Consider the following 57671-nt stretch of genomic DNA (forward strand, 5'->3'; position numbering starts at 1 on the left):
AACGCGCTTTAAAGAAGCAACGCCTTGCTTTTAATAGCGCCTTATTTGTGCAATAGCATCCAATTTCGCACCAATTTAGTGCAAAAAAGATAACTGGGGGATCTTGTGGAAAATATTAACAGTGCAGTCGAAACACTGATGCAGGGAGCTAATACGCTCTTTATTCTTATTGGTGCCATTTTGGTGCTGGCCATGCATGCAGGCTTTGCCTTTCTGGAAGTAGGTACGGTACGTAAGAAAAACCAGGTTAACGCTCTGGTAAAAATCATGACTGATTTTGGCTTCTCAACTCTGGCCTACTTCTTTATCGGTTACTGGATCGCTTATGACATCACCTTCTTCAGCAGCGCATCAACGCTGGCAGAAGCTAACGGTTATGCCTTAGTGAAGTTTTTCTTCTTACTGACTTTTGCTGCAGCGATTCCTGCTATTGTATCTGGCGGTGTCGCTGAGCGTGCTCGTTTCTACCCGATGCTGGTGGCTTCTGCGCTGATTGTTGGCCTAGTATACCCTGTTTTTGAAGGCATGAGCTGGAATGGCAACTATGGCTTCCAGGATTGGATTGAGGGTACCTTTGGCGCACCTTTCCATGACTTTGCGGGCTCTGTTGTAGTACATGGTGTAGGTGGCTGGATCGCACTGGCTGCGGTATTGATTCTCGGCGCCCGTATGGGCCGCTACCGCAGCGGCAAAGTTGTCGCTTTTGCACCATCGAATATCCCCTTCCTGGCTCTGGGCTCCTGGATCCTGACCGTTGGTTGGTTCGGTTTTAATGTTATGTCCGCACAAACCATTGATGGCATCAGTGGTCTAGTAGCCGTTAACTCTCTGATGGCTATGGTTGGCGGTATTATCACCTCTATGCTGATGGGCAAAAACGACCCTGGCTTTATCCATAATGGTCCGCTGGCTGGGCTGGTTGCGGTTTGCGCAGGCTCTGACATCATGCACCCAATCGGCGCACTGATTACCGGTGGTATTGCCGGTGCACTGTTTGTATACATGTTTACTCTGGCGCAAAACAAGTGGCCTCGTCTGGATGATGTACTGGGTGTATGGCCTCTGCACGGTCTGTGTGGTGCCTGGGGTGGTATTGCTGCCGGTATCTTCGGCCTGGAGGCTCTGGGAGGTCTGGGTGGCGTAACTTTAGCTGCACAGGTAGCTGGTACTGTTGTCGGTATCGTGATCGCGACGGCAGGTGGTTTTATCGTTTATGGCTTAGTAAACAAAGTCGCTGGCATCCGACTTGAAGAGGAAGAGGAATTTAACGGTGCCGATCTGAGTATCCACAAGATTGGTGCAACCAGCGACGATTAATCAATACAAAGAATCTCTATGATCCAACGGCCTTTTTATCGCTAATCATAGAGATCTACGAGCATAAAGATACCGCTTAACCCGGCGGTATCCCTTTCGCTCTCAATGGGTTACTTTTTAGCCCACCCTGACTGGTGGGCTTTTTTCTCTCTTCCTCTTAGCAATCGACGGGAGTCCTCAGGACTCCCAACCTTCAAGCTTGTCTTGAGCATATTGCTGAAAGTCTTGTAACGCCTGCTCAAGTTTATTAATCTCTTTCTCCGTCACTTTACGCGCAGCCGTGATCTTATCTTCTATCATCTCCGCATCGCTCAATACCTGTATCACCCCCAGAGTATTAGACGCGCGCTTCAACATATTGACTTCTTTTTGCATCCTCTCAATATCGTCATCAACCCACGCCTGCTTAATTTTATCAATACGCTGTTGAGCATTTTTCAGATAAGCATTGACGATATTTCTCAAGCCATCGACACCCATTTGTGTGTACAATTTTTCAGCACTGCTTTCGGACCAGATTAAAGGCTCAAAGTCGATTATCGCATCAGGCTCAACGGATCGATCCGTACGCAGATCTTTCTGATCAACCTGATGAGGCACGCTATTATGCACTTGAACAGAAATTTTATTCTGCTCCGTTTCAGTAATCTCTAATGCGTTAAAACGTTCAGCAAACAGTTGTTCAATTACCTCAGCGATTTTTTCTGTACTCACGGGTTTCGCTATATATTCATTCATCCCCGCTAACAATGCTTTCTCCCGATCACCCTGCATCGCATTAGCCGTCATAGCCACAATCGGTATCTCTGCTTTTGCTCCCTCCAGATCGCGAATGGCACGGGTCGCTTGATAACCATCACACTCTGGCATCTGCACGTCCATAAACACCAGGTCATAGTTTTTATTAGTGACGGCTTCAATCGCCTCGTTACCGTTATTGGCAAACTCGATACCATGACCCAACTTTTCCAGACAACCTCTGGCAACCATCTGGTTCACCAAGTTATCTTCAGCTATCAGAATATCCAACTTAATCGCACTCGCGTTATCTTCAACGTTGGCACTCGACTCTTGCCTAATAGCTGTTTGACCAGAGCTTGGTTGCTCCAGCTCAGGCAAGGAGAGCGTTAAACATTTTGCTATCTGCTCTTTAAGTACTTTTTGGCGAATCGGCTTAGTCACATAGGAACAGATATGAGGCTTGATAGAGTCATCCAGCATATCCGCCGACGAAGCCAATAAAATAGGTACTTTGTCTGCTTCAGTTCTTTGGGAATAACTCTCCACAAAGGAGTAACCATCCCGCCCAGGTAAATTAAGGTCCAGAACAATCAGATCAAAGCTTTGCTGCTCCAAAACCTTAAACGCTGCATTCACGGTGGCTACGGAATGACAATGCACACCCCAGCTTTGCAGGTTTATCTCGAAGATTTCACGATTCACACGATTATCTTCAATCAGTAGAATCTTCTTACCACCCAGAGCATCAATATTGTTAAGATCCGGCAGGTGGGGCATATCAATGCGCATCAACGGCAGAGTAAACCAGAAGATACTCCCCTTACCCGTAGTACTGCTGACACCAATCTTTCCATCCAGCGTTTCAACAATCAGTTTACAGATCGCCAAACCCAGCCCTGTGCCGCCATATTGTCGGGTTGTTGAGGCATCTACCTGAGAAAAGCGCTTAAACAGGCGGTCAATATGCTGCCCATCAATACCGATCCCCGTATCTTCAACCTCAAAACGAATACCCTCCTCCACACCATAGACTCTTAAAGCTATGGATCCTGTCGGAGTGAATTTAATAGCATTATTGACCAGGTTCAGTAAGACTTGCCGAATCCTGCCAGAATCGGAGCTGTAAATACCATTGAGATCCGGAGAGATAATAGAGCCAAACTCCAGTTGTTTCTCCAGCGCTTTACCCGACATCAGATTGACCACGCTTTCACAAAGCTCAATCAGGTCAAAAGCCACCTCTTCCAGCTCCAGCTTGCCCTCTTCAATCTTGGTATAATCCAAAATATCGTTGATCAAACGCAGCAGGGACTCGCCGGAATCTTTAATAATACTGACAAAATGATGCTGCTCTTCCGATAGCTTCGTATCCTGTAACAGACTGGTCATACCGATCACACCATTCATTGGTGTTCTGATCTCATGGCTCATAGTCGCTAGGAATTCTGACTTTGCCTTATTGGCTTGCTCTGCTTCTTCACGGGCATATTCGGCTTCTTCTTTGGCATGATTCAATGCTTGAGTGCGCTCGCTGACTAGGTCTTCCAGCTGATCTTTTATTTGGGTCAGCGCCCTCTCTGCCTCGACTTGACTGGTAATGTTACGAGCATAAAGATTGACATAATCATGCTCAGGGAAAGGCACCAGTGTTACCGAATAGATACCGCTATTACCCGTCAACTCTGTCGTAATCGCATGATTGTCTCTAATAACCTGTTGTACCGCTTTCACCAGATCATCTGTCAGCTGCTGCTGGCCGGAATCAGCAAAAAACAGCTCGGTCTCCTGAGCGGTTGGGTTACTATAAAGCACATGATTGGAGAAGGTGCAGCGCAAGATCGGATTCGGGCTTTCAAAAGGAAATCGTGCCAATACCTCAATCTCTGTCACTGCACTTGCAACTTTGTCCTTAAGCTGGTTATAGGAACGGGCCAGATCACCGAGTTCATCTTGCCTTTGCAATATTTTGGCATCAATAGGATTAAGGTTTGCACCATCAAATTCATCGGATAGGGTGTGAGTCAAACTCAGCAGAGGCTGAATGAGTAATTTACCTAAAATCATCATCGTCACCAAGGTGACAAACGCTGAGATAATGATGATTAAACCAAGAATTCTCAGCACATAAGCACTTAATTTATCATCAACCTGAGAGGCGTCTGCATCCAGGCGAAGCCAACGGCCATCCGAAAGGGAATAGAGCACCTGAAAACGACCAGATGATCTCGAATAACGCTCTACCAGTGTCTGCAGAGGTTTCTCTGTCAGCACCTCAACGGAATCAATTTCCGGTACCTGAGAGATTGCTTGAATACGCTGCTCAATAGAACGATCCTCCAAGCGCATCAGAGTCTCAGCAATTAGGTGAGTTCGTTCCGAGATCTCCAGCAACAGATCATGCTGCCGTTTGTTATAAGAAGGGATTAGGATGATAGCTTCAATAACAAGTATCCCCAAAAGGACACCGAGTAGCACCTTTACAGTTAGTGGAGATTTCACCATCTCCAGATAACCACCTAGTTGCGTAATAATACGATATCTCAGAGCCTTCATACCGGCATCCATTCTGGCTGAATAATCATGACGTTTGTTAATAACGAGAAGTGATTGCTACGCCATAATTACTCAGCAAAATTAAAACAAAGTTGACGTTTCAGTAGAATCAGAGCGGCACAGTAATATAAAACTCTAGTGGTCTAAAAACAGCGCCGGGTCTACACGGGCTTTATTCAGTGTTACAGTCCAGTGCAGATGAGGACCTGTTACCCGGCCGGTCGCTCCCACATCACCAATCTGTTGACCTGCGGTCACTTGATCGCCCACTTTCAGATTTTCAGTACGGGACAAGTGACAATACAGCATCGTTAAACCTTGACCGTGATCGATAATGACAGTCTTACCATTAAAATAGTAGTCACCGATTGCCGCGATCTTCCCGTTTAATGCTGACAGTACAGGGGTTCCCGTCGGCGCTGCGATATCCATACCACTGTGAGGCCGACGCGGCTGACCATTAAATACCCGGCGCAAGCCAAACGAGCTACTAATACGCCCCTCTGTCGGTTGTATCAGGCTTGACTGTTCGTAAACGACAGGCTTAAAGGTATCCATCGCTCCACGAATAACAGGTGTTTCTTTACGAATACGCTCAAGCTGCTTAGGGTCAGGATTAACGTGTTTTTTCTTTACCGTTAAACGCTGCTCTTGATATGCCTTATGCTTCACCTGTATAGGAAAAGGCTTATCTCCTTCCTTGGTACGCCAATAGGCTTGATACTGCCCCTCTTTTAGCGATAGTGGTAGCCCAACCAAGGCGAACCATTCACCATTTTTTTTAGCTGTATAGACCCGATTTTCCTGGAAAAAAACATGGGGCGGGGCATCCCCTTTTTGTGGCAGCGATATCACAGCAACACCACCTGGAACCCGGCTATCTTTAGGTATGAACTCAGCCAGAGCACTGGCAGAAATAAATATCGACAGCATTAACAGGCTTGTTTTAGCAGCTCGAATCAACAGACTTCTCCTGGTATGTTCTCGAGTGTTATCAAATCGTTGTAGAACACCAGTGTGCAGCACTGGCATTAAGAGTCAAGTTGCAACTCGGCTTTTCGCTATTAAACATTAAATTTCGGATCAGTCCTGACGACACAGATCAATCCAACGCTGCACACCGGCACTGCGATACTTCTGCTTATGCAGAACAAAATAAAAGTGCCTTTGCGTATTACGCTGAGGTATTTTCAACGGTACCAGGCTCCCGCGCTTAAAGGCATCCTCCAGAGCCACTTGAGATAAACAACCCACTCCTAAACCTGCTTCAACCGCCCGCTTAATCGCTTCTGTATGCTGTAGCTCCAACAAAACATTCAGCTGAGGTAAAATCCCACTCATAATACGATCAAAGGTCTGGCGCGTACCTGAGCCGGCTTCCCGTAAGATCCAGGTTTGCTCCAGTAACTCCTCATCACTGAGCGGCCGCTCATTACGCTGTGCCAGCGGATGCCCCGGACTGCAAAACACCACCAGCTCATCTTGCCGCCAAGGGATCACATCCAGCTCCGGCTGTTGTAACTCACCTTCAACTAAACCCAGGTCCAACTCAAAGTTGAGCACTTTTTTAGCAATAGCAGCGGTATTTTCCACATCCAGCATCACCTTAGCCTCAGGATGCTGAGCCATATAGGACGCCATAATCTTTACCGCCAGATAATTCCCTATTGTCAGGGTTGCCCCTACTTTCAGATTGCCTGGCTGCTGATGTTGCCGAAGCACCGTCTCAAGTTCATTTGCCTGAGACAACAGAGCCTCAGCCTGAGGCCTTACCAAACGCCCCAGCTCATTCAACTGTAAGCGCTTACCGACCCGATCAAAAAGCTGAATATCAAACTGCTGCTCCAGCTCCTTCAACGCACTACTGGCCGCAGATTGAGACATCGACAGACTGTTTGCCGCCCTAGTAATGTTTTCAAAGTGCGCTGCAGCCAGAAAAACCTCAAGCTGTCTTAAACTGTATTTCATTGCTTAATCAACAGGTTAACTATACTTCACTCTAGTATAACGATTTTTTAGATAACAAAAATCAAAATTACCCATTTCCCCGATACTGAATATTCACTCTACAATTGCCCTAATCTTATTTAATCACTCTGGTTCAAACTTATACACCAGAGCCTTTGCCCTAGGAGGCCATATGTCTGCACTGCTAAAAGAAGAGGTATTGAGCGTACACCACTGGACCGACAACCTGTTCAGTTTTACAACCAGCAGGGCATCTTCCCTACGTTTTAAAAATGGTCACTTCATTATGATCGGCCTGGAAGTTGAAGGACGCCCGCTGATGCGCGCGTACAGCATTGCCAGTGCAAATTACGAGGATCACCTGGAGTTCTTCAGCATTAAAGTACCCGATGGCCCACTGACATCCCGCCTGCAAAATATTCAGCCGGGAGATGAAATTATGCTGAGCAGTAAACCGACAGGAACACTAGTGAATGATCACTTGCTACCCGGTAAAAATTTGTACTTGATCAGCACTGGCACCGGCCTGGCACCTTTTCTCAGCATTATTCGTGATCCTGAGATTTACGAACAATACGACAAGGTAATTCTGACCCATGGCTGTCGTTATGTTTCAGAGCTGGCTTATCAAGAGCTGATTATGGATGATCTTCCTAAGAATGAATATTTTGGCGATCTGATCCGTGAAAAATTGATCTACTACCCAACAGTCACCCGGGAAGCGTTTAAAAATACCGGGCGACTGACTGACCTAATGCGCAGTGGCAAACTGTTTGGAGATCTCGGCATGCCTGCCTTTGATGTAGAAAATGATCGCTTTATGATCTGCGGAGGCCCAAGCATGCTGAAAGAGACCTGTGAAATTCTGAATGAGCAAGGCTTCAGCGAAGGTAAGAACAGCGGTGCTGGTCACTATGTCATTGAACGGGCTTTTGTAGAAAGCTGATACGTAGCAGCTGAAAACGACAAGTATAAAGAACCTAACAAGGCTACCACTGAGTAAACCCATAAATAAAAACGGGAGCTTTACCGTAAAGTAAGCTCCCGTTTTTATTAACGATTCGATGGTCGGGATGAAAGGATTTGAACCTTCGCCCCCCTGCACCCCATGCAGGTGCGCTACCAAGCTGCGCCACATCCCGAAACGTACGCGTATTATACCTAAGCAGAAAATAGGTTCAACTACTTTCTACTTCAGTATCAACAGGTTAGAGGCAAATAAAGTCGAGACCTCATTTGCCCCGTTATTCTGCTGCTAAAGCAAACTACGGACGATAGATCGAATCTTCAACACCGTCGTAATTTTCAACTCGGGACTTGAGCTTCTGGCCCGGCCTGAAAGTCACCACACGGCGGGCTGAGATCGGAATCTCTTCGCCTGTTTTTGGATTACGCCCTGGACGTTCACGCTTGTCACGCAGGTCGAAATTACCAAAACCAGACAGTTTTACCTGCTCGTTATCTTTCAGACACTCACGAATCTCTTCGAAAAACAGTTCTACCATGTCTTTCGCTTCACGCTTGGTCAGACCCAATTCCAGGTACAGCTTTTCTGCCATTTCTGCTTTAGTTAACGCGGACATTTTATCAGCTCCTCAGGCTTGCTCCGAACTGCTCTTGTGCAGAGGATACAATCTGATCAACTAAATCGTTGATTTCCTCATCATTTAGAGTGCGCGAAGCGTCCTGCCACGTCAAGCCCAAAGCAACACTTTTTCTTTGTTCTTCAACGCCTTTGCCTTGATAAACGTCGAATAAACGCAGCTCTTTCAGGTTTTCACCGGCTTTTTCTTTGATCGCTGCCATCAGATGCGCCACAGGCGTCGCCTCGTCAACCACAAAGGCCAGATCACGCCGAACCTCAGGGTATTTGGACAGAGACTCAAAACGTGCTACAACACCGTCCTGCAGCTCAGACAGCTTCAGTTCGAAGGTGTAGACGCTGCCTTTCAGGCCCAGCTCTTTCTGTACCAGAGGGTGCAGAGCGCCGATATAACCGATCACGTTATCGTTACGGATAATCTGTGCGGTCTGACCTGGGTGCAGAGCAGGATGCTCAGCAGGCTCAAAACGACACTGATCCAGAATACCGCTGTCCGCCAGCAGAGTTTCCAGATCACCTTTCAGATCGAAGAAATCCATCGCATCGGATTGACCGGTCCACCCCTCAGGATCACGACTACCAGTGGCAATAACCGCCAGCATAGGGTCCTGAGCCATCTCTTCGCCCTGCTGAATAAAACACTGACCGGTTTCAAACAGACGTACACGGCTCTGTTGACGGTTCACGTTATACTGCAGTGCTTTTGTCAGACCTGCGATCAGCGTGGTACGCATCACGGACAGATCTGCAGAGATCGGGTTAGCCAAAGCAATCGGCGCATTAACCGGATCAAACAGCTTGGACAGACCAGGCTCAATAAAGCTAAAAGTGATCGCTTCCTGATAACCACGGGCCGCCAGGGACTGACGAATCAAACGGATCGGTTTGATCGCTTCCGGATTAGCTTCGATACCCAGCGCCATGGTTGGGCTCTTAACCGGCAGATTGTCGTAGCCGTAGACGCGGGCCACTTCTTCAATCAGATCTTCTTCGATACTGATATCAAAGCGGTGACTCGGCACCTTAGCACGCCATGCGCCGTTTGCTTCGGTACTCAGTTCCAGGCCCAGACGGGTCAAAATGTCTTCCACCTTCTCCGCTGGCATCTCCATAGCCAGGATCTGGTTCAGACGCTCTGGACGCAGAATCACGTCATCACGGGTCGGCAACTTGCCTTCAGCAACCGCTTCTACAACCGGACCGGCTTCACCACCGACGATTTCCAGCAGCAGATTGGTCGCACGCTCCATCGCTTTCGCTTGCAGCGTAAAGTCTACGCCACGCTCATAGCGGTGAGACGAATCGGTATGCAGGCCGTAGGAACGGGCACGACCAGCAATAGCGATCGGCTCAAAGAAAGCGCACTCCAGGAAGATATCACTGGACTCTTCCGCCACCTTAGTCTGCTCACCACCCATGATACCAGCCATAGCCACGGCCTTTTCATGATCAGCAATTACCAGAGTGTCTTTGTTCAGCTCAACTTCGGAACCATCCAACAGCTCCAGCTTTTCGCCTTGCTCAGCCAGACGTACACGGATACCGCCAGACAGCTTCGCCAGATCGAAAGCGTGCATTGGCTGACCCAGCTCCAGCAGAACGTAGTTGGTTACGTCGACGACCGGATCAATAGCACGTACGCCGCTACGGCGCAGCTTCTCAACCATCCACAGAGGCGTTGTCGCGGTCGGGTTAATCCCCTTGATCACACGGCCTAAGTAGCGAGGACAAGCGTCGTCGTTGATCAGCTCGATACCAAAAGTCTCATCGATGCCCACCGGTGCAGTCGCAACTTCCGGTACGGTGACTGCCGTTTGAGTCAGCACACCCACTTCACGAGCCAGACCTGCAATCCCCAAGCAATCACTGCGGTTAGGCGTCAGATCAACTTCCAGAATGGTATCATTCAGGTTCAGGTATTCGCGCAGATCAGCACCCACAGGCGCATCTTCTGCCAACTCCATGATACCGCCATGGTCATCGGAAATACCCAGCTCATCTTCAGCACACAGCATGCCAAAAGACTCTACCTGACGCAGCTTGGCTTTTTTGATCTTAAAATCACCCGGCAGTACGGCACCCACTTTCGCAAAAGCGGTTTTCAGACCCGCACGTGCGTTACTGGCACCACAGACTACCTGGAAGGTTTCATTACCGTCACTGACAGAACAAACCTGCAGCTTATCGGCATTTGGGTGTTGTTCAGCGGTCAGAATTTCACCAACCACCACACCAGAGAAATCATCTGCTGCTTTTTCTACACCGTCCACTTCCAGACCGGACAGAGAAAGCAGGCTTTCCAGCTCTTCAGTTGTGATGGATGGATTCACCCATTCACGGAGCCACTGTTCACTGAATTTCATTTTTCTTTCCTGAATCTTGCAAAATACGTTGGTACGGCTCAGGTCTTATTATTTCTGCTGCACATTTTTCATCGGAAGCACTGCTGCTCAACAATTCAATCTCATGCAACAAAACAATATCTGATTAACGTAACTGGTTTAGGAAACGCAGGTCGTTATCAAAGAACAGACGCAGATCATTTACGCCGTAGCGCAGCATCGCCAGACGCTCAACACCCATACCAAATGCAAAGCCGGTGTACTCTTCCGGATTGATACCCGAATATTCAAACACCTTCGGGTGCACCATGCCGCAACCCAGTACCTCCAGCCACTTACCGTCACCACGATCAATATCCACTTCGATGGACGGCTCAGTAAATGGGAAATAGGACGGACGGAAGCGTACTTTTACGTCATCTTCAAAGAAGGCACGCAGGAACTGCTCCAGAATACCTTTCAGGTCAGCAAAACTGATGTTTTTATCTACCAACAGACCTTCCACCTGGTGGAACATAGGGGAGTGAGTCTGATCGGAATCACAACGGTATACGCGACCCGGACAAACGATACGGATTGGAGGCTGCTGAGTTTCCATCGTACGCACCTGCACAGGCGAGGTGTGGGTACGCAGTACAGTATTTGCATTGAAGTAGAACGTATCGTGCATGGCACGCGCCGGATGATGGGCCGGGATATTCAATGCTTCAAAGTTGTGATAATCGTCTTCAATCTCAGGACCTTCAGCAACACTGAAGCCGATTGAAGCAAAAAAATCTTCGATACGCTGAATGGTTTTAGTCACCGGGTGCAAGCCACCTACGGTCTGACCGCGACCAGGCAGAGTCACATCGATCTTTTCTGCCGCTAATTTCGCTCGCAACTGGGCTTCTTCCAGTGCTGCGCGACGCGTATTCAATTCTTGCAACAAGGCATCTTTTGCCTTGTTGATCTTGTCTCCCGCTACAGGGCGTTCTTCGGGAGACAGTTTACCCAAGCCTTTCAGTAACTGGGTCACTTCACCTTTTTTACCAAGGTATTGTACTCGAATCTGATCCAGTGCCTGAGCGTCACTGGCTTCAGCAATAGCAGCTTGCGCCTGCTCTACTAAACTTGCAAGATTTTCCATCGTCAGTGGGCTCCAAATAAAAATAGGGGAAGACGTTAGCGCCTTCCCCTATTTAAGACTCATGCTGCTGCACGGTCATCATCATTACCCTAAATGCCATTTAAGACATTCGGGAACGAGATCTTAAGCTAGCGCTGCTTTCGCTTTCTCAACGATGGCAGCAAATACCGCTTTCTCGTATACAGCCAGATCAGCCAGAACTTTACGGTCGATCTCGATGTTGGCTTTCTTCAGGCCCGCGATGAAGCGGCTGTAAGACAGACCATTGATACGAGCTGCAGCGTTGATACGTGCAATCCACAGAGCGCGGAATTGACGCTTACGCTGACGACGGTCACGGTAAGCGTACTGACCCGCTTTGATAACCGCTTGTTTAGCTACACGGAATACACGGCTACGAGCGCCGTAGTAACCTTTAGCTTGCTTAAGAACTTTCTTATGACGACGACGCGCCACCACACCACGTTTTACGCGAGGCATAACTTACTCCTGACTTAAAGATTCAAAAAATTACAGATTAGGCAGCATGCGTTGTACTAACGCCTGATCCGCAGCAGTCAGCTGCCTCATAGGACGCAGCTGACGCTTACGCTTAGTCGATTTTTTGGTCAGGATGTGGCTACGGAAAGACTGCTTGTGCTTGATTCCGTTACCAGTCTTGCGAAAACGCTTTGCAGCGCCGCTGTTTGATTTGATTTTAGGCATTGTAAACAATACTCCGCATTCAATTTTTCTTCATCTGAAACTATAAAACAAAGTGAACCACCCTCTTTAACCAAGATATTACTCAGTCAAGACAGTGGTTCAACCTTGAAGAATCAGGATTATTTTTTCTTCTTCGGTGACAACACCGTGACCATCTGACGACCTTCCATTTTCGGACGGGCCTCAACGATAGCCATTTCCCCCAGGTCTGCCTCGATGCGCTGCATCAATTTCATACCCAGTTCTTGGTGCGCCACCTCACGACCGCGGAAACGCAGCGTAATCTTGGCTTTATCACCATCTTCCAGGAAACGTATCAGGTTGCGCAGTTTTACCTGATAATCCCCATCTTCCGTGCCAGGACGGAACTTAACTTCCTTGACTTTAGTCTGGGTTTGGTTCTTTTTCTGAGCTGCCTTTTGTTTTTTCAGCTCATACTGATACCGACCATAGTCCATAATCTTACAGACAATCGGATCAGACTTAGCGATTTGAACCAGGTCCAGACCGGCTTCTTGTGCTGCGGCCAATGCCTGTGACAGGGGTACAACACCTACCTGTTCACCATCTGCATCGATTAAACGCAGTTCCTTAGCACGAATGTTCTCATTAATCGGCGCAACTTCTACGTTGCGACCTCTAGGGTTATTCCGCTTAATAGCTAAATCTCCACTATTTTTTAGTCGCGGTTAAAGCTTAACAGCGCTTCAACCTGCTCAATACTCATGCTGCCCAGATCTTCACCGGATCGGGAACGCACGGCAACCGTTCCTGCCTCAACTTCCTTATCACCGATAACTGCAAGGTAAGGCACTTTATGAATCGTGTGTTCACGAATTTTAAAGCCGATCTTCTCGTTTCTCAAGTCCGAAGATGCACGGAAACCCTTATTTCTCAGAGTTTTTTCAATTTTCTGGCAATATTCTGCCTGCTTGTCGGTAATATTCATGATTACCAGCTGCTTTGGTGCCAACCAAGTTGGCAGCGCACCAGCATAGTGCTCAATCAGAATACCGATAAAGCGCTCGAAAGAACCCAGTGCTGCACGGTGCAACATTACAGGAGTCTTGCGCTCACCTTCGTGATCGACATATTCCGCCCCCAGTCGACCGGGCATTGAGAAGTCAACCTGAATAGTACCACACTGCCATACACGATCCAGACAATCACGCAAAGAGAACTCAATCTTAGGACCGTAGAAGGCCCCCTCTCCCGGCAACAGTTCAAATTCCAGGCCTTTAGCATTCAATGCATCAGACAGCGCGGCTTCTGCTTTATCCCAAACCTCATCAGAACCTACACGCTGCTCCGGACGGGTAGACAGCTTGTATTCGATACTGGTAAAGCCAAAGTCCGCATACACTTCATGCAGCAGATCGATAAACTCAGATACCTCGGATTGAATCTGATCCTCTGTACAGAAGATATGGCCATCATCCTGAGTAAAACCACGTACACGCATCAGGCCGTGCAGAGAACCGGAGTACTCATTACGGTGACAGGAGCCAAACTCAGCCATACGCAAAGGCAGCTCACGGTAAGACTTCAACCCTTGGTTAAACACTTGAATGTGGCACGGACAGTTCATTGGCTTAACAGCATAATCACGATGCTCAGAGTGAGTCGTGAACATCTGCTCATGGAACTTATCCCAGTGACCGGATTTCTCCCACAGCGTACGCTCAACGACTTGAGGAGTTTTAACCTCTTTATAGTCATGAAGATCCAGCTTACGACGCATGTAGTTTTCAATAGTTTGGTACAAAGACCAACCTTCCGGATGCCAGAATACCATTCCTGGCGCTTCTTCCTGCATATGAAACAGGTTCAGCTGCTTACCCAGCTTACGGTGATCACGCTTTTCAGCTTCTTCTAGGCGATGCAGATAAGCTTTTAACTCTTTTTTGTCCGCCCAGGCCGTACCATAGATGCGTTGCAGCATCTCATTCTTGGAATCACCACGCCAGTAGGCACCGGCAACCTTCATCAGTTTAAAGGCTTTTATATGACCAGTTGATGGAACATGAGGCCCCCGGCACAGGTCGATAAAGTCGCCCTGCTGGTAGAAAGACAGCGGCTCTTCACCCGGAATATCCTGAATGATCTCAACCTTGTACTTCTCGCCTTTCTCTTCAAACAGCGCTACAGCTTCATCACGAGACAGTACGGAACGCTCTACCTTGTAGTCATTCTTCGCCAGCTCTTTCATGCGCGCTTCAATTTTCTCCAGATCTTCCGGAGTAAACGGACGCTCAAACGCAAAGTCATAGTAGAAACCATTATCCACAACAGGACCGATGGTTACCTGAGCACTTGGGAACAGGTCTTGTACAGCCATAGCCATCAGGTGCGCACACGAGTGACGAATCGTATCCAAACCCTCTTCATCACGAGCCGTGATGATCGCAAGCTCCACATCCTTATCGATCTGGTAAGAGGTATCTACCAGAACACCATCGACTTTACCTGCCAGTGCAGCCTTTGCCAGACCCGCACCGATATCAGCAGCTACATCATGCACTGTAACCGCTTGATTAAATGAACGCTGACTACCGTCAGGAAGAGTAATTACCGGCATAACTTATCCTATCTCTCTATGGCGGACCCCTACGAAAGGCCTGCCAGAGTTTAATTACATTTCAAAAAAATCTACAAAATACCAAGGCGCGAGATCATACCATTTAGACCTCTTGGAAGCTATCATCCCATCTGAATCGTTTTTTAATTCATATGGTTTCGCTAGAATAGCTAAACTGACAATAAAGACTAGACGCTATACAGTGACAGCTTGACGAGCAAACAAGAAGTAAGGCGTAAAAATCTCAGTTATGGAAAAAACCAGGACATGACGTCAACTAAAGGACCTTGGAACATCAATAAAATGGCGACACGATATGCATGTTAAGAGCCCCGATTCATCGTTAGACCTACTCACAACACTTAACGAGATCGGGATTGCTCTGTCTTCTGAGCATGATATGGATAGCCTGCTGGAACGCATCCTGGTCAATGCAAAAGAACTGACTGGAGCCGATGGCGGCACTCTCTATCTATATAATGATAACGATAGGACTTTAGAATTTAAGATTGTCCGCACGTTATCACTTGGCATTCACTTAGGAGGAAAAACCGGCCAACCCATCGGCGGCAACTTCAATCCTCTTAATCTTTACCTGGAAGATGGTACACCCAACACCCAGATGATTGCCGCTTATGCAGCCATCAGCGGACAAACCATCAATATCCAGGATGCTTACGAAGTAACAGATTTCGATTTCTCAGGCACCCGTCAATTTGATGCCGCAACAGGCTATCGTTCTAAATCTTTTTTAACCGTTCCCATGAAAAACCATGAGAACGATATCATCGCCGTCCTGCAACTACTGAATAAAGTAGACAAAGATACCAGTGAAGTAATTGCCTTCTCGGAAGAAGATCAGCACCTGGCCGAATCTCTTGCCTCTCAGGCTGCCGTAGCACTGACCAATAAACGCCTGGTTGATGAACTGCAAAATCTATTTGATGCCTTTATCAAACTCATCGCAACAGCAATCGATGAAAAGTCACCGCACACAGGCAATCACTGCCGCCGCGTGCCTGAAGCAACAATGATGATCGCAGAAGCAGCCCACCTAAGCGAGATGGACTACTTCAATGAGTTTTCCATGACTGATGCTGACCGCTATGAATTAAAGGTTGCATCCTGGCTACATGACTGCGGCAAAATAACCACTCCCGTACATGTTGTTGAAAAAGCAACCAAACTGGAAACTATTCATGACCGAATCGAATTGGTAGCCGCCCGATTTGAAATACTGCGTCGAGATATGGAGATCACCATGTTGAAGCAGCGTATCGCCGCTTTTGAAAAAGGTGAAACAGATCACACATCCATCATCGACCATTATGAGAGACTAGCCAATTCGCTAATGGAAGACTTAGCCTATGTCAGAAAATGCAACACGGGCGGTGAGTTTATGGCTGATGAACAGGTCGCAAGAGTTGAATCTTTAGCCGAGCTCACCTGGACAGATGGTACAGGACAAAAACGACCTATTATCACTGATGATGAACTGAAAAACCTGACGATTCGCCGAGGCACTATTACTCTTGAAGAAAGAGATATCATCAACAATCACATGACATTAACTATTCGCATGCTGGAAAGACTGCCCTTCCCAAAACATCTGCGCAATGTCCCTGAATATGCCGGAGGACACCATGAGCGCATGGACGGCCGAGGCTATCCGAGGGGACTGACCAGAGACGAAATGTCTATACCTGCACGTATTATGGCCGTAGCAGATGTTTTTGAAGCCCTCACCTCATCGGATAGGCCTTACAAAAAACCTATGTCCTTAACACAGACACTGACGATCATGGGACGCATGGTTGAAGACAATCATCTGGACCCGGACATATTTAAATTATTTGTCGAATCCAGAGTTTACCAACAGTATGCTGATAAATTCCTGAGCCCAGAGCAGATTGACACGGTTGATCATAACACTCTGCCAGGAATGCAACATCAAACAGGCACAGAGCAATAAGGATAACAATCATGTGGATTTCGATTCTTGGCTGCAGCGGTGGTATTGGCCCCGGAAATCGTACCACCTCCATTTTGGTGGATGATGATATCCTACTTGATGCCGGTAGCGGTGTTGGAGATCTTCAGCTACAACAAATGGGGAAAATACGCCATATATTTATCTCTCACTCACACCTTGACCATGTCGCGTTCCTACCTTTTTTAGTGGATAGTATTTTCAGCCAGATCAAAGAACCGATTCAGGTTTATGGCCTGAAAGAAACGATACAAGCCCTGAAAGACCATATTTTCAACTGGATCATCTGGCCTGATTTCTCTGAGCTTCCCAGCAAAGAAAAGCCTGTAATGCAGTTTAATGAGGTCAAGCCTTATGAAATTAAAACCATCGGTGACCGTAGCGTAGAAGTTGTGCCCGTGGATCACATTGTGCCGGGCATCGGCTTTATTGTGACGAACAAACACAATAAAAGTTTTGCCTTTAGCGGCGACACATCGACCAATGACACGCTATGGGATGCGCTAAATAAAAAAGACAGCTTAGAAGCCTTGATGATAGAGGCAGGCTACCCCAATAGCATGCACAACCTGGGCAAGTTAGCAAAACACTATACACCACAAAGCCTGGGAGAGGATCTGAAAAAACTAAAACACAAACCTCACTTACTGATCTCCCATATAAAGCCTGGTCTGGAAATTCAGATTTCAGAAGACTTGCATAAGGACCTGAAAGACTACCAGCTCACTTGCATTAAAAGCGGTGACAGTATCTTTATCGACTAGACAGAATAACAGCCCTATAACAACAAAACAGGTATTCGCCTAGTTGATTGCAATAGGGCCAAATACAAGAAAAAACTTGCAGATATAATCAGTTAACAGAGCAAGCCATAATCAGATTTCACTATCCTTATAGTAATCATGCAGATGACGCAGAAAAACCATAATCACAGCCGCTACCGGCAACGCTATTAACACTCCGGTAAATCCAAATAACTGACCACCCGCCATAATCGCAAAAATAACGGTTACTGGGTGCAGACCGATCTTGTCTCCCACCAACATAGGAGTGAAAACAAAACTCTCCAACAGCTGACCGGCAATAAACACACCGGCGATCAAGACCAGAGGAAGCCAATCACCAAACTGAAACCACCCCGCCAACAAACCTGCACCAATACCTATAATCGGCCCTAAATAAGGCACAATACTCGCCAGACCTGCAACAACCCCTACCAGCAATGCCAGCTTAAGCCCAACCAACCACAACCCCGTTGAATAAACCAAACTCAAAGCTAACATCACCATCAACTGGCCTTTAATAAAGGCGGCCAATACCTCATCACACTCTATAGCAAGCTCTTCAACTTTGGGCTGATAGCGACGAGGAAATAGATGCAGAATCTTTATCTTCAGATGATCCCAATCCAGCAGCAAATAGAAAGTTACCACGGGTATAAGCCCCAGATTGATAACTAAACTCACCAATGCCATACCTGACTGCCCCAGCTCACGAATCAAAACACCAGCAACAGAACCAACCTGTTTTAGATGTCCAGACAGCGCTTTTTGCAGATTATCCAACTGCAACGCCTCAACATCCATATTGGTGTACGAGGCAAAAAAAGGCACGACCTGCAAACGAAACCAATCGATAAATATCGGCAGAAACTCACGAATATGCTCTAACTGCGTTCCCAACAAAGGGATCAGGAACAACAGAAAACCGACCACAGCAACGGTTAAACAGAAGAATACAATAATAACGGAAACACGACGGGAAAACCCTTTAGCCTCGAGCCAATCAGCGATAGGATCCCCAATATAGGCAAACAGCATGCCCGCCAGAAATGGCATCAAAATAGGCTGTAGCAGATAGATCAGAACACTGCTGACCAGTAGCACCGCAAGGATAATCTTTTGCTGCGTGGGTGACATAAATCTCGTCCCTAACTTCGATACTATCGCTGACTTTGCCAGAAGAAGTTGACTTCACTGTTCACCATAGAGGATTCATCCAATCTCAGGAAAGAGTCCAACTTCAGCACAGACAAAAACTGGTCAGAGTTGCCCTTCAGAACCACCTTATAACCAATAGCCGCATCATCCAAACGCGTGACTTCAACACGCTCTACAACCTGCAAACTATTCAGGTAGCGATTCAAGCGAGCATACCCCTCAACGGATTCGACTCCTTTAACTGCAAAACGATACTCACCGGCTTTACCGAGCTTGTTAACCACTGCATATTTATTTGCCAGTTCCTCAGCCAGCACATCGACAGAATCTCTGAACAAACCGTCTAAGCGAGCATTATTGAGGGCTATCGTTTTGCGCTCTTTACCAATCCGAAGCAACCAACGCGCCTGCCACTTACCTTTACCATCTTTATAAAAGCGACCGGTATAAGTCGCATCTGCAGAATAGCGCACGGAAGCAGCGGAGATACGATCACCAAACTGCCCCCAAATATCGCTCACCGTGATCAATTGCTCATCTTTCAGATCCATCAACGGCAGTGTAACGGGCACACCACGACGCTCAGCCGAAGACTCCAGCAGCTCAGTTAATAGAGGATTATCATCACTGTTCACAATAAAACGTCGGTTACCACCCTCTATGGCCAACCAGATCAAAACCGATGGTCTATTTGTCCCCCAAACAGCCTGCTGAGCCTGGTTTAACACCTGCATCACACTGGCACTATCAAACTGCATAGTCAGGCGATAACGTTTTGGCAAGCCGTCAGCCCCTTCACCTTCCTGGCTTGCATTGCTTACCCCAGCTGTACCAGAAACCGTCTCACTCTCGGCACTGAGTTCAACCTCAGCCAAAGGGTTGTCCTGATATGAAAACTGAACAAGATACTGTTCAGCCTGAACCAGCATAGCCTGAATAGGCTCCGACTGAAGAGTTTCTTCGTGACCAGAAACCTTAACCAGCACCTCTGCCAGACCAAGAGTCACTTCGGTAGCTCTTGCCTCTGGTGATTGATCCACCACCAGACGCTCACTCTCAAAGAGACCACTCACTTGAGCAGCCATCACCTGCATTGCCAGCAGCATACTGACAGCAACCCCCATCAACCCTCGAAAAAAGACAGCAAACATCGACACCCCTTGTATCTGCCGTAAAAATAAAAAATTATTCTACCCTAATACGCTTAGGATCACAGGCAGAATCAGTGGAGCAAGCATAAATTAGCCTTAGAAAAGCCTATCAGCATGTAATCACTCATCAGCAAAAACAATATATCCCCCTCTTATACCGCTTTGATGGAACGGAGCCATTTATAACTGTGCCTCGGTAGGGTACAATCCGCCGCTGATTAATAGTAATCCTTTAGTTCACAGGATCCTTCATGAGCACCGATAAAAAATCGATCAGTTATAAAGATGCAGGCGTTGATATTGATGCAGGTAACGCACTGGTAGACCGTATCAAGGGCACCGCTAAGCGTACCCGTCGTCCAGAAGTTCTGGGTGGCCTGGGTGGCTTTGGTGCATTATGCGAGTTACCTACCCGCTACCGCGAGCCTGTTCTGGTTTCCGGCACCGACGGTGTAGGTACCAAACTGCGTCTGGCGATGGATCTGAATAAACATGACACCATCGGCATTGATCTGGTCGCCATGTGTGTTAACGATCTGGTGGTTTGTGGTGCCGAGCCACTGTTCTTCCTGGACTACTACGCGACAGGCAAACTGAACGTTGATATCGCAGCAGACGTTGTTGCAGGTATCGGTGAAGGCTGCCTGCAAGCAGGTGCCGCTCTGGTCGGCGGTGAAACAGCCGAAATGCCGGGCATGTATGAAGGTGAAGACTACGATCTGGCTGGTTTCTGCGTGGGTGTAGCTGAAAAGAGCGAAGTAATTGATGGCAGCACGGTTCAACCGGGCCAGGCACTGATTGGCCTGGCATCCAGCGGACCACACTCTAACGGCTACTCTCTGATCCGTAAGATCATTGAAGTGACCGGTGCCGATCTGAATGAAGAAGTCGATGGTCAACCTCTGGCCGATGCCCTGCTGGCTCCGACCCGCATCTATGTCAAACCCGTACTGAAGCTGATTGAAACCCTGCCAGTGCATGCAATTTCTCACATCACCGGTGGTGGCCTACAGGAAAACCTCCCACGCGTGCTGCCTGAAAATGCTAAAGCGGTTGTGAATCTGAATAGCTGGAATCGTCCGGAAGTATTCAACTGGATCCAGCGTGGCGGCAACGTAGAAGAGTACGAAATGTACCGCACCCTGAACTGTGGTGTTGGCATGATTATCGTTGTTGATCAGGACAAGGCGGAGCAAGCCATTGAACTGCTGAATGCAGAAGGTGAAATCACCTGGCAGATCGGCCGTATTGATACTGCTGTTGAAGGTGAAGAGCGAGTGCAACTTGAGGGCCTGAAGTAATCATGAGCGGCTCTATTGTTGTTCTGATTTCTGGCAGCGGCAGCAATCTGCAAGCCATTATTGATGCAGTGAAGGCCGGGGATATCCCCGGCCAGATCTCCGCTGTCATCAGTAATAAAGCAGAAGCAAAAGGTTTGCAACGTGCCAGTGACGCAGGCATCCCAACTGAGATACTGGATCATAAAGAGTTTGCCAGTCGCGACAGTTTTGATCTCAGCCTGATTCGGAAAATCGATTCATATGAACCAGACCTGGTTGTACTGGCAGGCTTTATGCGTATCCTGACGCCTGCATTTGTACAGCGATATGCGGGACGCCTGATCAATATTCATCCTTCTCTGCTGCCGAAATATCAGGGTTTGCATACGCATAAACGTGCTATTGAAGCCTCCGATCTCCGCCACGGCGCCAGCGTACACTTTGTGACAGAAGAGCTGGATGGCGGGCCTGTATTTATCCAGGCCAGCGTACCGGTAGAAACAGATGATACCCCTGATACCCTGGCTGCCCGGGTGCTCGTACAGGAACATAAAATTTACCCAATTGCAGTAAAGTGGTTCATGGAAGGTCGTATCCAACTGAAAGACAACACTCCTTATTTGGATGGTGTGTCATTATTGGATAATATACCTCTGCTAGAATCCTAATATCTAAATTCCCCAAACAAAAGCCAGCCTAAACAGGTTCAGCCACCACCGGATTAAGCTGTTATTTTTCGGCGGATCAACAAGGCAAGTCTCAGCTTTTGTTTGGGCATTATCCATCGGAGTATGGTCTATGCTGAAACCTTTGATCACCCTGCTTATTCTGATCAGTACAATGCCTTCTGCATATGCCGAACTATCCCTTAAACCCTTTGTTGGCTACTATCACACCAGCTATGATCTGGGCCTGACAACCTTAGATGTTGAAGGCAAGCGTAGCCTTCAACAACAAAGTGATGGCTCCTGGGTGTTGGATTTCCGTGCTAAAAACTGGTTTGCCCGTCTTAGCCAGACCAGCACCTTTCTTATTGATGACGAGCAACAACTGAAACCTCAGCACTATCGTCGATATCAAAAAGTGTTTGGCAAAGTCAAAGACCGGTCTATTTACTTTCATTGGGACCAGCTGAAAGTCACTAACGACATTGATGGCAAGCCCTGGAAGATGGACATTCCTGCTGATGCCTTAGATTTGATCAGCTATCAATTAAAGCTACGTTATGATCTGATAACTCACCCTCAGCAAAAAGAGTTTCACTACAGAGTAGCCGATGGCGGCAAAGTTAAAGACCTTATCTTTCGGGTTATCGGCCCGGAAGTACTGAAAACCCCAATGGGGAAACTTAATACCACAAAGCTGGAGAGCATCCGCCATAAACAGCGCGATGTACAACATCTGATATGGGTTGCGACAGACTGGGATAACTTGCTGTTACGCGTTGAACCAGTACGCAGAAAAGACAAAGAGAAGCCTATTTTTCTGGACCGAGCCACCCTTGATGGCAAAGAAGTAAAGGGCTTTTAATGGCATGGTTTGCGCTTAATGGCATAGCCCGCGCTGTGCCAGCTCACTTTTGCGCCACACTAATTTAATTAGAAGTATTTAAAAAACATCTACTAAACTCATACAGGCACACTGCGAAAGGTAACCTGTTATGACTAAACAACAAGAGACTGCATCTCCTTTTTTGCCGTTAACCGTACGACTCAACACCACGGCCTTGACAGCAGCGTCAATAGTGCCTCTGTTATTAATTAGCTCTCACACTAATGCTCAGCCCGAAAAAATACTGATTGGCACCGATGCCTGGCCACCTTTCCGCTTCGTCACACAAAATAATATTTCAGGTATTGATGACGATCTCTGGCAGAAGCTTTCTCAAGCCATGAATTTTAAAATTGAATATATTCGCTGTCCTTGGAAACGCTGCCTGGATATGATGCGCTCAGGTCAGATTGATGCAATGAGTGGATTAGCCTGGCGGGAAGCAAGAGCCGTTTATATTGAGTACACCAATCCCGCTTACTATCGCTGCTCTCCACGCTTTTACTTACGCCGAGGTGAAGAGCACATTCTGAAAAATCAGCAAGACCTCTCCAGGCTGAATATAGGTATGGTCAGAGGCTCCGCCTACTATCCAGATTTCGATAGCAATGATACCCTGCAAAAGACACAGATGACGCAAGAGCATGTGCTACTGCAACTATTGGCCGCACAACGAATCGACACCTATATCGGCACTGACTGTCAGGCCGATTATGAGCTGACTCATAGCCAATGGAAACAATCCTTTATAAAAGCACCCTTTACCCCAGATAGCCATACACCACTTTATATCGGGCTCTCCAAGAACCCTGCATGGCGCTCTGAACTGGAGCGACTTAACAGCAATATCGAGAAAGTATTACAGCAGGGTTTTCAAAACGAGATCGAACAGAAATACTATCGCTGAATCACTCAACCTGTTGTGGCAATTTTGACAGCACAACACCGTAAAAAGAACACCGCAAAAGGACACCTCATGCGCATCGATATTTCAGCACTTAGCGCCAACAATGTATATCACCTGATGACTCAGAGCATCATCCCCCGCCCTGTAGCCTGGGTGCTGACTGCAAACAAAGGACCAGGTTACAACCTGGCCCCCTTCTCCTATTTCAACGCCCTAAGCAGCGAACCACCTTTAGTGATGCTATCCATGGGCAAAAAGCCTGATGGGTCATTAAAAGATACCCGCAGCAATATCCTGAACACAAAGCAACTGGTGATTCATATTCCAAATACCGCGCAAGCCGCTGAAGTCACCGAAAGTGCCCGCACACTGGAGTATGGTGACTCTGAACTGGAACATATTGATCACCCTCTCGTACAGGAAGAGGGCTGGCCACTACCCCGCTTGCAGGATGCACCTATTGCGATGCTGGCGGAACTTTATGAATTGCACGAACTAGGGCCCAACAAGCAAGCTGTCATCTACTGTGAAATTAAAGAGTTCTTCATTCAAGATGAATGTGTCATAAAAGAAGAAAACAACCGTATTAACATTGATGCCACAGCTGTCGATGCTTTAGCACGCTTAGGTGGGGGCGAATATGCCAGCTTAGGTGAGGTTTTTAAAATCGAACGGCCCAAGTAATTACCGACGACAACCCCTGCTATTAAAGAGAGTTGAGTACGAATAAGCGTGAACATCATATAGATACTAATGCTCTGGAGGTCTTATGCTGGCAACATCGATTCAACCAAGACTAAATTCAAACAAAAAGCCAAAGCAGCACCTCAGCCAGAGCTCAGCCCAACTGTTTAAGCCACTACCCGGCTTAAGCAGTATTAAAACAAACATAATAGTTTTACTTGTGTTAGCAAGTGTTACACTCTCTTTCTCTTCCTTAACCGTGCTTGCTCAACCAGTAAATCAGCAAAAACCCCCTATCCAGCCAAAGAGCAACACCTCTGAACAAACGATCTATCTCTCAACACTCGAGTGGCCACCCTATAGCAGTCAGCAACTACCCGACGGTGGTGCAGCAGTATTTATCGCCAAAGCCGCCTTCTCCGCCATGGGGTATCAGCTTAAAGTTGACTTTTACCCCTGGGCGCGAACTATTGATGCTACTCGATCCAACAATAGCCGCTACAGCGGTTATTTTCCTGAATATTACTCCAGCCAAACGGCACAGAAGTTTATCTATAGCGACGCGATGTTTAACAGCCCTCTGGGCTTAATCGAGCATAAAGACCATCCTATCCGCTGGCAGGAAGTCACAGATCTCAACCCGTATGTAATAGGCACAGTGCGAAATTATATTAATACTGAGGAGTTTGATCAAAGAGTAGCAGCAGGTCAGCAACTGATCGAAGCTGTAACAGATGACAAGACTAATATCAAAAAGGTTGCAGCCTATCGAATCCCAGCAGCCATTATGGACCTATATGTATTTTCCTATCTGGTTAATAACGACCCAAAATTAAGATCAGCAAAATACCTATTACAAGCCAATAAGCAGCTACTGGAAAGCAAAGCGCTATATATCTGTTTCAAAGACACACCAAAGGGACAACACTTCGCCAACATATACAACCAGGGTTTAGAAAAAGTCGATGTTGAGAGGCTGTTAGCAGATTATATGAGCCGACTGATTCCAGGTGATACTGAAAACCTCAAATACAGCATAAGTCAGTAGGCTTCTGTTTTAGAACAAAAGCCTAGCAACCTGTCGGGTTTTCTTGAAAAACACCTATCTTGTCTGTTTTTTGTACATTTTTCGGCTCGCCACGTAAAAACAGAGGCACTTAGATGCAAATTTCTAAGTCAATTTCACGTAGAAACACGTTAAAACTTTAAGCCCGACAGGTTGATCATCTCTCGACTCCGAGACCAGAAGTATCAATCATCGCTAAATGAGATATTGGGCGTCACTTGTACCGCGCCACCTAGCTGCTGCATCATATTATCGCCAATCTGACTGAAGAAACCGGCAATATCACCGTCCGGGTCTGCGATCACAGATGGCGTACCACTATCAGCCTGCTCACGCACTTTTAGCGCCAACGGCAGCTGCCCCAGCAATACGGTATCGTACTCCTTAGCGATGCGATCACCGCCACCCTCACCAAATACCGGCTCAGAGTGGCCACAGTTACTGCAGGTGTGCAGACTCATATTTTCGACCACACCCAGCACAGGAATTTTCACTTTACGGAACATCTCAACGCCTTTTTTAGCGTCCAGCAGAGCAATATCCTGCGGCGTTGTCACGATCACCGCACCAGCCACCTGAACCTTTTGCGCCAGTGTCAGTTGAATATCACCCGTACCCGGTGGCATATCGATAAACAGATAATCCAGCTCGGGCCAGTCGGTCTGAGTCAGAATCTGCTGGAAAGCACCACTGACCATAGGACCACGCCATACCATTGGCGTTTTTTCTGTTACCAGATAGGCCATCGACATGGTGTACAAGCCATGGGCTTCAATCGGTAGGAAAGTGGTTTCATCTTTCATCTGTGGGCGTACGCCATCAGCAACACCCAGCATTAACGCCTGACTAGGGCCATAGATATCCGCATCCAGTACACCGACTTTAAAGCCCTTCTGCGCCATCGCCAGCGCCAGGTTAGCCGTTACCGTGGATTTACCCACACCACCTTTACCTGAAGCCACTGCTATGACATTTTTTACCGATTCAAGCATCTTTTATCTCTCTTTCATCTAAGCAGAAATTTTCTTATAGCTTAACACAGAATAACCCAGCACATTACTCAGGAAATAATCTCATATTAAAAATACCGATAAAAGCATAATCACGGGTGAAAAAAATTCTCTCTCTCGCTATAGTTAGCGGATTCATTTTGCGATTAGCATGATCTGCATGAAAAAACCTGAAAGGCCATGCAGCTCAGTGTTATCCTTTAACCTCGATCAGTAAAGAGACACCATGTCATCAGCACGTAAAATCCTTGTGACCAGCGCACTGCCATATGCCAATGGCTCTATCCACCTTGGCCACCTGCTGGAATATATTCAGACCGATATCTGGGTTCGTTTTCAGAAACAACGTGGACATATGTGCTCCTACGTTTGCGCCGACGATGCTCACGGCACTGCGATCATGCTGCGCGCCGAGCTGGAAGGCATTACCTCTCAGCAGCTGATTGACAACGTCAACGCTGAACACCGTGCGGACTTTGCCAAGTTTCTGGTGAACTTTGATAACTACTACTCCACGCATTCTGAGGAAAACCGCGAGTTTTCTGAGCTGATCTACAAACGTCTGCGTGAAAAAGGCCATATCGCCACCCGCAGTATCACTCAGATGTACGATCCCGATAAAGGTATGTTCCTGGCCGATCGTTTTATCAAGGGCACCTGCCCTAAGTGTAAAGCGGAAGATCAGTACGGTGATAACTGTGAAGCCTGCGGCGCAACCTATAGCCCGGCAGAGCTGATCGATCCTAAGTCTGCGATTTCTGGTGCGACGCCGGTTGAAAAAGACTCCGAACACTATTTCTTTAAACTGCCTGACTTCCAGGAGATGCTGGAGCAGTGGACCCAAAGCGGCACCCTGCATGAGCAGATCGCCAACAAACTGAAAGAGTGGTTGGAAGTGGGTCTGCAGGAGTGGGATATCAGCCGTGATGCCCCTTACTTCGGTTTTGAGATTCCAGACGCACCGGGCAAATACTTCTACGTCTGGCTGGATGCTCCGATCGGTTATATGGCGAGTTTCAAAAACCTGTGTGACCGTCGTGACGATCTGGAGTTTGATGACTACTGGAAAGAAGGCTCCGATGCCGAGCTGTACCACTTTATCGGTAAAGACATAATCAACTTCCACGCGCTGTTCTGGCCTGCCATGCTGGAAGGTTCTAACTTCCGTAAGCCAACAGCAGTTAATGCTCACGGCTTCCTGACCGTTAATGGTCAGAAGATGTCCAAGTCTCGTGGCACCTTTATTAAGGCCCAGACTTATGCAGAATTCCTGAATCCTGAATACCTGCGTTACTACTTCGCCGCCAAGCTGACCAGCCGTCCGGAAGATCTGGACCTGAACCTGGAAGACTTTACCGCCCGTGTAAACTCTGACCTAATCGGTAAAGTCGTCAACATCGCCAGCCGTTGTGCCGGTTTTGTGAAAAAATCCGGTGGCAAGCTGTCCGACAACTGCGCTGAGCAGGCAATGCTGGACGAAGCCGTTGCTCTGGGCGATCAGATTGCTGAGCACTTCGAAAACCGTGAATTCGGCCGTGCGATTCGCCTGATTATGGAAATCGCTGACAAAGCCAACCAATATATCGCCGATAAAGCCCCGTGGGCCCTGGCGAAAGAGGAAGGCAAAGAGCAGGAAGTGCTGGATATCTGCTCTGTAGGTATCAACCTGTTCCGTCAGCTGGTGACCTACCTGGCACCGGTTCTGCCAGATCTGTCCGCTAAAGCCGCTGAGTTCCTGAATCTGGACAACCTGGATTGGGACTCACGTAAAGAACTGCTGTTGAACCATGAGATTCAGAAGTTCAAACCCCTGATGACCCGTATCGAAAGCGATAAAATCGAAGCGATGATCGAAGCGTCTAAAGAGGTTTTAGCTGAAGAAGAGAAGCTGAAGCAAGGCCCTGCGACAACTGGCCCTCTGGCCGACGATCCGATCAGCCCGGAAATCGAGTTTGACGATTTTGCCAAACTGGATCTGCGTGTGGCGACCATTACTGAAGCCAATCACGTTAAAGGTGCCGACAAACTGATCCAACTGACACTGGATCTGGGCGGCGAAACCCGCAACGTCTTTGCAGGTATTAAGTCGGCATACAAGCCAGAAGATCTGGTCGGTCGTCAAACCGTAATGGTGGCCAACCTGAAACCTCGCAAGATGCGTTTTGGCATGTCCGAAGGCATGGTGATGGCTGCAGGCCCTGGTGGCGAAGAGATCTTCCTGCTGACACCAGACGAAGGCGCAGTTAACGGTATGCGCGTTAAGTAAGATTAACGTTTGGGATTTAGCGGTTTGACCAAGCACTGCGATAGAGTTCGCAGATCACCGGGAAAAAGCGTTAAAACACCGTAAAAAACGGGGGCTTAGGCCCCCGTTTTTTATTCTGTGTTATAAAATCATTATCACTTACTTATAACCAAACCATATAAAAACACTTTCTTTTTTTCTTGTATGGAATAATTGAAAAAAAGATAATATCCGCCATAGTGGATAGATAGCTCAGCGCTCCGTCACAGCAGCCTGCTTTTACAAGACGGCTTATCTGGGCTGACCTGCATCAGAGCAATATGCATTTCTACTGATACAATTGCGAACACTGGTAAGCAGATCAAGCATCAAAAGATCTGCGCCAATGGCTACAACTCCGGGAGAGGCAGCCCTTATGCGACAAATTGCCGCAGGACGCTACCGGACTTAAGAGTAAAATGCAGCGTGCGACTTCGAGATCAACCAAGTTTATCCGCTGATACTTAATATATTTAGACCCAAGATTATCGATAATCAGATGACTGAATACATACTGCTGTTAATCAGCACCATCCTGGTAAATAACTTTGTACTGGTGCAGTTCCTCGGCTTATGCCCTTTTATGGGTGTATCCAACAAGCTGGAATCCGCTATGGGTATGTCCCTGGCGACCACTTTCGTACTGACACTGTCATCGTCCAGTAGTTATCTGGTTTATCACTTTATTCTGGAACCTCTGGGTATTGAGTACCTGAAGACCATCGCCTTTATCATGATGATCGCAGTGGTGGTGCAATTTACCGAAATGGTGGTACGCAAAACCAGCCCTCTGCTGTACCGGGTGCTGGGTATCTTCCTGCCGCTGATTACCACCAACTGTGCAGTTTTGGGCGTCGCGCTCTTAAGCCTGAACCGCAATAGCGGTTTTGTTGAAGCCACTATTTATGGTTTTGGGACCTCAATTGGTTTCTCGCTGGTGCTTGTGCTGTTTGCCGCCATGCGTGAACGTATCGCCGTAGCGGATGTACCGGCACCGTTTCAGGGCTCATCTATCGCCATGATTACTGCGGGCCTGATGTCTCTGGCTTTCCTGGGCTTTAGCGGCCTGGTACAGCTCTAAAATATGAGCTAACGACCAGAGCAAGCGAAGCACGCTTTTCGATCAGTTACTGAATCGATACAAAACTTGGTCGCCATGCCTAGCCACTGCTATCCGGCACTGGCACCACAGATCGCAGCAGAGTTAAAGAGCAAGATAATGACGGAATTTTTCACTAATCACCCTGTACTGGCCGCCGTAATCGGCTTGCTGGTTCTGGCCAGCGCTTTTGGCGCTATGCTCGGATATGCCTCCATCCGCTTTAAGGTGGAAGGCAACCCTATTGTGGATCAGATCGACAACCTGTTGCCACAGACGCAGTGTGGTCAGTGTGGTCATCCAGGCTGTCGCCCTTATGCCGAAGCCATTGCCAACGGCGACGATATCAACAAGTGCCCTCCCGGTGGTGAAAGCACCATGGAAGCCCTGGCCGAGCTGATGGGTCGGGACCCTATGCCACTGGATGCTGATTTAGAAGATATCGGCGTGAAAAAAGTCGCCTATATTCGAGAAGATGAGTGTATCGGTTGCACCAAGTGTATTCAGGCCTGTCCTGTAGATGCCATTGTCGGTGCGACCAAACTGATGCACACCGTTATCGCTAAAGAGTGCACAGGCTGTGACCTGTGTGTCGAACCCTGCCCTGTTGACTGTATTGATATGCTACCGGTTGAAACCACCATTAAAAACTGGAGCTGGCCGGTGCCAGAAGGCCCCAATGCCCGCTTTAGCACCCAGGTCTTTGCTACTGATGGAGGTCAGGCCTGATGCGTAAAACCTGGGATTTCCACGGTGGTATTCACCCGGAAGAAAATAAACATCAATCCACACAATTCCCGATCGTGGATGCGCCTCTGCCGAACAAGGTAATTTTACCCCTGCAGCAGCATATTGGCGCTCCCGCTGAACCTGTGGTGTTAGTGGGTGAAAAAGTTAAAACCGGCCAGCTGATAGCCAAAGCAGACGGCTTTATCAGTGCGAATATCCATGCCTCCATTTCCGGTACGGTCGTGGCAATTGAAGATCACGCCATTCCTCACGCCTCAGGTATGACCGATGAGTGTATTATCATCGAGTCCGATGGTCAGGATGAATGGGTAGAACTTGAGCCATTAGCTGACTGGGAAAGCGCCAGTGTTGATCAGCTGCTAAACAAGATCGCATCAGCCGGTATTGTCGGTATGGGGGGCGCAGGCTTCCCTACCGCAGTCAAGGCGCGCACCCGGGAACGTCATTCCATTGATACCCTGGTGATCAACGCGGCTGAGTGCGAGCCTTATATCACCTCTGATGATATGGCGATGCGCACCTACCCTGAACAGGTGATCACAGGCGCTAAGATTCTTTGCCAGCTGGTTGACCCAAGTAGCTGTTTGATCGGTATTGAAGACAATAAACCTGAAGCGATCAAAGCGCTGCAGGATGCCGCTAAGGGCACCCATATCGAAGTGGTGGTTATTCCAACCAAATACCCTTCCGGTGGTGAAAAACAGCTGATCCAGATTCTGACTGGGCGTGAAGTCCCATCTGGCGGTTTACCCGCTGATATCGGAGTAGTCTGTCAGAATGTCGGCACCACCATTGCCATCTATAAGGCGATAACCCAAGGGGAGCCGCTGATCAGTCGTGTAACAACATTAACGGGCAACGCCTTTAATCGCCGCCAGAACTTTACTGTTCGCTTAGGTACACCAATCAATGAACTACTGGAGCTGGGTGACTTCGACCAAAAAGCTGCCAGTCGTTTACTGATGGGCGGCCCTATGATGGGCTTCTCACTGCAGGGCGATGAACTGCCTGTAGTGAAAACCACCAACTGTTTGTTAGCACCGACTCACGATGAGTTTCCTGATCCTGAACTGGAAAATCCATGTATCCGCTGTGGCATGTGTGAACAGGCTTGTCCGGCAGAATTGCTGCCGCAACAGCTGCATTGGTTTGCCAAAGCCCAGGAGTTTGAAAAGGCTCAACTGTTTAATCTCTTCGACTGTATCGAGTGCGGTGCTTGTGCCTTTGTCTGCCCAAGCCATATTCCTCTGGTACAGTACTACCGTTACGCTAAAGCGGAAATTCGTCGCGAAGATGAGGAAGCGAAAAAAGCGGAACGGGCTAAGATTCGCTTTGAACAACGTCAGGCCCGCCTGGAACGTGAAGAAGCCGAAAAAGCGGCCAAACGTAAAGCACGCATGGCCGCTTCAGCCAAACCAAAAACAGCACCAGCGGCTACTGCTGCCTCTGCAACCAGTTCTGCGCCTGCACTTGATGAAGCTGAGCAGAAGAAGCTTAAGATTCAGCGTGCCGCTGCTGCCGTTGCTTTGAAGAAAGCCGATAAAGCACTGGCCGAAGGCAAAGAAGCCAATGCAGATAATCTGGCCGAGCCGGAGCAAGCTCAGCAACAGGCTCAGCAGAAACTGAATGATATCGATAGTAAACTGGGTACAGCTAAACCTTCTGCCTCGTCTGCAGCAGCACCGGCAAACAGCCAGGTGTCTGAAGAGCGTGAAAAGGCTCTGAAACAGGCCAAGATTGCTGCTGCAGCCAGCAAAGCCGCCATAAAGAAAGCTGAAAAAGCATTAGCTACGGCTCAGGAAGCCGGTGATGAGGCTGAGATCAAAGCCAAAGAAGCTGATCTGGCTACCGCTAAAGCTAATGCAGACAAAGCCGCCGATAAGCTCAAAGCACTGCAAAGCGCACCCGCACCATCGGCTACCGCAACAGCACCTACTACTGACAATTCAGCCGCTCTTGCAGAACAGCAAAAAGCGGAACATGAAAAAGCCCTGAAGCAAGCCAAGATCGCTGCTGCAGCCAGCAAAGCGGCCATTAAGAAAGCAGAAAAAGCCTTAGTTACGGCTCAGGAAGCAGGTGATGAAGCAGATATCAAGGCGAAAGAGGAAGCGGTTGCTACGGCTAAAGCCAATGCTGAAAAAGCGGCTGATAAGCTAAAAGCACTGCAAGATACTCCACCGTCAGCTGCTCCTTCAGCAGCTGCTGGTAACGCTGCAGCTCTTGCACAACAGACAGAACAGCAAAAGGCCGAACAGGAAAAAGCGCTGAAGCAAGCGAAGATCGCAGCTGCGGCTAGCAAGGCTGCTATTAAAAAGGCAGAGAAAGCGCTAACTGCCGCTCAGGAATCTGGCGATGCCAGCGAGATTCAAAACTGCGAGCAAGCCCTGACGACAGCCAAAGGGAAAGCAGAAGCAGCCGCTAATAAATTGGCAGACCTGCAACAGCAAGCCAACGCGACAGAGGCAAAACCTGCTGCTGATACAAATGCTAAAACATCGTCTTCAGCACCGTCTGAAGAAGATACTGCCGCAAAAGGGAAAGCACTCAAGCAGGCCAAGATTATTCTGGCAGCAACACGCACCGCACTGAAAAAAGCCGAAAAAGCTTTGGCTGAAGCGGAACAAAGCGGTGATGCGGATGCAATTAGCGAGCAGCAGCAAACCCTTGCCCGTTGTCAGAAGAAGTTTGCCGATGCAGAGCAGAAAATGGCCGAATTGACCGGAGATGAACAAGGCAACAACACGGTCAGCAAGGGTAACGAAGCCGATACGGCTTCCGTTTAGTCAATAAGGTATTAAGAGTTATGGCGTTTATTCGAGTTTCATCGCCTCACTTGCATCGCCCGTTAAGCACCCATCAGGTGATGCGTTATGTGATTTTAGCCACCCTACCGGGTTTGGCTGCACTGACATGGATCTTTGGTTGGGGCTCCCTGATCAATGTAATTCTGGCCAGTGCGTTTGGTCTGGTCTTTGAAGCCCTGGTGCTGATGGCCCGTAAGCGCAATCCGGTACCGGCATTAAAAGACAACAGCGCCCTGCTAACCTGCGTGTTATTGGGTCTGGCATTGCCGCCATTAGCCCCTTTCTGGTTAGTGCTCACAGGCAGCTTTGTCGCCATTGTGATTGCCAAACAGCTGTATGGTGGCCTGGGGAATAATCCGTTTAACCCGGCGATGGTCGCTTATGCGCTACTGCTGATCTCGTTTCCAGTAGAGATGACTCAGTGGGTTATGCCTGCAGAGATGCTCAACGGTAATACCGTGTCTCTGTCTGCCAGTCTGCAAGCGGTATTTACTGGTCATCAACAGGTGGCGGATGCCTTTACCATGGCCACGCCTCTGGATGGTTTTAAGCACAAGGGCGAACTGATGGCAGACGAATATTGGCGCCTGGATGCCTTTGCTGCGGAAAAAGTCTGGGGCGGTTGGGCCTTTGCCTCCGTGGGTTTTATGGTGGGCGGTCTTTTCCTGCTATGGAAAAAGATCTTCACCTGGCATATTCCTGTCGCCATGCTGGGTAGCCTGACACTGCTATCGGCGATGTTCTACGGCAGTGATCCAAGCAACTACGCCAGCCCTATGGTGCACCTGTTTTCTGGTGCCACCATGCTGGGTGCTTTCTTTATCGCCACTGACCCAGTGACAGCAGCCACCAGTAACAAAGGTAAGCTGTGGTTTGGTGCCGGTATTGGTGTGCTGATCTATGTGATTCGTACCTGGGGCAACTACCCGGATGCGGTTGCTTTCTCCGTGCTGCTAATGAACTTTGCCGCACCTTTTATCGACTATTACACCCAGCCGCGCAGCTTTGGTCATAAGAAAGCCCGCAAAGGCATTAAACACGATGCCTGATCGTAAATGGTTAAGGAATTAAAGATGCACAATTCAAATAACCCCGCGAATAACAGCGCCGACGATCAGCCAGAAGAGCCAAGCCTGTCACTGGCAGAGTCGATTAAACGCAGCAGTATCGGTCTTGGCCTGTTTGCCATTGTGACTGCGGGTGTTATCGCAGTCACTCAGGTCAGCACCAAAGATGCGATCAGTGACAATATTCGTCATGCTCAGAGTCAAAGCCTGTTTGAGCTGGTACCTGCCAGCGAAATGGATAATGATCTGATCAAGGATACCTATACGTTAGAGCCCAGCGAGGTTTTGGGCAATAAAGAGCCGGTGAATATCCATATCGCCCGTAAAGACAATCAGATTATCGCGCTGTTTTTCCCGGTCTCCACCCCACATGGCTACAGCGGTAATATTGATCTGCTGGTGGGAGTAAAACGCAATGGTGAACTGGCGGGCGTACGGGTACTTAATCACAAGGAAACACCGGGGTTGGGCGATAAAGTTGAAACCAAGAAATCTTCCTGGATTCATAGCCTGAGTGGTTTATCCCTGGAAAACCCAGGAGCCGATAAGCTGAGAGTGAAAAAAGACGGTGGTGTGATTGACCAGTTTACCGGAGCGACTATCACCCCAAGAGCCGTTGTAAACCTCAGTCGCAACGTGCTGGAATACTTTAGTCAGCACAAAGATACTCTGCTGGAAATCCCGGCACCTGAAAGCACTCAATAAGATAGCCGGAATAGAGATAGAGAAAAGACAATGAAAAGTTATCAGGAAATCTCACTGGACGGCCTGTGGCACAACAACCCTGCACTGGTACAGCTGCTGGGGCTATGTCCGCTACTGGCTGTCACCGGCAGCGTCGTCAATGCGCTGGGGCTGGGTATCGCCTCTATTCTGGTACTGGTCGGCTCTAACCTATCGGTCTCTCTGATCCGTAACTATGTACCAGAGCAGGTGCGTCTACCAGCGTTTGTGATGATTATCGCCAGCTTCGTAACCTGTACCGAGTTGCTGATGCAAGCCTTCACTTACGAGCTGTATCAGATTTTGGGGATTTTTATCCCACTGATCGTTACCAACTGTGTGATCCTGGGTCGTGCCGATGCTTTTGCAAGTAAGAACCCCGTTCTGCCTTCCGTCGTGGATGGCTTGATGATGGGACTGGGCTTTACCGTAGTACTGGTGTTATTGGGTGCGATGCGTGAGCTGATTGGTCAAGGCACTCTATTTGAAAATATGCAGCTGCTGTTTGGCCCTATGGCCGAGAACTGGAAAATCGTCGTCTTCGATGACTACAGTTTCCTGTTTGCTATCCTGCCGCCAGGTGCTTTTGTTGGTATGGGATTACTGATCGCAGTGAAGAATATTGTTGATAAGCAGCTGAAAGATCGCGCAGAGAAACACAAAGATGATCAACCTAAAGAGAAAGTGGATCGTCGGGTGCGCGTAACGGGTTAAACAGAGCGCATAAGCGTTAAAAAAACAAAAAGGCCATTCAGATGAATGGCCTTTTTGTTATACGCTCAACACAAACCATCGCTGTTTTTTACAACAGGGATACTGGCGCTGAGATCAGATGATTTATCCAGCTTTTCTTCAAAAGCGAAACTTATTTCGCTTTATAGTCTGAGTGACAACCTTTACAGGATTTACCCAGCGGGCCCATCGCCTGACGCAGATCACCCAGTCCTTGTCCTGCTACAGCAGCCATATTTTTAGATGCATCAGCCCAAGCCTGGTGCTTCTCACCCACCTTAGAATCTGCAGCCCAGATTGCAGGCTTAGCCTTGGTCTTATCGCCCAACGACTCATTATCAGAGCCCTTTGGCCACAGAGCCATATTGTTCATACTGGCTAAGTTCAGCATATTGTTAGCAGCCGCATCTGCCAGTGCTGAGTCATACTCCCGCTTACCTTTAGCCATATCGGCCAATACACCCATGTTATACTTCACAACCTGCATGTGTGCCTTACGGGTTTCAACTTCATCCTTGAAATTTTCGGCATGTGCCACAGGAGCAACCATTGCAGAGGCCAGAGCAGTAAAAGAAACTATTTTTAGCAGTGTTTTCATTATTTACATCCTGTTAAATCACGGTGTTAAATCAATATCGGGCTATGGTAACAGTAGTTGCAGTATTCAAAAACAGATACATTAAAAAAAACTTATATTGATCGTATACATAAAAATATACCATTAGGCTTTGTCACTAATAAAGATCAGAAGCTCCCAAATTAAACGCGTTGACTATCGCAACCCACTACAGCAGTTCAAATGCCAGTAAGTACTCACATAAAAGATTCTTTTAGTAAGTAGTTTCATTTTTCAGCTGTTATCCAAAAAATATCGGAAACACTTTTGTGTAAGCGTGCTTTTGTGTAAGTGAACATCAGACTGGCTTACCTTTTGCTGTACTATTTACGGCTATAGACTTTAAGGCACGGCCTTGGCTGACAACTTAACGAAAGAGATATTATTATGCGTATATCCAGCCCCTCTCAGATGTTTAAATCCAATAAATACAAATCGGTAAATGCCACTGGCACCGGAATGGAAACACCTAAGGCAGCACCACGTACATCGGGCAATACAGCGGAAACTGTTACCATTAGCAGGAAAGGTTATGAAAAAGCTCAGGAGGAGAAAATGGAAACGGAGAAGTAAAAGGGGCAAAATGGATGCTGCCCTTGTCCCTCTACCAGGACAGCCCATGCAGAGGGATAATCCAAACATATACTGTATTCAGACAGGTAACTCGTCTGCCAGCCACTTTTTCATCTTAGGAAATACGGTATCGGCCACTTCACCGCTCTCTGGCATTTGCCCTAAACCAGAATGATCACATAATCCTAACCATTGCAGGATCGGTGAGCCTATATAATGCTCTTGAGAAAACTGATCAATCAGATTCTGAGACGCCCCTTTATAGCCCTTCGGATGGAATACAATCTCCGGTGACAACTCCAAATGCTTCAGAGCAGCCCAAGACCAGGCAATTGCAGCCATCTCTTCTGCGGGGTTCACTCCGACATAAGCTCCCGTTTCTGCTCTGCGAGATTTTGGAATCACCGCTAAGTGGCCGGCCTCATGCAGTAAATCACCAGGGTATTTTAGCTTATCCCGGTCAACAACCAACTTGCCCTCACGAATCAAAATACCCGGTAAAAAAGTTTTCTCAGGCAGAGTCTCAAATTCTATTTCAAGCCCTATTTCCTGAATAAAGTCGATCATTTTTTCAGTATATACTCGCTCTGTCATGGAAAACTCCTTTTTGTGACAGCACACTATTCTTTATTGCCAAATACCTACAACCAATATTCTAAGCGTATCATTGTATTCAATAAGCACTGAACACAATAATAGAGAAAACCAGCTATGCCACGATTTGTCAAAATATGTCGCAAACCGATAGATCTCAGCCCCTACAAGAAATACTCTCACTTTGCCCAGCGGAGCCATCTTGAGCACATGGACTCTATATTAAAAAATATCGGTGTAACAGCTCAAAGTACAGATATAGCCCTGTCAAGTTAAGACTCAATATTAATTGACAGAGTCTAAGACATCTTTTTTATCATATAGCACTACCCTATCACGCCCCTGCTGTTTGGCTGCATATAGTGCACTGTCTGCGAGACTGAGTAAGCGCTCTGCACTATCACTGTGTTTACGCTCACATACGCCGACACTACAAGTAATCGGCACTCTTTTATCCAGCCAAACATCTTTATGTGATCCAACATCTAACTGCACATACTCAGGAAACCCCCTGCATAAGCGTTGAGCATAATCCAACGCGTCCTGCTGCCCTGTATTCGGCAGCAACATACAGAACTCTTCACCACCATACCGGGCTGCGACGTCATAGCTGCGGCTGTGTCTTTTTAGGTAAGCACCGACCAACCTAAGCACCTGATCCCCTGAAGTATGGCCATAGGTATCATTGATTCGCTTGAAGTGATCAAGATCCAGAATAATCATCGACAATGGTAAATTTTCTCGGGAAGCCCGACTAAACTCTTCCTCAAAACGTTGCATTAGAAAACGCCGGTTATACAGCCCGGTTAAGGTATCTGTATTAGCCAAATGAGACAGTTCCTCATTTAATAGCTCAACTTCAGCGGTACGCCGTTTAACCTCTTGCGTTAAACGGCGATTGGTATAACGGATAGCATAGAACAGGATAAACTCAATAATGATAAAGCCGATAAAAGCGACACTAATATTCAGCCAGGTATCCTGTTTCAGATCTTCCAGCAATGAGTCTGCCTCGTGCCAGATTAATACCTGACCGACAGGCTCGGAGCGGTCTTCTTTCTGACCGATGTAATCCTGAATGCCAAAGTACGTGAGTGCAAAGGCCCCTTCTGGTGTCGTAACCAACTCTGTTTTGGCTTGATTAATAAGGCTATCGTCACTCAAGTGCTGTCTGGTGGATAAGATTAAGCGTAAGCTATCGCTTGAGCTGGCCTCAACAAAACACCCGCAATCGGCTTTAATGGCTTCGTCAGGTCTACTCCAGGTGGCCCTCTCAACACGATCTTCTTTCAGCAGAATCGCAATATCCGCCTGAATCGCATCACTGAGCAGTTGAATGGTTGCCTGATAAGAGGTTCCCGCCTCCAAAGCCCCCAGATGCTGAGTACCACTATTATCAAAGACAGGGACAATTCCTCTTAACCCGGCATAGACACGACCCAGCTCCAGGCCCGTTCTAGGTATATGGTCCTGATTCACATCCACTACCATAAAACGCAACTGATCCATATTGTCGCCAAACTTTTCTGGCTTATGTACACGCAGAAAACTGGTCGAGCCCGGACCAAAATGGAAATGCAGCTGACGAACGTAATAATCTTCGGTCATTTTGTGCCAACTGGGAGAAACTATACGGTAGAGTTGCGTACGATAGTGATCGGTCATAATACCGTCTGTAGCACCTGACTCCTGTTTTGCTGCCTCAACAGCCTGTGAGAAAGTGTCTCTTACCCTTGGGTCATTAGCCACAAATGTGGCTAGTTGAGACATATTAGCTAAGGTCATCTCATTCGCGACATCAAACGCCGTTTGCAGGCGTTTACCTTCCTGCTCCAGGGTTGTCTGCAGATCTTGCTTATCCTGCCAGTAGTTCAGGGCAACAAAAAGCGCATCGGCCAGTAATAAAAAAACAGAAACAAGCAGAAAAACGGGTAATCGAGTGAGCCGTGGCATTGCCATCCTCCGCTATTAAGCAGCTAAGACTATTAATGCCCCCGCGCTCAACAGGGCAAAGCCGAAATAAATGATCAAACATCAGATTGATAACGGAAGTGTACCATAGCAGCTCATGAGGCTTTACTCTAAAAAGTATTGCTCCAGCTGGCACCGCCACTGTTATAAATCATGCAGCTATAAGTCATACAGCTAAGGCTTCAGTCCTTGAAATAGTGCTAACATGGCCGCAGTACAGAGAAACATTATCACTGCAACTTAAGAAGTTAACCATGAATACAACTATCGAGACGATTCTATCCCATCGTTCCATCCGCAAGTTTAAAGATCAGAGCATTGACTCTGAAACCCTGAATACTCTGCTGAACTGCGCCCGTGCAGCCTCATCGTCCAGTAACCTGCAATGCGTCAGTGTGCTCCGCGTTTCTTCGGAAGAAAACCGTGCTCTGCTGGCAGAGTATGCCGGTAACCAGGCCTATGTCGCGGGTGCTTCTGAGTTTCTGGTGTTCTGCGCTGACTTTAACCGTCACCAGCAGATCGTACCCGATGCCAAACTGGGCTTTATTGAGCAAACTCTGATTGGCGCAGTGGATTGTGCGTTAATGGCGCAAAACTGCCTCGTTGCGGCTGAATCTTTGGGCCTGGGTGGTGTTTATATCGGTGGCTTAAGAAATAACCCGGATAAAGTATCAGCCCTGCTCAATCTGCCTGAGCATGTTTTCCCTATGTTTGGCCTGTGTCTGGGTTATCCGGATCAGGACCCAGGCCTGAAACCGCGTCTGCCACTGGAGCTGATCGTGCACGAAGACAGCTATCAAGAGATGGATAAAGACGTACTGGCTCAATATGACGATACAATGCGCAACTATTATCGTGAGAGAACTCAGGGTAAAAATGAGCAGTCCTGGTCTGAGCAGATTAGCAATACTGTTAGCAAAGAAGCCCGCCCTTTTATGATGGATCGCCTGAACCAACAAGGTTTTGCCAAAAAATAATCCCCCAAGCCGGAAGCCGCCTGCTCGGTGGCTTCTGTCTTTTTTCTCCTACACACCAACCACCAGCATTATCACTGGCAAGAATTTTACCGCCTGTATCTTGCTCCTATTCTTAATAATGCTCTATGTCCACAGATAGATGAGTAATTAATCACACTCGCTATTTATATTGCAATTACAATATAAATAGATCTATGCTACGGCATCTTCTAATAATAAAATTGCTTAAGTAAGGATTTTGTATGGCTGAACACGCTTCTGTACCACTGACTGATTTTATTGAATATCCTGCCGAAGAGATGCAACAGCGCTCTGATGACTTTTATCAGGCCATTAAACGTCGTCACAGTGTGCGTAGCTTTTCTGGTCGCTCCGTTGATAGAGCCGTGATTGAAAACTGCTTACGAGCAGCAGGTACAGCCCCCAGTGGCGCTAATCATCAGCCTTGGCACTTTGTTGCCATTAGTGATCCTGCAGTGAAAAAAGAGGTGCGGGAAAAAGCAGAGCTGGAAGAGCAGCAGTTTTACGCCGGTCGTGCCGGTGAAGAATGGTTAAACGCACTAAAGCCATTAGGTACCGATGATCAAAAACCGTTTCTGGAAACCGCTCCCTGGCTAATCGCTATCTTTGCTCAAACTGTCGGCGGTGTGGAAAGCGGCGATAGCGGCAAAAATTACTATGTGCGGGAATCTGTGGGTATCGCGACAGGGTTTCTGATTGATGCCCTACATCACTCCGGCCTGGCGACTTTGACCCACACACCAAAACCGATGAAGTTCTTAAATGAGATCTGTAACCGGGACAGCACAGAACGCCCCTATATTCTGTTGGTGGTGGGTTACCCGGCTGACGATGCGACGATTCCGGTGCACGCGACCAAGAAAAAAGCATTAAAAGAGATCGCAACATTTATATAGGGCCTGTTAAAGCTAAAGTCTGTTAACGCTTACTGCCAGAAGAAAAAAGGGACACCTCCACTGTTATCTTATTTCTTCCGGCAGTCTCTTTGCTTTTACCCTGAGCCGATAGCCAGGCGTTATTATCATGAGTACATTGGAAATCATTGATGCCCAATAGCAGAATCACCAGATCCAGCGGTGAGTACATCTCAATCACCTGCCCAAGCCCCTCCGATCCATCACGGCCGGGCTTAAAGGGATCATTCCAAATGGTACGACGTCCATTCAGACAGTTTTCGATAATACGCACTGAAACCCCTTGCTCCAGCAACGTATTTTCAAAAACACCCGGCCAGCGTTTATCAAATGTCAGGCGTTTACGGGTGTTGGGAATAATGCCCCAGGTCAGGCTATCGGCGTATACCAGAACCTGTTTCATCAGGACGTCCTTTTATCTTCCACTACTCTTTAACCATTGCAGTAGCTCTGTTTTAGCATATTCCGAGTTGTATTCATCCGTTTCTCCACCGCTACGCCAATCTATTCACATGCTTAACCTTTGCGTTCCAGTGTGCGCTTTTTTAACACTCACTTTTCTGGTGCTGATAGTGGATCACATCATGGAATACCGCAGGCTGTTCGTTGAGGTTACGATAACCATGAGGTTTATCCGCAGCAAAACGAATGGCATCCCCCTGTTTCAGCTCGCGCCATTGGCCATTCACCAGCAACTCCAGACAACCGCTTAACACCACAACATGCTCTGTTACCCCAGATTCATGGGGTTCAGCAATACGTTCATAACCGGGTAGCAGAGTCAGCTCATACATTTCAAAACCCACACTATCCTCATAAGGGAAGAGTGATGCCACCAGCATGGAATCCTGAGCGGGTCGTCTTCGTAACTGCTCGGCAGAACGTATCCGTATATCGGCTTCCTGATAACCTGCTTCCTGTTCCTGCGCGGGCTCTATCAGGGTCGACAGCGAGATATGAAAGCCTCCGGCTATCTTCCATAAGGTTGCCACCGTCGGGCTGGATTCCCCCCGTTCAATTTGCCCCAGCATCGCCTTACTGACACCGGTTTGTTTCGAAGTCTGATCCAAACTCCAGCCTTTTTCAGCCCTGATTCTCTTTAGGGTTTGACCAATATTGCGATTAATGTCCTGCATAAATAAACCGGGCTTATAGCATTTTGAGAAAAGAGATAGATAAAAAAACAGTTGTGCGTTATAGCGCACGAAGTTAGCATTGTCTACATCGTACGCTATAACGCACAGAAAACGCTCGAAGGAGCAAAAAATTTTACCGATCTTGTGCGCTATAACGCACAAAGAAGATATAGAAGGAGATAAGAATGAAATATATACCCGCCTTGTCACATACCGTGACAGGCTTTGTGGTCGTTCTGGTAGGGTACGCCAGCTCGGCGGCAATTATTTTTCAGGCCGCAGAAAGTGCAGGAGCCACGGCAACAGAACTGACTTCATGGCTATGGGCATTAGGTGTCGGTATGGGACTAAGCAGTATCGGGCTCTCCCTCTATTATCGACAACCGGTATTAACCGCTTGGTCTACGCCAGGTGCCGCTTTGCTGGTTACCAGTCTGTCAGGGCTTAGCATGTCGGAAGCCATTGGTGCTTTTCTGGCCTGCTCTCTTCTTATTACCGTCTGTGGCATCAGCGGCTGGTTTGATCGCTTAATTTCTCTGCTGCCTCCTGCCCTGGCGGCGGCTATGCTGGCTGGAGTACTGTTTCCTTTTGGCCTACAGGCCTTCGGGGCTTTACAGTATCAACTGGAGTTAGCCGGTTTGATGCTGTTGTGTTATCTGTTACTGAAAAACAGCCTGCCCCGTTATGCTATCCCAATCACGCTGTTAGCCGGTTTAGGACTTGCTTCATTACAGGGACAGTTTGATAGCAGCGGGATAGAGTGGCAGCTGGCCATGCCCGTATTTATGATGCCCAGCTTTTCACTGAATACGCTGATCGGTGTCGCCATTCCACTGTTTGTAGTGACGATGGCCTCACAAAATATGCCAGGACTGGCAGTGCTAAGAGCCCACGGCTATCAGGCTCCTGCATCACCACTGATCAGCTGGACGGGTATTACAGGCTTGCTCCTGGCTCCTTTTGGCGGCTTTGCCTTTAACCTGTCAGCTATTACCGCCGCAATTTGTATGAGCGAAGAAGCAGACCCAGACCGGAATAAACGTTATCTAGCATCCATCTGGGCGGGCATTTTCTATATGCTTGCGGGTTTATTTGCGGCAACAGTCGCCAGTCTGCTATTGGTGCTGCCTAAGACGTTGATTATGGTGATCGCAGGACTGGCACTATTAACCACCATAGGTAATAGCCTGGTTAGTGCGCTGGCAGAAGAAAGCGCACACGAAAGTGCATTAATTACCTTTGCGATTACTGCTTCAGGGTTATCTCTATGGGGTATTGGTAGTGCATTTTGGGGCTTAGTGGTCGGCTTAGGGGTGTATTATCTTCGCCACTATGAGCAAAGAACGACGCTGTTTACAGCAAAGTAATCTCACATGATTTTCACCTTACAAGTATTTATGCTTTGCTCAGAGCCTAAGTAAGCCAAGCAGAAACAAGAAAGCGACAAAAAGGCTCTGACCACCACAATCAGAGCCTAAAATGCGATTATTCGGGGCTGGTAAGCACTGTATCGCCCAACGTCCAGCTAGAAGCCAGCAGATATAGTGATCAGTCTCCGCCAGCTAAGAGGCCAGTAAAGAAAGGTATAACCTTGGCTCTTTAACAAGCACTCTGCACTCAATGTTTAGAATGAAACAGCCAGTACAGCATTTACAGTATTAGAATCTTCGCCAGCGTAATCTTCTTCATTAACCAGCTCAAAAATCACTTCAGCATTCTCGCCCAGTTCACGGGCCAAGCTCGCAACCAGCAGTTGCTCAGGCAGACCCAGCTGTTCAGCGTCCGATGTCATGCTGTAACCCAATGCCAGCAGACCAAAGTCAGTGCCGATATCAATACCCATATGGGCTGCTGACGGCTTGTCACCACCCAGGTCATCAAACTCTTCTGCCTGAATAAACTCAGCAGACAGATCGATATTACCCAAGCTGTAAGCAGCATTCAGACGGAAAGCGCTGCCATCTTCAGTTTGACCAAAAGCGTCAGTATTCCCGATATTACTCAGGAAACCGGCTCCCAGACTTAAACCATTGGCTTCGTAAGCGATATTGGCACCAAAGTTTTCAACATTGTCATCATTTTCCTGATCGCCTTTAAAGGCATACACTTCAGCGCTAAAACTATCGGCACCAAAAGACACCATAGCCAGATCATCGGTGTTATCTGTGAAGTCATCGGTCAGAGGACCGGTCCAGGTCGAACCCCTGATCACGCCAAATGGGATACCAGTACGACCCACTGTCAGACTGATATCCCCCTCTTCTTCGCCTACGACAATGATGGCTTCATCAACAAAGAAGTCATCTTCACCTTCAGGATCATCTTCGTATTTCAATGTGGTTGATACGCGGATGAAGTCATTAACTGGCGCTTCTACGGTCAGCTCAACGGTATCTACGTCAATATCTGAACTGCCATCTTCAGCATCGTTATAAGTCGCCAGTACCTCAGCAACACCGCTGATATTAATCTGTGAAAGCTTGTCATCCGCAAAAGAGTGAGGCGTTGCAAGCAGGAAACCAGTAGAGATAACAGAAGCTAACAGTGTTTTTTTCATTTTTCTTTACTTTTTGAATGGGTTAGAACCTTGTTATAAATAACAATTATTATCACTTGCAATAACATTACTTGATTTGATGGCCATACGTATCATCATTCTCCAATCCCTTGATCCAAACTATGGCTTTGTTACCAAGCTCTATAGGAGACCATGAAAACGCTATGAAACGAGCCCGTATCAGAGATACGTTTGCTATGCTTAAGTAAACCCTTTCGATACAGGGATAGTAGCAATGCGGGATCAGCCACATTTTTTACCCCGATTACAACTGCAATCACTACTGGATCTGCTCATAGCGGAGGACTATCAATGTATGGGCCCTCAGATTCAGTCCAATGCCATTGTGTTTAAGCCTTTTAGTCAGGTAACGGCTCTCACCCAAGGCATTACAGATTACCAGGATGCCGGGCACTACCGCTTACAGCCCTACGATAGCCCACGAAATTTCCATTGGAATTGCAGTGCTCAACTGCTAAAACCCTATTTCTTTCAAGCCGAACAGGTATTGTGGCAGGTAGAGAAACAGCAGGATGGTCAGCTGGTGTTCTGCCAGACCCAAAGCCATCAACCCAAACGGGCCTTCTTTGGCGTAAGAGCCTGCGATATCGCAGCATTAAAACTGCAGGATCAACACTTTTTGCACTCTGAGTTTGTTGATGATCACTACGCCGAGAATAGAAGAAATAATCTCTTTATTGCGGTTACGTGCAGCAAAGCAGGTGCCAACTGTTTTTGTCATAGAACCAGTGATGGCCCAGCCATTACCGACGGTTATGATCTTTTACTGGATGAACTGAATGAAGGTTTTTTGCTTCAAACCGGAAGCGATGAAGGTGAGCGACTGTGTCAGCAATTGCTTCAAACACAGGTTTTGGAGATCGCCAGTTCAGAGCAACAGCAACAGGCGGATCAAAGCCTGAGTCAGGTACGGCAGACATTGTTCGATAACGATGATCAGCGACTACAATCACATCAGTCTGATCAATCCCAGCCTCCCCAATTCAAAGCTCAGCAACAATCTCAGCAACAATCTCAACAACAGCACCAACAACCAAAACACCTCCCTTTTGATCCTGAGCTGATCAGACAGGTCCTGATGCAAAACCTGGATCATCCACATTGGCAAGAACTCGCTGAAACCTGTCTATCCTGCGGAAATTGTACCTCTGTTTGCCCGACCTGCTTCTGTAGCAGTCAGCGGGATATTCCCGAACTGGATGGCAGCCAAGCGCAACATGTACGCCAGTGGGATTCCTGTTTTAGTCAGGGGCACGGCTATATCCATGGTTATCAGGTGCGGGGGAAAACTCAGCTGAGATATCAGCAGTGGTTAACCCATAAGCTGGTGAACTGGTATGAGCAATATGGCCGTAGCGGCTGCGTGGGTTGCGGGCGCTGTGTGACCTGGTGCCCTGTTGGTATTGATTTCACTCAAGCCGCGATGCAGATCTGTCAGGACAACGGCCAGATTAGCGGGGACAGAGTTAGAGGGGACAGAGTTAGAGGGGATAGAGTTAGCAAAGATAGAGAAGGAGGACACAATGATAACTAGTCCAACCAGTGACGTTCAGGGTACATTGACTGAGCAAAAGACCGTGCAGGTTAAAGCTGACGCTATGATGACTAAGCTCCAGCAACAGCCTTTTAATGCCAGAATCGTCGAGCGTATTCAGGAAAGCCCGGATATTTTTACCCTGCGTCTGACCTTCTCTGATCCTGAGCTACAGCAGGCTTACAGCTTTGCGCCGGGGCAATTTAATATGCTCTATCTCTACGGTGTCGGCGAAGTGCCTATCTCGATTGTGTCTGATCCTGAACATCCCGGCTCTTTTGACCATACCCTTCGCGCTGTGGGTCGCATCACTCAAGCGATGGCTCAGCTAAAAACCGGTGATTATATCGGCGTACGGGGCCCTTTTGGTCGCGGCTGGCCATTAGAGAATGCTCAAGACAGAGATCTGGTGTTGATTACCGGCGGCTTAGGCTGCGCGCCGCTGGTTTCAGTGATCCATTACGCTCTGAATCGTCGTCAACTCTATAAACGTCTGGTGATTATGCAGGGGGTAAAACACTCCAACGACCTGATCTGGCGACAGCAATATCAGCAATGGGCAGAGAGAGAAGATATCCAGATTCTATTAGCCGCCGATGAAACCGGCGCGCACTGGCCCTGGGCCAAGGGTTATGTCACCAATCTGATTGCTCAGGCCCAGTTTGATAGTGATAACTGTATCGCCCTACTGTGTGGCCCGGAAGTCATGATGCAAACCGCAGCAAAACAACTGCTACAACGCCAGGTTCCCGAGCAACAGATCTGGCTCAGTATGGAACGTAATATGAAGTGTGCGGTAGGCCATTGCGGTCACTGCCAGTACGGTGCACATTTTGTCTGTAAACAAGGTCCGGTGTTTAACTACCCTGAGATTAAACAGCTGCTGAGTCAGGCAGGCTTTTAGCTCCAATAAATGATTGTAGCTCCAATAAATGGTTATAGCTCTAAAACATGGCCTTTAACCCTGGCATACGGCTTTAGTGACAACGAGGATCTTTTATGGCTCAACGGATTCCTGCACAGATCTTATCCCAACACTCAGACGCTGATGTAACTGTAACGTCAAACGCAGCTACGGATGCCTATGCTGACACCACTAATAATGGTAAGGCCAACGTTGATACCAATACCCGACTAAAAGTCGCGGTACATAAGTTTGCCTCCTGTGATGGCTGTCAGCTGGCATTTTTAAACGCCGGAGCGGACCTGCTGACCGTTAATCGCTTGTTTGATATTCGCCACTTTGCCGAAGCCGGTCTGCTTGACAACCGTCCTCTGATTGAGAGAGATATCGATGTCGCCATTATCGAAGGCAGTGTTTGTACTGCAGAAGATATCCAGCGCCTACAGCAGATTCGAGACAGCAGCCAACGGCTGATCACCATCGGAGCCTGTGCCACCAGCGGTGGTATTCAGGCACTGCGCAATATGGCCGATGCTCAGCAGTGGCTGGCAGAGATCTACGCCCGGCCTGAAAGCCTGAGTTCGCTGGATACCGCCACACCGATCAGTCAACACGTTAAGGTGGATCTGGAGCTTTGGGGTTGCCCGGTGAACACAGAGCAGCTGCTACACGCCCTGAGGAATCTGCTATGGCATAGCCTGCCGGAAAATAATAAAGATAAGGTATGTATGGAGTGTAAACGGGCAGGCAATATCTGCGTCATGGTGACCGAAAATAAACCCTGCCTGGGGCCCGTTACTCAAGGCAGTTGCGGCGCTATCTGCCCGCATCATGGTCGGGATTGCTACGGCTGTTATGGTCCAGCGGAGAATACCAATACCGATAGTCTGAGCCAACGCTTTTCAGGTTTCGGGTTATTACCAGAAGAGATCGCCCGTAAGTTTTTACTGATTAACAGCCAAAGCAAGCCTTTCCTAGAGGAAGGTAAAAAGTGGCATAACCAGCTAACGAGTCAACCGCAAACCAGCGATAAAGGACTACGCCTATGAGTCAGAGCCGAAGAATTCAGATTGATGTGCCGACTCTGGCCCGGGTGGAAGGTGAAGGGGCATTAAAGTTCAGCGCCGAAAATGGCCGGATTACACAGCTGCAACTGCGTATCTATGAACCACCGCGAATGTTTGAAAAACTGCTGGAAGGTCGCCATTACAGCGAGGTGCCGGATATTGTCGCCCGTATCTGCGGTATCTGCCCGGTGGCTTATCAGATCAGTGCAGTACAGGCGTTAGAAGATATCTTTCAGGTAGAGATCTCAGACTGGGCAAAAAATCTGCGCCAGATAATGTATTGCGGCGAATGGATACAGAGCCATGCCCTGCATATTCACCTATTAGCGATTCCCGATTTTTTTGGTTATGACAGTGCTATCGCCATGGCTGAAGACTATCCACTGGAAGTGACCCGAGGTTTAAAGCTACAGAGCTTGGGGAATAAGCTGATCACTTTGTGTGGTGGCCGCTCTGTACACCCTGTGGGCTTAAAGGTGGGCGGTTTTCATCACGCACCGGAGCTGGAAGCCGCTCAAACGCTTAAGGCTGAGTTGGAAGAAGCACTGCCTGATATTGAAGCCTTGATCCATTGGCTGGACCAAATTTCCCTGCCCGATGATCACCAAGCGTTTACCTGCGTGGCCTTAGCTCCAGATCAGGCTTTAACCCCAGCTCAGGCTTTATCTCCGGTTCAGGCTACAGCTTCAACAACGACTCAAGGGAATAACCAGATCAACGCAGACTATCCCATTATGGGGCGTCAGCTGACGGCTACTACGAATACCGGAAACGGGGAAAAGAAAGAGAAAGAGGAAGGGGAAAGAAAAGAGAGCAGGACCGACAAAGAATCAAATACCTCACTTAACCTCGATATCGAACACTTTCAGGATCACTTTAAGGAGCACCAGCAGGATTGCTCCACCGCCCTGCACTGCTTATTAGATGGCCAACCCTATCTGGTTGGGCCACTGGCCCGTATTAATCTGAACTATGCGCTGTTATTGCCACAAGTTCAGCAGCAGATGACTCAGCTACAAACCCAGTTCCCGAGTCAGAATATGTTCCATAGCGTGATTGCCCGTGCTTTAGAGCTCTATCAGGCAATACTGCAAGCTATCGAGTGCCTGGAAAATTATCAGCCAACCAATACACCCTATGAAAAGATCACTGTTAAAGCGGGCACCGGTTTTGGCTGTAGCGAAGCACCACGGGGCATTCTCTGGCATAGCTATCAGGTGGATGAACAGGGGCTGATTAAAAAAGCGACTATCGTACCGCCTACCAGCCAAAATCAGGCGCGCATCGAACAGGATCTTGAGCAGAGTCTCTATCAATACGGTCTGGAACACAGTGATGATGAGCTGAGGCTTAGAGCTGAAAGTGTGATCAGAAACTATGATCCCTGTATCTCCTGCGCAACTCACTTTTTAAAGCTGGATATTTCCCGGTAAGCAAAGTTTGAAGCACTCAATATCTTTCACGTTAAGTATTTTGATAGACAAAATGAGCAGGTTGGATAAGCGAAGCACCATCCGACAAAACGCTGCGTATCCAACAAATCGTCGGAAGGCGCCTTGCGGCTTTTCCAACCTACAAACATTTATCGCAATTGGTATAAAGCGTGAGAACCAAGGGTAAAGGAATTAATAGATATGCTGACGATTATCGGGATCGGCTCCCCAATGCCAGGAGATCAGCTGGGTTGGCAGGTCATTGATCAGTTACAGCAACTCAGGCAACACCGTGATATCGAACTCGATACCTATGGCTCGCTCCAGCCAGCCAATCAAATCCAGTCGATCGATCAAATCCAACTAATCAAGCTGGATCGTCCCGGCAGTGGCTTATTGGATTATCTGGACGTAGAAAACAGGGCTATTCTGATTGATGCCATTATGAGTGAACAGCATGATTTTGGTGAAGTGATCCGCTTGGATGCTCATCAGTTAGTAGCCCCTTCAGATAGTGCAGTGACCAGAAAGCAACCCAGCTTACTTTCAAGCCATGGCTTTGGCCTACGGGAAGCATTATTGTTAGCCAGTCAATTGAAACGTTTGCCCCCTGAATGCCAGATCATAGGTTTAAATCTGTATCCTTCTCTGCAATCAAGTGGAAATCACATCGCGTATAATAGTCTGCACAAAACGCCTGCTGAGAGAGAGGCGTTCCTATCGATTGATATCAGACCATTGATCGCGCTGGTAACAACCGAGATCAATTCCGCCGAAGCCCTTCGCAACGTCTAATTCACAGCGGCTAATTAACAATGGCTAATTAACTACGTCTTCTGCCTCTAACAGCTGCCTTTTACTTTCTGCTTTGGCCGTATTCAGAATCTGTTCAATCAGCTCCGGGCTATCGACTGCACGGGCCAGAGCCACACCACCTACCATAAGAATGGACGCTATCGTTGCCGTTTCCATATCTTTACCCGTACTTTGCGCCAGACGTTTAATAAATCCCTTTAATACCTGCTGATAGCCCTGACGACTCTCCTCATCCCGTAATGCGATATCCGATACCAGAAACGCCAGCGGGCAGGCATCTGCTACTGAATTCACATGCTCTTCAGACAGATAGAGATCCAGAATACGATCCAGATCAGGCTCCCGATCCAGCCTGTCACGGGTCATGCGTCTGGCACCATAAACAACCGCTTCGGAGTACAGCTCTTTTTTGGAGTTAAAATGCTTATAGAACGCGCCCCGCGTCAGGCCCGCACGTTCCATAACCTGATTGATCGAGACTTTGTTAAAACCATTATGGGTAAACAGATGTGCCGCACTTTGCAGAATTTTGTCACGGGTTTGCTGTTTATGTTCCGGGGACCAGGGCATAATTTTAACACTCCTAAGTTAGCTCTCAGATAAACCATCTCAAAAGATGTTCTTGATCATATTGTCACCTAGCTTAAAGTAAAGCGCACCCCTAAAGTACTAACGTAGATCCGGGCAGAAAATAAGCTCACTCTATTCCGTCATTTACCGGGCTATTTATCCAGCCGTGCACTTTATCCGGCTGGGCACTTTATCCAGCCGGGCATTTATACAGCCGGGGACAGTATCCAGCAGGGCACAGCCCATAAAAGGAAAACGATATGATCAGTATTCTTGGTATTCAGCAAAGTAACTTTGTTCGCAGCGTTGAACTGGTATGCGCGCAAAAACAACAGGCTTATCAGGTAGGTTGGCAGTTGGGCGATAAAGCGATTCCGTTTCGCTCGGATGAACATCTGGCCGTACACCCTTTTGCCAAAATGCCGGTGATTCAGGACGGTGAACTGATTGTGCAGGAAACACTGGCGATTTGCCGCTATCTGGACGCTAAATATCCCGTTCCAGCATTGCAACCCGAAGGCATCGAGCAACAAGCCGAGCATGATGCCTGGTGCTCTATGATTGTCACTCAGATCGACCAGGCCATTATGCGCAAATATCTGGTTGAGCTTGCCTTCCCAACAGGGCCGGATGGTAAACCCAATAAAGAGAAGCTGATGAAAAATAAACCTCAGCCACTACGTGCAGTTGAAGTGGTTGAACAGCGACTGGCCGGTAAAGACTATATCTGCGGCGATCAATTAACCCTGGCTGATCTCCTATTAGTGCCCATGCTGCACCATGCGGCCAAGCTAAAATATGATCTGCAACTGATTTCTGATGATAGTCTGATTCACGACTATATTGAGCGGATTATGGCTCAGCCTGGTGCTAAGGATATCTTGCTATAAAGCTCCGCTCGCAACTCAGTGCTCTTTATCGTTCGATTATGACCGGGACAGGTTTTAACCATTAAAACGGCCCCGGTCTTAACTTAGCCGCTCAGCTCTCTTAACCTTGCAATACATAACCTTGCAGTACCAGCCCTCTTCAACACAGATACCGACTCAAGTACTGCCTGTCCCCTTAAAAGCATTTCATGCTGTTCATTAAAAAAACCCGGTTTTACTCACTCAATACTTTATTTCGCTAAAAACCCAGTGTTTGTCTATGATTTAGAAAACACCTGCTTGTAAAACATGAATTTCCATGACACCTTTAGACCATCTGACTGTTCAGAACAATAACTACCCATTCTATCCACTGGATGGCTCGTAAGCAGCAAACGGAATGCTTTGGAGTCTCATCATATGCTAAAAAATCTTAAACTCAGTACTCAGTTAAACCTCGGATTTGGGGCCATAGTGTTGCTAATGGCTATTATTTCAATCATTTCGTACAGCGGTCTGAATAGCACCTATAAAGGCTTTACCGAGTACAGAGATTTAGCCAGGGATACGAACTTATCTAGCCGGGTTCAAGCCAATATGCTTTCCATGAGGCTCGCCGTTTTAAGCTTTATAAATACACGTTCTGATGCTGATATACAGGTTTTTAGTGAGCGCCGGGACACTATGAATGAATATCTGGACAAAGCAATCATTGAAATTCAGCAACCCAGTCGACTTAGTCTGATTAAAGAAGTTAAACAGGAAGTTCTAAGCTATGAGAAGGCCTTCAGCGAAGTGATTAAGCTATTCCAGCAGAGAAATAATATTGTTGCGGCACAGCTTGATCCTTCCGGTCTGGCCATGCGCAAAGCACTGACCGATATTATGCTATCAGCTAATAGAGATAATGATACTTCAGCGGCAGTGCTTGCAGGTATCGCTCAGGAGCACCTGTTACTGGGCCGCCTCTATGTGACTAAATATCTAGTCACAAACTCCGTCACCGACGCCAACCGGGCAAAAGAAGAGCTGCAGCAGAAGTTACCTCCTTTAATCGAACAACTTGATCAAGAACTGCAGAACCCAGGTCGCCGCCAGCTACTACAGGATATGCAGAAACACTTTCAGCAATACAATCAAGCTGTTGCTCAGGTGCAAAATATTATTACCCAGCGCAACGACCTGATCGACAATACGCTGAATAAAGTCGGACCTATCGTCGCAGATAAGATTGAGCAGGTTAAACTCTCAGTTAAAAAGGATCAGGATACACTGGGACCTGCTCTTCAGGCAGATACTGAACAAGCAGTGACACTGGTCAGCACCATCGCCCTATTGGCAACACTGACAGGCCTGTTTATCGCCTGGTATATGGCCAAAACGATCCGCACACCGATTGGTGGCGAGCCTGTCATCATTGCAAACATCACTCACGCTATCGCTTCCGGTGACCTGAGCCAACCCCTCAACACCAGCGCCAAAGATACCGGTATCTATCGCTCGGTCTGCGATATGGCAGAAAAGCTCAGAGAGCTGATTGGAGGCATCATTGCGACAAATAAACAACTGGTGAATGCTGCTCAGGTTGGCTCCGAAGCCGCACGCCACAATACCGAAACCATCCAACAACAGCAGTTGATGACCGATCAGGTTGCCGCTTCGATGAATGAAATGACCTACAGTATTCAGGAAGTTGTTTCCCACGCCGCTGAGTCTGCAGAGAAGTCGGCTCAGGGGAAAACCGAAACCCAACGAGGCAGAGACAGCGTTCGCCTTACCGTTGATGCGATCAATGATCTGGCCGACAACCTGAACCAATCTATGATCACCATCAGGGAACTGGAACAGAAAAGTATCGAGATCGGATCAGTTGTTGAAGTGATTCAGAATATTTCCGAACAAACCAACCTGCTGGCACTGAACGCAGCCATTGAAGCGGCACGGGCTGGCGAACAGGGCAGAGGCTTTGCCGTTGTTGCTGATGAAGTACGTACACTGGCACAACGCACCCAGGAGTCTACCACTGAGATCCAGGAGATGATTCAGGATCTGCAACAGCGCACCGTCCAGACCGTAAACGCCATAGAAGAAAGCTCTAAAAAAGCAAACGATACAGTTGAATGCTCCCAGGAAACGGATACCGCGTTAAGCTCTATCGCACAGGCGATAGATCAAATTGCCAGCATGAATGAGCATGTGGCCAGTGCTGTAGAGCAGCAATCTGTCGTGGCTCAAAGTATTACTGAGAATATGGAGGAGCTTTCCGGTATGCTGGAAGCGACCACCCAAGGCGTTCAAAAAGCAGAACATGCCAGCCAGGAAGTTAATAATATGACTCACAAACTGACACAGCTGGTATCAGGCTTTAAGGTATAACGATAGAGCTGGAGGCTGGAGGCTGGAGGCTGGAGGCTGGAGGCTGGAGGCTGGAGGCTGGAGGCTGGAGGCTGGAGGCCATCAAACCAGACTGATACTTAATCAGATACAAAGGGTATGTAAAAAATCGAAAGAAAAGCCAGAAAGCGCTGCCATTTTCAGTTAAATTAGCCGGTGATTATCAACAGGGCATTGAGTTTTACTATACGACGCCCTGATTCAGTGGAAAACAATCGGCTTCGGTACTGTACTCTGCACAGAGCACAAACAGGAAACAGCCGCACATAGGCCGTAAATAAGGATAGACAATGCAGCAGCGTTTTCAGGCGCTTTCCCGCTCCAGTCAGGCGGATATTCTACTGATTATTACGACCCTGCTGGCTGGAGCTGGTTGGATCTTTTCTAAAGAGGCGCTACAGGGTTTAGAGCCGATCTTTTTTATCAGTATTCGTTTTACCCTAGCGGGTTTGGTATTAGTCTTACTGGGCCAGGGAGTGTTGCGTCGATTAACAGGGTTAGAGTTTAAACAAGCTTGCCTGGTCGGCAGTATTTTTTCAGTCGCCATGATTCTATGGATTCTGGGCCTACACTACGCCCATCATGTGGGTATTGGCGCTTTTCTCACCAGTTTAGGTGTGGTTTTAGTGCCCTTCGTTGGTCTTTTATTTGGCGACAGACCGGATAAATCACTCTGGCTGTCCCTGCCGGTGGTCATTGGCGGTTTAGCTTGTTTATCTCTGGATAGTCAGTTTGCCTTTGGCTGGGGCGAAGTGTTTTTCCTACTAGCCGCACTGTTGTTTGCTTTCTTTTTTGTTTTGAATAGCCGCTATTCCGCCAAGATTGCCACTCTGCCACTCACCGCCATTCAGCTACTGATTACGGGTGCAGTTGCCTTTGTCGTTTCTCTATTGCTGGAAGAGCAGCAATGGTCACAACCGGCATCAATCTGGGGCTGGCTGCTGGCCAGTGCCTTTATCGCTACCAGTTTGCGCTTTTATGTTCAGACCAAAGCGCAAGGCATGGCACCCTCCAGCCACACCGCCATAATTATGACACTGGAGCCTGTCTGGACTGCGCTATTTGCCGCCTTCTGGTTAAATGAACAGATGACCTTACTTCAGTTCTCAGGCTGTATGCTGATCTTTATGGCGATGTTGATCAATCGCTGGCGAGTGATTATGCAGTTGCTAAAGAGAAACTAAGTCCTTTTTCTACCCAAAATCTGAAGCCATTGATTCACTATGGCTTCAGATTTTCTCTTCACTTTCACCTTCCCTACCCCATCTTCTCTTCTCCCGTGTAACGCAAGCCTTACAAAATCATACGGACAGTAAACATTACACCAATAACCAGAAAAAATAGATATTACAGACAAATAACCACATTTTTAGGCTGATTTCACAGATTTTAGCTAACACCTACTTTTAAAAAGCCTTCTTTCTATTAGAGCACTAATCATTTTATCCTTGATATATTCCGCCTACTCTGCCATTTTAATTTAAACGTTCATTTAAGAAAAAATTTGGAGAGTCCGATGCCTAAAGTCGGCATGCCAGAAATCCGCAAACCTCAACTGATCAACGCCACCATGGAAGCCGTCAACGACGCAGGCCTACATAAAGCCAGTGTTGCCATGATCAGCAGTTATGCCGGTGTATCCCCCGCTATTATTAACCACTACTTCGGCGGTAAAGACGGTTTACTGGAAGCCACTATGCGTTCCGTACTCAAAGACTTGTCGGATGCCGTTCGCAAACAATTGGAAGCGGTTGAACCTGATAATACTGCGGCCCGTATTATCGCGGTGGTGAAAGGTAATTTTGACCCTAAACAATTAGACAGCAAGGTGGTAAAGACCTGGCTGACCTTCTGGTCACACTCCATGCATAAACCCCAACTGCATCGTTTACAGCGGGTCAATGAGCAACGCCCGCTCTCCTATCTGCGCCGTGAACTCAAACAGGTCGTGCCTCATGAAAAAGCGGCGTTTATCGCTCAAGGGGTAGCCGCATTGATTGATGGCATCTGGCTCAGGGGCGCGCTATCACCGGAAGGCATCAATACAACCCTGGCCGAAGCGTTGATTATTGATTATCTGCAACATCAGCTACCGGAACTTAATTGGCATGATTTTCAATCGACCAAGAGCAGTTAGCCGTTAATAGATCACTAACAACTCAAGACTCGCGTGGTTTAAGCAAACAGCGCAGAAATCACCAGACCCGGATCAGGTTATGAAACAGGAATACGACTACATTATTATCGGTGCAGGCTCAGCGGGCTGTGTGCTCGCAGATCGCCTGAGTGAAAGCGGTGAACACAGCGTACTGCTGCTGGAAAAGGGTGGCAGTGATCGCAGCATCTTTATTCAGATGCCGACAGCCCTGTCCTATCCAATGAATACCGAACATCTGTGCTGGCAGTTCCATACCCAGCCTGAACCGGGCGTAAATAACCGTTCACTGCACACCCCGCGGGGTAAAACCCTGGGTGGCTCCTCTTCCATCAACGGTATGGTTTATGTGCGTGGTCACGCCTGTGATTTTGATCAGTGGCAAGAGCAAGGAGCTGAGGGCTGGGACTACCAAAGCTGCCTACCCTATTTCCAGCGCGCAGAAACCTGGGAAAACGGGGCCGATGATTATCGTGGCGGTAACGGTCCGGTAGGCACCTGTAACGGCAATAAGATGTCGCTGAATCCACTGTACCAAGCCTTTATTGATGCCGGTGTTGATGCGGGCTATGGCT

Annotated in this window: 51 protein-coding genes and 1 tRNA gene (1 of these 52 only partly in view); 31 read left to right on the forward strand and 21 right to left on the reverse strand. The window is 47.8% G+C overall.

The window, feature by feature from the left end; translation table 11 throughout:
• The first annotated feature begins 105 nt into the window (after positions 1 to 105).
• Complete coding sequence (locus H579_RS0106450; RefSeq protein WP_028300004.1) at positions 106 to 1317, forward strand: ammonium transporter; 1212 nt, start codon at positions 106 to 108, stop codon at positions 1315 to 1317.
• A 177-nt stretch (positions 1318 to 1494) separates the two neighbouring features.
• Here H579_RS0106450 and H579_RS27685 read toward each other — a convergent pair whose 3' ends face one another.
• The 3 genes from H579_RS27685 to H579_RS0106465 form a co-directional block, all read right to left on the reverse strand.
• Positions 1495 to 4611 (reverse strand): response regulator, encoded by a 3117-nt coding sequence (locus H579_RS27685; RefSeq protein WP_169449694.1) that lies wholly within the window; start codon positions 4609 to 4611, stop codon positions 1495 to 1497.
• Positions 4612 to 4746: 135 nt separating this feature from the next.
• Positions 4747 to 5574, reverse strand: coding sequence for a peptidoglycan DD-metalloendopeptidase family protein (locus H579_RS29840; protein WP_051227374.1), 828 nt, complete (start codon positions 5572 to 5574; stop codon positions 4747 to 4749).
• Between the two features lie 120 nt (positions 5575 to 5694).
• Complete coding sequence (locus H579_RS0106465) at positions 5695 to 6579, reverse strand: LysR family transcriptional regulator (protein ID WP_028300006.1); 885 nt, start codon at positions 6577 to 6579, stop codon at positions 5695 to 5697.
• Positions 6580 to 6751: 172 nt separating this feature from the next.
• On the opposite strand from H579_RS0106465, the gene H579_RS0106470 reads away from it, so the two are divergent.
• Positions 6752 to 7525, forward strand: coding sequence for a ferredoxin--NADP reductase (locus tag H579_RS0106470; protein WP_028300007.1), 774 nt, complete (start codon positions 6752 to 6754; stop codon positions 7523 to 7525).
• Between the two features lie 119 nt (positions 7526 to 7644).
• On the opposite strand, the gene H579_RS0106475 is transcribed toward H579_RS0106470, so the two are convergent.
• The 8 genes from H579_RS0106475 to thrS all read right to left on the reverse strand — a co-directional run bounded on the left by H579_RS0106475 (position 7645) and on the right by thrS (position 14936).
• Positions 7645 to 7721, reverse strand: a tRNA-Pro gene (locus H579_RS0106475).
• A gap of 123 nt (positions 7722 to 7844) precedes the next feature.
• The gene (gene ihfA / locus H579_RS0106480) at positions 7845 to 8162 is read right to left on the reverse strand and encodes an integration host factor subunit alpha (protein ID WP_028300008.1); all 318 of its coding nucleotides are present in this window, start codon (positions 8160 to 8162) and stop codon (positions 7845 to 7847) included.
• Positions 8163 to 8166: 4 nt separating this feature from the next.
• Positions 8167 to 10545 carry a phenylalanine--tRNA ligase subunit beta gene (pheT, locus tag H579_RS0106485; RefSeq protein ID WP_028300009.1) on the reverse strand — a complete coding sequence of 793 codons (2379 nt, stop codon included), beginning with the start codon at positions 10543 to 10545 and terminating at the stop codon, positions 8167 to 8169.
• Between the two features lie 124 nt (positions 10546 to 10669).
• Positions 10670 to 11653, reverse strand: coding sequence for a phenylalanine--tRNA ligase subunit alpha (gene pheS / locus H579_RS0106490; protein WP_028300010.1), 984 nt, complete (start codon positions 11651 to 11653; stop codon positions 10670 to 10672).
• 123 nt (positions 11654 to 11776) lie between these two features.
• Complete coding sequence (rplT, locus tag H579_RS0106495) at positions 11777 to 12133, reverse strand: 50S ribosomal protein L20 (protein ID WP_028300011.1); 357 nt, start codon at positions 12131 to 12133, stop codon at positions 11777 to 11779.
• A 30-nt stretch (positions 12134 to 12163) separates the two neighbouring features.
• A complete protein-coding gene (gene rpmI / locus H579_RS0106500) occupies positions 12164 to 12358 on the reverse strand; it encodes a 50S ribosomal protein L35 (protein WP_028300012.1) in 195 nt (64 codons plus the stop codon).
• 119 nt (positions 12359 to 12477) lie between these two features.
• A complete protein-coding gene (infC, locus tag H579_RS0106505) occupies positions 12478 to 13017 on the reverse strand; it encodes a translation initiation factor IF-3 (protein ID WP_084623987.1) in 540 nt (179 codons plus the stop codon).
• A 20-nt stretch (positions 13018 to 13037) separates the two neighbouring features.
• Positions 13038 to 14936, reverse strand: a complete 1899-nt coding sequence (thrS, locus tag H579_RS0106510; RefSeq protein WP_028300014.1) for a threonine--tRNA ligase — start codon at positions 14934 to 14936, stop codon at positions 13038 to 13040.
• Between the two features lie 400 nt (positions 14937 to 15336).
• Between thrS and H579_RS0106515 the strand changes: the two genes are divergently transcribed.
• Both H579_RS0106515 and H579_RS24530 read left to right on the forward strand, forming a co-directional pair.
• The gene (locus H579_RS0106515; protein WP_211224676.1) at positions 15337 to 16908 is read left to right on the forward strand and encodes a GAF and HD-GYP domain-containing protein; all 1572 of its coding nucleotides are present in this window, start codon (positions 15337 to 15339) and stop codon (positions 16906 to 16908) included.
• A gap of 11 nt (positions 16909 to 16919) precedes the next feature.
• A complete protein-coding gene (locus H579_RS24530) occupies positions 16920 to 17690 on the forward strand; it encodes a 3',5'-cyclic-nucleotide phosphodiesterase (protein ID WP_051227375.1) in 771 nt (256 codons plus the stop codon).
• Between the two features lie 111 nt (positions 17691 to 17801).
• On the opposite strand, the gene H579_RS0106525 is transcribed toward H579_RS24530, so the two are convergent.
• Both H579_RS0106525 and H579_RS0106530 read right to left on the reverse strand, forming a co-directional pair.
• On the reverse strand, positions 17802 to 18845 hold the full coding sequence (locus H579_RS0106525) for an AI-2E family transporter (protein WP_028300016.1): 1044 nt from the start codon (positions 18843 to 18845) through the stop codon (positions 17802 to 17804).
• A 23-nt stretch (positions 18846 to 18868) separates the two neighbouring features.
• Entirely contained in the window at positions 18869 to 20017 is a 1149-nt protein-coding gene (locus H579_RS0106530) for a DUF2066 domain-containing protein (protein WP_028300017.1), read from the reverse strand.
• A 251-nt stretch (positions 20018 to 20268) separates the two neighbouring features.
• Between H579_RS0106530 and purM the strand changes: the two genes are divergently transcribed.
• From purM to H579_RS24535, 6 genes are all read left to right on the forward strand, one after another.
• Complete coding sequence (gene purM / locus H579_RS0106535; protein ID WP_028300018.1) at positions 20269 to 21318, forward strand: phosphoribosylformylglycinamidine cyclo-ligase; 1050 nt, start codon at positions 20269 to 20271, stop codon at positions 21316 to 21318.
• Between the two features lie 2 nt (positions 21319 to 21320).
• On the forward strand, positions 21321 to 21965 hold the full coding sequence (gene purN / locus H579_RS0106540) for a phosphoribosylglycinamide formyltransferase (RefSeq protein WP_028300019.1): 645 nt from the start codon (positions 21321 to 21323) through the stop codon (positions 21963 to 21965).
• Between the two features lie 130 nt (positions 21966 to 22095).
• Entirely contained in the window at positions 22096 to 22827 is a 732-nt protein-coding gene (locus tag H579_RS0106545; RefSeq protein WP_028300020.1) for a DUF3108 domain-containing protein, read from the forward strand.
• 130 nt (positions 22828 to 22957) lie between these two features.
• On the forward strand, positions 22958 to 23755 hold the full coding sequence (locus H579_RS0106550; protein WP_084623989.1) for a substrate-binding periplasmic protein: 798 nt from the start codon (positions 22958 to 22960) through the stop codon (positions 23753 to 23755).
• A 69-nt stretch (positions 23756 to 23824) separates the two neighbouring features.
• The gene (locus H579_RS0106555) at positions 23825 to 24439 is read left to right on the forward strand and encodes a flavin reductase family protein (protein WP_028300022.1); all 615 of its coding nucleotides are present in this window, start codon (positions 23825 to 23827) and stop codon (positions 24437 to 24439) included.
• 220 nt (positions 24440 to 24659) lie between these two features.
• A complete protein-coding gene (locus tag H579_RS24535) occupies positions 24660 to 25487 on the forward strand; it encodes a substrate-binding periplasmic protein (protein WP_157834565.1) in 828 nt (275 codons plus the stop codon).
• A 203-nt stretch (positions 25488 to 25690) separates the two neighbouring features.
• Here the strand turns inward: H579_RS24535 and apbC are convergent, their stop codons facing one another.
• Positions 25691 to 26497: an iron-sulfur cluster carrier protein ApbC gene (gene apbC / locus H579_RS24540; RefSeq protein ID WP_084623991.1), complete on the reverse strand. Its 807-nt coding sequence runs from the start codon at positions 26495 to 26497 to the stop codon at positions 25691 to 25693.
• Between the two features lie 244 nt (positions 26498 to 26741).
• Here apbC and metG point away from each other — a divergent pair, with 244 nt between their 5' ends.
• The 7 genes from metG to H579_RS0106600 all read left to right on the forward strand — a co-directional run bounded on the left by metG (position 26742) and on the right by H579_RS0106600 (position 35956).
• Positions 26742 to 28781, forward strand: a complete 2040-nt coding sequence (gene metG, locus H579_RS0106570) for a methionine--tRNA ligase (RefSeq protein ID WP_028300023.1) — start codon at positions 26742 to 26744, stop codon at positions 28779 to 28781.
• A gap of 517 nt (positions 28782 to 29298) precedes the next feature.
• Positions 29299 to 29880 carry an electron transport complex subunit RsxA gene (rsxA, locus tag H579_RS0106575; RefSeq protein ID WP_028300024.1) on the forward strand — a complete coding sequence of 194 codons (582 nt, stop codon included), beginning with the start codon at positions 29299 to 29301 and terminating at the stop codon, positions 29878 to 29880.
• A gap of 138 nt (positions 29881 to 30018) precedes the next feature.
• A complete protein-coding gene (gene rsxB, locus H579_RS0106580; protein WP_028300025.1) occupies positions 30019 to 30627 on the forward strand; it encodes an electron transport complex subunit RsxB in 609 nt (202 codons plus the stop codon).
• On the forward strand, positions 30627 to 33431 hold the full coding sequence (gene rsxC, locus H579_RS27690) for an electron transport complex subunit RsxC (RefSeq protein WP_051227378.1): 2805 nt from the start codon (positions 30627 to 30629) through the stop codon (positions 33429 to 33431). The genes rsxB and rsxC overlap by 1 nt, the downstream gene beginning before the upstream one ends.
• A gap of 20 nt (positions 33432 to 33451) precedes the next feature.
• Positions 33452 to 34501 (forward strand): electron transport complex subunit RsxD, encoded by a 1050-nt coding sequence (gene rsxD / locus H579_RS0106590; RefSeq protein ID WP_028300026.1) that lies wholly within the window; start codon positions 33452 to 33454, stop codon positions 34499 to 34501.
• Positions 34502 to 34525: 24 nt separating this feature from the next.
• The gene (gene rsxG / locus H579_RS0106595) at positions 34526 to 35224 is read left to right on the forward strand and encodes an electron transport complex subunit RsxG (protein WP_084623993.1); all 699 of its coding nucleotides are present in this window, start codon (positions 34526 to 34528) and stop codon (positions 35222 to 35224) included.
• 30 nt (positions 35225 to 35254) lie between these two features.
• Positions 35255 to 35956, forward strand: a complete 702-nt coding sequence (locus H579_RS0106600; RefSeq protein ID WP_028300028.1) for an electron transport complex subunit E — start codon at positions 35255 to 35257, stop codon at positions 35954 to 35956.
• Positions 35957 to 36107: 151 nt separating this feature from the next.
• Here the strand turns inward: H579_RS0106600 and H579_RS0106605 are convergent, their stop codons facing one another.
• The gene (locus tag H579_RS0106605) at positions 36108 to 36572 is read right to left on the reverse strand and encodes a c-type cytochrome (RefSeq protein ID WP_051227379.1); all 465 of its coding nucleotides are present in this window, start codon (positions 36570 to 36572) and stop codon (positions 36108 to 36110) included.
• Positions 36573 to 36977: 405 nt separating this feature from the next.
• On the opposite strand from H579_RS0106605, the gene H579_RS0106610 reads away from it, so the two are divergent.
• Entirely contained in the window at positions 36978 to 37163 is a 186-nt protein-coding gene (locus H579_RS0106610; protein ID WP_028300030.1) for a hypothetical protein, read from the forward strand.
• Between the two features lie 78 nt (positions 37164 to 37241).
• Here the strand turns inward: H579_RS0106610 and H579_RS0106615 are convergent, their stop codons facing one another.
• On the reverse strand, positions 37242 to 37757 hold the full coding sequence (locus H579_RS0106615; RefSeq protein WP_028300031.1) for a hypothetical protein: 516 nt from the start codon (positions 37755 to 37757) through the stop codon (positions 37242 to 37244).
• 285 nt (positions 37758 to 38042) lie between these two features.
• Positions 38043 to 39710, reverse strand: a complete 1668-nt coding sequence (locus H579_RS27695; protein WP_051227380.1) for a sensor domain-containing diguanylate cyclase — start codon at positions 39708 to 39710, stop codon at positions 38043 to 38045.
• A 272-nt stretch (positions 39711 to 39982) separates the two neighbouring features.
• Between H579_RS27695 and nfsA the strand changes: the two genes are divergently transcribed.
• Positions 39983 to 40705 (forward strand): oxygen-insensitive NADPH nitroreductase, encoded by a 723-nt coding sequence (nfsA, locus tag H579_RS0106625; protein ID WP_028300032.1) that lies wholly within the window; start codon positions 39983 to 39985, stop codon positions 40703 to 40705.
• Between the two features lie 242 nt (positions 40706 to 40947).
• Entirely contained in the window at positions 40948 to 41622 is a 675-nt protein-coding gene (locus H579_RS0106630) for a nitroreductase family protein (RefSeq protein WP_028300033.1), read from the forward strand.
• A gap of 22 nt (positions 41623 to 41644) precedes the next feature.
• Here H579_RS0106630 and H579_RS24555 read toward each other — a convergent pair whose 3' ends face one another.
• Both H579_RS24555 and H579_RS0106640 read right to left on the reverse strand, forming a co-directional pair.
• The gene (locus H579_RS24555) at positions 41645 to 42043 is read right to left on the reverse strand and encodes an SGNH/GDSL hydrolase family protein (RefSeq protein WP_245583224.1); all 399 of its coding nucleotides are present in this window, start codon (positions 42041 to 42043) and stop codon (positions 41645 to 41647) included.
• Between the two features lie 142 nt (positions 42044 to 42185).
• Complete coding sequence (locus H579_RS0106640; protein WP_028300034.1) at positions 42186 to 42776, reverse strand: helix-turn-helix domain-containing protein; 591 nt, start codon at positions 42774 to 42776, stop codon at positions 42186 to 42188.
• Between the two features lie 185 nt (positions 42777 to 42961).
• On the opposite strand from H579_RS0106640, the gene H579_RS24560 reads away from it, so the two are divergent.
• Positions 42962 to 44143 carry a benzoate/H(+) symporter BenE family transporter gene (locus tag H579_RS24560; RefSeq protein WP_051227381.1) on the forward strand — a complete coding sequence of 394 codons (1182 nt, stop codon included), beginning with the start codon at positions 42962 to 42964 and terminating at the stop codon, positions 44141 to 44143.
• A gap of 257 nt (positions 44144 to 44400) precedes the next feature.
• Here the strand turns inward: H579_RS24560 and H579_RS0106650 are convergent, their stop codons facing one another.
• Positions 44401 to 45333: an LbtU family siderophore porin gene (locus tag H579_RS0106650; RefSeq protein ID WP_028300035.1), complete on the reverse strand. Its 933-nt coding sequence runs from the start codon at positions 45331 to 45333 to the stop codon at positions 44401 to 44403.
• Between the two features lie 316 nt (positions 45334 to 45649).
• On the opposite strand from H579_RS0106650, the gene H579_RS29400 reads away from it, so the two are divergent.
• The 5 genes from H579_RS29400 to H579_RS0106675 all read left to right on the forward strand — a co-directional run bounded on the left by H579_RS29400 (position 45650) and on the right by H579_RS0106675 (position 51087).
• On the forward strand, positions 45650 to 46888 hold the full coding sequence (locus tag H579_RS29400) for a 4Fe-4S dicluster domain-containing protein (protein ID WP_211224677.1): 1239 nt from the start codon (positions 45650 to 45652) through the stop codon (positions 46886 to 46888).
• Entirely contained in the window at positions 46878 to 47792 is a 915-nt protein-coding gene (locus tag H579_RS0106660) for an FAD/NAD(P)-binding protein (RefSeq protein ID WP_245583225.1), read from the forward strand. Before H579_RS29400 ends, H579_RS0106660 begins: the two co-directional genes overlap by 11 nt.
• 95 nt (positions 47793 to 47887) lie before the next feature.
• Positions 47888 to 48841: an NADH-quinone oxidoreductase subunit B family protein gene (locus H579_RS24570; RefSeq protein WP_084623995.1), complete on the forward strand. Its 954-nt coding sequence runs from the start codon at positions 47888 to 47890 to the stop codon at positions 48839 to 48841.
• Entirely contained in the window at positions 48838 to 50292 is a 1455-nt protein-coding gene (locus tag H579_RS0106670; RefSeq protein WP_028300037.1) for a Ni/Fe hydrogenase subunit alpha, read from the forward strand. Before H579_RS24570 ends, H579_RS0106670 begins: the two co-directional genes overlap by 4 nt.
• Positions 50293 to 50493: 201 nt before the next feature.
• The gene (locus tag H579_RS0106675) at positions 50494 to 51087 is read left to right on the forward strand and encodes a hypothetical protein (RefSeq protein WP_028300038.1); all 594 of its coding nucleotides are present in this window, start codon (positions 50494 to 50496) and stop codon (positions 51085 to 51087) included.
• Between the two features lie 24 nt (positions 51088 to 51111).
• On the opposite strand, the gene H579_RS0106680 is transcribed toward H579_RS0106675, so the two are convergent.
• Complete coding sequence (locus H579_RS0106680) at positions 51112 to 51678, reverse strand: TetR/AcrR family transcriptional regulator (RefSeq protein WP_028300039.1); 567 nt, start codon at positions 51676 to 51678, stop codon at positions 51112 to 51114.
• 260 nt (positions 51679 to 51938) lie between these two features.
• On the opposite strand from H579_RS0106680, the gene H579_RS0106685 reads away from it, so the two are divergent.
• The 5 genes from H579_RS0106685 to betA form a co-directional block, all read left to right on the forward strand.
• Positions 51939 to 52568 (forward strand): glutathione S-transferase family protein, encoded by a 630-nt coding sequence (locus tag H579_RS0106685; protein ID WP_028300040.1) that lies wholly within the window; start codon positions 51939 to 51941, stop codon positions 52566 to 52568.
• Positions 52569 to 52967: 399 nt separating this feature from the next.
• A complete protein-coding gene (locus tag H579_RS0106690; protein ID WP_028300041.1) occupies positions 52968 to 54923 on the forward strand; it encodes a HAMP domain-containing methyl-accepting chemotaxis protein in 1956 nt (651 codons plus the stop codon).
• 308 nt (positions 54924 to 55231) lie between these two features.
• Entirely contained in the window at positions 55232 to 56125 is an 894-nt protein-coding gene (locus H579_RS0106695) for a DMT family transporter (RefSeq protein WP_028300042.1), read from the forward strand.
• Positions 56126 to 56457: 332 nt separating this feature from the next.
• Positions 56458 to 57078, forward strand: coding sequence for a transcriptional regulator BetI (gene betI, locus H579_RS0106700; protein ID WP_028300043.1), 621 nt, complete (start codon positions 56458 to 56460; stop codon positions 57076 to 57078).
• Positions 57079 to 57157: 79 nt separating this feature from the next.
• Positions 57158 to 57671: the start of a choline dehydrogenase gene (betA, locus tag H579_RS0106705; RefSeq protein ID WP_028300044.1), read on the forward strand. The gene runs 1163 nt beyond the window's last position; 514 of the gene's 1677 nt are visible here — the first part of the coding sequence; it begins with the start codon at positions 57158 to 57160; its stop codon lies beyond the right edge, outside the window.

The organism is Oceanospirillum beijerinckii DSM 7166, from assembly GCF_000422425.1.
In the GTDB taxonomy this organism is placed as follows: domain Bacteria; phylum Pseudomonadota; class Gammaproteobacteria; order Pseudomonadales; family Halomonadaceae; genus Oceanospirillum; species Oceanospirillum beijerinckii.

Bases quoted from the DNA above. Each gene is read 5' to 3' on its own strand.
- nfsA (WP_028300032.1), top strand. From the start codon at position 39,983: ATGAATACAACTATCGAGACGATTCTATCCCATCGTTCCATCCGCAAG.
- H579_RS0106680 (WP_028300039.1), bottom strand. From the start codon at position 51,678: ATGCCCTGGTCCCCGGAACATAAACAGCAAACCCGTGACAAAATTCTG.
- H579_RS0106630 (WP_028300033.1), top strand. From the start codon at position 40,948: ATGGCTGAACACGCTTCTGTACCACTGACTGATTTTATTGAATATCCT.
- rsxA (WP_028300024.1), top strand. From the start codon at position 29,299: ATGACTGAATACATACTGCTGTTAATCAGCACCATCCTGGTAAATAAC.
- H579_RS0106515 (WP_211224676.1), top strand. From the start codon at position 15,337: ATGGATAGCCTGCTGGAACGCATCCTGGTCAATGCAAAAGAACTGACT.
- H579_RS24560 (WP_051227381.1), top strand. From the start codon at position 42,962: ATGAAATATATACCCGCCTTGTCACATACCGTGACAGGCTTTGTGGTC.
- H579_RS0106530 (WP_028300017.1), bottom strand. From the start codon at position 20,017: ATGTTTGCTGTCTTTTTTCGAGGGTTGATGGGGGTTGCTGTCAGTATG.
- H579_RS0106675 (WP_028300038.1), top strand. From the start codon at position 50,494: ATGCTGACGATTATCGGGATCGGCTCCCCAATGCCAGGAGATCAGCTG.
- purN (WP_028300019.1), top strand. From the start codon at position 21,321: ATGAGCGGCTCTATTGTTGTTCTGATTTCTGGCAGCGGCAGCAATCTG.
- H579_RS0106695 (WP_028300042.1), top strand. From the start codon at position 55,232: ATGCAGCAGCGTTTTCAGGCGCTTTCCCGCTCCAGTCAGGCGGATATT.
- H579_RS27685 (WP_169449694.1), bottom strand. From the start codon at position 4,611: ATGAAGGCTCTGAGATATCGTATTATTACGCAACTAGGTGGTTATCTG.
- rpmI (WP_028300012.1), bottom strand. From the start codon at position 12,358: ATGCCTAAAATCAAATCAAACAGCGGCGCTGCAAAGCGTTTTCGCAAG.
- pheT (WP_028300009.1), bottom strand. From the start codon at position 10,545: ATGAAATTCAGTGAACAGTGGCTCCGTGAATGGGTGAATCCATCCATC.
- rsxD (WP_028300026.1), top strand. From the start codon at position 33,452: ATGGCGTTTATTCGAGTTTCATCGCCTCACTTGCATCGCCCGTTAAGC.
- H579_RS0106470 (WP_028300007.1), top strand. From the start codon at position 6,752: ATGTCTGCACTGCTAAAAGAAGAGGTATTGAGCGTACACCACTGGACC.
- rsxB (WP_028300025.1), top strand. From the start codon at position 30,019: ATGACGGAATTTTTCACTAATCACCCTGTACTGGCCGCCGTAATCGGC.
- H579_RS27695 (WP_051227380.1), bottom strand. From the start codon at position 39,710: ATGCCACGGCTCACTCGATTACCCGTTTTTCTGCTTGTTTCTGTTTTT.
- pheS (WP_028300010.1), bottom strand. From the start codon at position 11,653: ATGGAAAATCTTGCAAGTTTAGTAGAGCAGGCGCAAGCTGCTATTGCT.
- H579_RS0106550 (WP_084623989.1), top strand. From the start codon at position 22,958: ATGACTAAACAACAAGAGACTGCATCTCCTTTTTTGCCGTTAACCGTA.
- H579_RS0106600 (WP_028300028.1), top strand. From the start codon at position 35,255: ATGAAAAGTTATCAGGAAATCTCACTGGACGGCCTGTGGCACAACAAC.
- H579_RS0106555 (WP_028300022.1), top strand. From the start codon at position 23,825: ATGCGCATCGATATTTCAGCACTTAGCGCCAACAATGTATATCACCTG.
- H579_RS24555 (WP_245583224.1), bottom strand. From the start codon at position 42,043: ATGAAACAGGTTCTGGTATACGCCGATAGCCTGACCTGGGGCATTATT.
- betI (WP_028300043.1), top strand. From the start codon at position 56,458: ATGCCTAAAGTCGGCATGCCAGAAATCCGCAAACCTCAACTGATCAAC.
- H579_RS0106685 (WP_028300040.1), top strand. From the start codon at position 51,939: ATGATCAGTATTCTTGGTATTCAGCAAAGTAACTTTGTTCGCAGCGTT.
- rsxC (WP_051227378.1), top strand. From the start codon at position 30,627: ATGCGTAAAACCTGGGATTTCCACGGTGGTATTCACCCGGAAGAAAAT.
- H579_RS29400 (WP_211224677.1), top strand. From the start codon at position 45,650: ATGGGCCCTCAGATTCAGTCCAATGCCATTGTGTTTAAGCCTTTTAGT.
- metG (WP_028300023.1), top strand. From the start codon at position 26,742: ATGTCATCAGCACGTAAAATCCTTGTGACCAGCGCACTGCCATATGCC.
- H579_RS0106465 (WP_028300006.1), bottom strand. From the start codon at position 6,579: ATGAAATACAGTTTAAGACAGCTTGAGGTTTTTCTGGCTGCAGCGCAC.
- H579_RS0106610 (WP_028300030.1), top strand. From the start codon at position 36,978: ATGCGTATATCCAGCCCCTCTCAGATGTTTAAATCCAATAAATACAAA.
- ihfA (WP_028300008.1), bottom strand. From the start codon at position 8,162: ATGTCCGCGTTAACTAAAGCAGAAATGGCAGAAAAGCTGTACCTGGAA.
- H579_RS0106640 (WP_028300034.1), bottom strand. From the start codon at position 42,776: ATGCAGGACATTAATCGCAATATTGGTCAAACCCTAAAGAGAATCAGG.
- H579_RS0106690 (WP_028300041.1), top strand. From the start codon at position 52,968: ATGCTAAAAAATCTTAAACTCAGTACTCAGTTAAACCTCGGATTTGGG.
- purM (WP_028300018.1), top strand. From the start codon at position 20,269: ATGAGCACCGATAAAAAATCGATCAGTTATAAAGATGCAGGCGTTGAT.
- thrS (WP_028300014.1), bottom strand. From the start codon at position 14,936: ATGCCGGTAATTACTCTTCCTGACGGTAGTCAGCGTTCATTTAATCAA.
- H579_RS24570 (WP_084623995.1), top strand. From the start codon at position 47,888: ATGGCTCAACGGATTCCTGCACAGATCTTATCCCAACACTCAGACGCT.
- rplT (WP_028300011.1), bottom strand. From the start codon at position 12,133: ATGCCTCGCGTAAAACGTGGTGTGGTGGCGCGTCGTCGTCATAAGAAA.
- H579_RS0106605 (WP_051227379.1), bottom strand. From the start codon at position 36,572: ATGAAAACACTGCTAAAAATAGTTTCTTTTACTGCTCTGGCCTCTGCA.
- H579_RS24530 (WP_051227375.1), top strand. From the start codon at position 16,920: ATGTGGATTTCGATTCTTGGCTGCAGCGGTGGTATTGGCCCCGGAAAT.
- H579_RS0106615 (WP_028300031.1), bottom strand. From the start codon at position 37,757: ATGACAGAGCGAGTATATACTGAAAAAATGATCGACTTTATTCAGGAA.
- H579_RS0106670 (WP_028300037.1), top strand. From the start codon at position 48,838: ATGAGTCAGAGCCGAAGAATTCAGATTGATGTGCCGACTCTGGCCCGG.
- rsxG (WP_084623993.1), top strand. From the start codon at position 34,526: ATGCACAATTCAAATAACCCCGCGAATAACAGCGCCGACGATCAGCCA.
- H579_RS0106660 (WP_245583225.1), top strand. From the start codon at position 46,878: ATGATAACTAGTCCAACCAGTGACGTTCAGGGTACATTGACTGAGCAA.
- H579_RS0106525 (WP_028300016.1), bottom strand. From the start codon at position 18,845: ATGTCACCCACGCAGCAAAAGATTATCCTTGCGGTGCTACTGGTCAGC.
- H579_RS0106650 (WP_028300035.1), bottom strand. From the start codon at position 45,333: ATGAAAAAAACACTGTTAGCTTCTGTTATCTCTACTGGTTTCCTGCTT.
- apbC (WP_084623991.1), bottom strand. From the start codon at position 26,497: ATGCTTGAATCGGTAAAAAATGTCATAGCAGTGGCTTCAGGTAAAGGT.
- H579_RS0106545 (WP_028300020.1), top strand. From the start codon at position 22,096: ATGCTGAAACCTTTGATCACCCTGCTTATTCTGATCAGTACAATGCCT.